At 38.5% G+C, this 57,671-nt stretch carries 54 protein-coding genes, 1 pseudogene and 1 other annotated feature (2 of these 56 running past the window's edge); of the genes and pseudogenes, 45 read left to right on the forward strand and 10 right to left on the reverse strand.

Annotated features, from left to right (window positions below; all coding sequences use genetic code 11):
* Window positions 1-786 carry the 5' portion of an SAM hydrolase/SAM-dependent halogenase family protein gene (locus BM000_RS10670; protein ID WP_091497955.1) on the reverse strand. The gene continues 75 nt to the left of window position 1, outside the view, so 786 of the gene's 861 nt are visible here — the first part of the coding sequence; it begins with the start codon at window positions 784-786; the stop codon falls past the left edge of the window.
* A gap of 93 nt (window positions 787-879) precedes the next feature.
* Window positions 880-1,147, reverse strand: a binding site (T-box leader).
* A gap of 131 nt (window positions 1,148-1,278) precedes the next feature.
* The gene (locus BM000_RS10675; RefSeq protein ID WP_091497957.1) at window positions 1,279-1,911 is read right to left on the reverse strand and encodes a GNAT family N-acetyltransferase; all 633 of its coding nucleotides are present in this window, start codon (window positions 1,909-1,911) and stop codon (window positions 1,279-1,281) included.
* A 388-nt stretch (window positions 1,912-2,299) separates the two neighbouring features.
* Between BM000_RS10675 and BM000_RS10680 the strand changes: the two genes are divergently transcribed.
* The 8 genes from BM000_RS10680 (at window position 2,300) to BM000_RS10715 (ending at window position 10,143) form a co-directional block, all read left to right on the forward strand.
* Window positions 2,300-3,532 (forward strand): Zn-dependent hydrolase, encoded by a 1,233-nt coding sequence (locus tag BM000_RS10680; protein ID WP_177178276.1) that lies wholly within the window; start codon window positions 2,300-2,302, stop codon window positions 3,530-3,532.
* 15 nt (window positions 3,533-3,547) lie between these two features.
* Window positions 3,548-4,150, forward strand: a complete 603-nt coding sequence (locus tag BM000_RS10685; RefSeq protein WP_091497962.1) for an NAD(P)H-dependent oxidoreductase — start codon at window positions 3,548-3,550, stop codon at window positions 4,148-4,150.
* Between the two features lie 191 nt (window positions 4,151-4,341).
* Complete coding sequence (locus tag BM000_RS10690; RefSeq protein ID WP_091497966.1) at window positions 4,342-5,232, forward strand: phosphate ABC transporter substrate-binding protein; 891 nt, start codon at window positions 4,342-4,344, stop codon at window positions 5,230-5,232.
* A gap of 117 nt (window positions 5,233-5,349) precedes the next feature.
* Window positions 5,350-6,267 carry a phosphate ABC transporter permease subunit PstC gene (gene pstC, locus BM000_RS10695; protein WP_091497969.1) on the forward strand — a complete coding sequence of 306 codons (918 nt, stop codon included), beginning with the start codon at window positions 5,350-5,352 and terminating at the stop codon, window positions 6,265-6,267.
* Window positions 6,268-6,270: 3 nt separating this feature from the next.
* Complete coding sequence (gene pstA, locus BM000_RS10700; protein ID WP_091497974.1) at window positions 6,271-7,113, forward strand: phosphate ABC transporter permease PstA; 843 nt, start codon at window positions 6,271-6,273, stop codon at window positions 7,111-7,113.
* A 24-nt stretch (window positions 7,114-7,137) separates the two neighbouring features.
* Window positions 7,138-7,911 carry a phosphate ABC transporter ATP-binding protein PstB gene (gene pstB, locus BM000_RS10705; RefSeq protein ID WP_091497989.1) on the forward strand — a complete coding sequence of 258 codons (774 nt, stop codon included), beginning with the start codon at window positions 7,138-7,140 and terminating at the stop codon, window positions 7,909-7,911.
* 212 nt (window positions 7,912-8,123) lie between these two features.
* Complete coding sequence (locus BM000_RS10710; RefSeq protein WP_091497992.1) at window positions 8,124-9,704, forward strand: ATP-binding cassette domain-containing protein; 1,581 nt, start codon at window positions 8,124-8,126, stop codon at window positions 9,702-9,704.
* Entirely contained in the window at window positions 9,697-10,143 is a 447-nt protein-coding gene (locus BM000_RS10715) for a helix-turn-helix domain-containing protein (RefSeq protein ID WP_218144096.1), read from the forward strand. The genes BM000_RS10710 and BM000_RS10715 overlap by 8 nt, the downstream gene beginning before the upstream one ends.
* Window positions 10,144-10,226: 83 nt before the next feature.
* Here the strand turns inward: BM000_RS10715 and BM000_RS10720 are convergent, their stop codons facing one another.
* A complete protein-coding gene (locus tag BM000_RS10720) occupies window positions 10,227-11,117 on the reverse strand; it encodes a LysR family transcriptional regulator (protein ID WP_091497997.1) in 891 nt (296 codons plus the stop codon).
* Between the two features lie 117 nt (window positions 11,118-11,234).
* On the opposite strand from BM000_RS10720, the gene BM000_RS10725 reads away from it, so the two are divergent.
* The 8 genes from BM000_RS10725 (at window position 11,235) to BM000_RS10760 (ending at window position 20,410) form a co-directional block, all read left to right on the forward strand.
* Window positions 11,235-12,014: a class I SAM-dependent methyltransferase gene (locus BM000_RS10725; protein WP_245751634.1), complete on the forward strand. Its 780-nt coding sequence runs from the start codon at window positions 11,235-11,237 to the stop codon at window positions 12,012-12,014.
* A gap of 121 nt (window positions 12,015-12,135) precedes the next feature.
* Window positions 12,136-12,828 carry an ABC transporter ATP-binding protein gene (locus BM000_RS10730; protein ID WP_091498000.1) on the forward strand — a complete coding sequence of 231 codons (693 nt, stop codon included), beginning with the start codon at window positions 12,136-12,138 and terminating at the stop codon, window positions 12,826-12,828.
* Complete coding sequence (locus BM000_RS10735; RefSeq protein WP_091498002.1) at window positions 12,825-15,509, forward strand: ABC transporter permease; 2,685 nt, start codon at window positions 12,825-12,827, stop codon at window positions 15,507-15,509. Before BM000_RS10730 ends, BM000_RS10735 begins: the two co-directional genes overlap by 4 nt.
* A 302-nt stretch (window positions 15,510-15,811) precedes the next feature.
* A complete protein-coding gene (locus BM000_RS10740; protein WP_091498005.1) occupies window positions 15,812-16,369 on the forward strand; it encodes an RNA polymerase sigma factor in 558 nt (185 codons plus the stop codon).
* Window positions 16,362-17,129: a hypothetical protein gene (locus BM000_RS10745; RefSeq protein ID WP_091498007.1), complete on the forward strand. Its 768-nt coding sequence runs from the start codon at window positions 16,362-16,364 to the stop codon at window positions 17,127-17,129. The genes BM000_RS10740 and BM000_RS10745 overlap by 8 nt, the downstream gene beginning before the upstream one ends.
* Entirely contained in the window at window positions 17,116-18,009 is an 894-nt protein-coding gene (locus BM000_RS10750; protein ID WP_091498010.1) for an ABC transporter ATP-binding protein, read from the forward strand. Before BM000_RS10745 ends, BM000_RS10750 begins: the two co-directional genes overlap by 14 nt.
* On the forward strand, window positions 17,990-19,246 hold the full coding sequence (locus BM000_RS10755; RefSeq protein WP_091498013.1) for a hypothetical protein: 1,257 nt from the start codon (window positions 17,990-17,992) through the stop codon (window positions 19,244-19,246). Before BM000_RS10750 ends, BM000_RS10755 begins: the two co-directional genes overlap by 20 nt.
* A 15-nt stretch (window positions 19,247-19,261) precedes the next feature.
* Window positions 19,262-20,410 carry a hypothetical protein gene (locus tag BM000_RS10760; RefSeq protein ID WP_091498015.1) on the forward strand — a complete coding sequence of 383 codons (1,149 nt, stop codon included), beginning with the start codon at window positions 19,262-19,264 and terminating at the stop codon, window positions 20,408-20,410.
* Window positions 20,411-20,504: 94 nt separating this feature from the next.
* On the opposite strand, the gene BM000_RS10765 is transcribed toward BM000_RS10760, so the two are convergent.
* Window positions 20,505-21,161, reverse strand: a complete 657-nt coding sequence (locus BM000_RS10765) for a DUF6796 family protein (RefSeq protein WP_091498018.1) — start codon at window positions 21,159-21,161, stop codon at window positions 20,505-20,507.
* A 181-nt stretch (window positions 21,162-21,342) separates the two neighbouring features.
* Here BM000_RS10765 and BM000_RS10770 point away from each other — a divergent pair, with 181 nt between their 5' ends.
* Together BM000_RS10770 and BM000_RS10775 are read left to right on the forward strand one after the other, a co-directional pair.
* Window positions 21,343-21,936 carry a superoxide dismutase family protein gene (locus tag BM000_RS10770; protein ID WP_091498021.1) on the forward strand — a complete coding sequence of 198 codons (594 nt, stop codon included), beginning with the start codon at window positions 21,343-21,345 and terminating at the stop codon, window positions 21,934-21,936.
* 209 nt (window positions 21,937-22,145) lie between these two features.
* Window positions 22,146-22,487 carry a zinc ribbon domain-containing protein YjdM gene (locus tag BM000_RS10775; protein ID WP_091498024.1) on the forward strand — a complete coding sequence of 114 codons (342 nt, stop codon included), beginning with the start codon at window positions 22,146-22,148 and terminating at the stop codon, window positions 22,485-22,487.
* Window positions 22,488-22,535: 48 nt separating this feature from the next.
* Here BM000_RS10775 and BM000_RS10780 read toward each other — a convergent pair whose 3' ends face one another.
* Entirely contained in the window at window positions 22,536-24,239 is a 1,704-nt protein-coding gene (locus BM000_RS10780) for a methyl-accepting chemotaxis protein (RefSeq protein ID WP_091498028.1), read from the reverse strand.
* Between the two features lie 507 nt (window positions 24,240-24,746).
* Between BM000_RS10780 and BM000_RS10785 the strand changes: the two genes are divergently transcribed.
* From BM000_RS10785 to BM000_RS10800, 5 genes are all read left to right on the forward strand, one after another.
* A complete protein-coding gene (locus BM000_RS10785; protein WP_091498030.1) occupies window positions 24,747-26,150 on the forward strand; it encodes a PTS sugar transporter subunit IIC in 1,404 nt (467 codons plus the stop codon).
* Between the two features lie 94 nt (window positions 26,151-26,244).
* A complete protein-coding gene (locus tag BM000_RS10790) occupies window positions 26,245-26,478 on the forward strand; it encodes a hypothetical protein (protein ID WP_091498033.1) in 234 nt (77 codons plus the stop codon).
* Between the two features lie 5 nt (window positions 26,479-26,483).
* Complete coding sequence (locus tag BM000_RS16780) at window positions 26,484-26,657, forward strand: hypothetical protein (protein WP_218144097.1); 174 nt, start codon at window positions 26,484-26,486, stop codon at window positions 26,655-26,657.
* Between the two features lie 11 nt (window positions 26,658-26,668).
* The gene (locus BM000_RS10795; RefSeq protein ID WP_091498035.1) at window positions 26,669-27,106 is read left to right on the forward strand and encodes a DUF3284 domain-containing protein; all 438 of its coding nucleotides are present in this window, start codon (window positions 26,669-26,671) and stop codon (window positions 27,104-27,106) included.
* A gap of 74 nt (window positions 27,107-27,180) precedes the next feature.
* Window positions 27,181-27,498, forward strand: a complete 318-nt coding sequence (locus BM000_RS10800; protein WP_342708166.1) for a PTS sugar transporter subunit IIB — start codon at window positions 27,181-27,183, stop codon at window positions 27,496-27,498.
* Window positions 27,499-27,921: 423 nt separating this feature from the next.
* Here BM000_RS10800 and BM000_RS10805 read toward each other — a convergent pair whose 3' ends face one another.
* Window positions 27,922-29,349, reverse strand: coding sequence for an aldehyde dehydrogenase family protein (locus tag BM000_RS10805; protein WP_091498038.1), 1,428 nt, complete (start codon window positions 29,347-29,349; stop codon window positions 27,922-27,924).
* 265 nt (window positions 29,350-29,614) lie between these two features.
* On the opposite strand from BM000_RS10805, the gene BM000_RS10810 reads away from it, so the two are divergent.
* From BM000_RS10810 to eutH, 14 genes are all read left to right on the forward strand, one after another.
* A complete protein-coding gene (locus BM000_RS10810) occupies window positions 29,615-31,264 on the forward strand; it encodes a hypothetical protein (protein WP_091498041.1) in 1,650 nt (549 codons plus the stop codon).
* Window positions 31,265-31,268: 4 nt separating this feature from the next.
* Window positions 31,269-31,946, forward strand: a complete 678-nt coding sequence (locus BM000_RS10815) for a PspA/IM30 family protein (RefSeq protein WP_091498043.1) — start codon at window positions 31,269-31,271, stop codon at window positions 31,944-31,946.
* A 332-nt stretch (window positions 31,947-32,278) separates the two neighbouring features.
* On the forward strand, window positions 32,279-32,845 hold the full coding sequence (locus BM000_RS10820; RefSeq protein ID WP_091498046.1) for a LemA family protein: 567 nt from the start codon (window positions 32,279-32,281) through the stop codon (window positions 32,843-32,845).
* A gap of 4 nt (window positions 32,846-32,849) precedes the next feature.
* On the forward strand, window positions 32,850-34,550 hold the full coding sequence (locus BM000_RS10825; protein ID WP_091498048.1) for a DUF2207 family protein: 1,701 nt from the start codon (window positions 32,850-32,852) through the stop codon (window positions 34,548-34,550).
* A 265-nt stretch (window positions 34,551-34,815) separates the two neighbouring features.
* The gene (locus BM000_RS10830; protein ID WP_177178278.1) at window positions 34,816-36,495 is read left to right on the forward strand and encodes a M20/M25/M40 family metallo-hydrolase; all 1,680 of its coding nucleotides are present in this window, start codon (window positions 34,816-34,818) and stop codon (window positions 36,493-36,495) included.
* Window positions 36,496-36,546: 51 nt separating this feature from the next.
* The gene (locus BM000_RS10835; RefSeq protein WP_091498052.1) at window positions 36,547-36,942 is read left to right on the forward strand and encodes a hypothetical protein; all 396 of its coding nucleotides are present in this window, start codon (window positions 36,547-36,549) and stop codon (window positions 36,940-36,942) included.
* 639 nt (window positions 36,943-37,581) lie between these two features.
* Window positions 37,582-40,488 (forward strand): glycosyl hydrolase 115 family protein, encoded by a 2,907-nt coding sequence (locus tag BM000_RS10840; protein ID WP_245751636.1) that lies wholly within the window; start codon window positions 37,582-37,584, stop codon window positions 40,486-40,488.
* A gap of 356 nt (window positions 40,489-40,844) precedes the next feature.
* A complete protein-coding gene (locus tag BM000_RS10845; RefSeq protein WP_091498057.1) occupies window positions 40,845-41,834 on the forward strand; it encodes a LytTR family transcriptional regulator DNA-binding domain-containing protein in 990 nt (329 codons plus the stop codon).
* Between the two features lie 165 nt (window positions 41,835-41,999).
* Window positions 42,000-42,854 carry an ABC transporter ATP-binding protein gene (locus BM000_RS10850; protein WP_091498060.1) on the forward strand — a complete coding sequence of 285 codons (855 nt, stop codon included), beginning with the start codon at window positions 42,000-42,002 and terminating at the stop codon, window positions 42,852-42,854.
* Window positions 42,851-43,597 carry an ABC transporter permease gene (locus BM000_RS10855; RefSeq protein ID WP_091498063.1) on the forward strand — a complete coding sequence of 249 codons (747 nt, stop codon included), beginning with the start codon at window positions 42,851-42,853 and terminating at the stop codon, window positions 43,595-43,597. Before BM000_RS10850 ends, BM000_RS10855 begins: the two co-directional genes overlap by 4 nt.
* A 132-nt stretch (window positions 43,598-43,729) precedes the next feature.
* On the forward strand, window positions 43,730-44,239 hold the full coding sequence (locus BM000_RS10860) for a hypothetical protein (RefSeq protein WP_091498066.1): 510 nt from the start codon (window positions 43,730-43,732) through the stop codon (window positions 44,237-44,239).
* Window positions 44,240-44,572: 333 nt separating this feature from the next.
* The gene (locus BM000_RS10865; RefSeq protein ID WP_091498069.1) at window positions 44,573-44,905 is read left to right on the forward strand and encodes a YrdB family protein; all 333 of its coding nucleotides are present in this window, start codon (window positions 44,573-44,575) and stop codon (window positions 44,903-44,905) included.
* A gap of 155 nt (window positions 44,906-45,060) precedes the next feature.
* Window positions 45,061-45,720 carry a nuclease-related domain-containing protein gene (locus BM000_RS10870; protein WP_245751639.1) on the forward strand — a complete coding sequence of 220 codons (660 nt, stop codon included), beginning with the start codon at window positions 45,061-45,063 and terminating at the stop codon, window positions 45,718-45,720.
* Window positions 45,721-46,229: 509 nt separating this feature from the next.
* Entirely contained in the window at window positions 46,230-47,297 is a 1,068-nt protein-coding gene (gene eutH, locus BM000_RS10875) for an ethanolamine utilization protein EutH (RefSeq protein ID WP_091498072.1), read from the forward strand.
* 71 nt (window positions 47,298-47,368) lie between these two features.
* Here eutH and BM000_RS16785 read toward each other — a convergent pair whose 3' ends face one another.
* Window positions 47,369-47,512, reverse strand: coding sequence for a hypothetical protein (locus BM000_RS16785; protein WP_177178279.1), 144 nt, complete (start codon window positions 47,510-47,512; stop codon window positions 47,369-47,371).
* Window positions 47,513-47,941: 429 nt separating this feature from the next.
* Here BM000_RS16785 and rlmH point away from each other — a divergent pair, with 429 nt between their 5' ends.
* From rlmH to BM000_RS17005, 6 genes and pseudogenes are all read left to right on the forward strand, one after another.
* The gene (gene rlmH / locus BM000_RS10880; protein WP_091498074.1) at window positions 47,942-48,421 is read left to right on the forward strand and encodes a 23S rRNA (pseudouridine(1915)-N(3))-methyltransferase RlmH; all 480 of its coding nucleotides are present in this window, start codon (window positions 47,942-47,944) and stop codon (window positions 48,419-48,421) included.
* Between the two features lie 89 nt (window positions 48,422-48,510).
* Window positions 48,511-49,614, forward strand: a complete 1,104-nt coding sequence (locus tag BM000_RS10885) for a phosphoribosyltransferase-like protein (RefSeq protein WP_091498077.1) — start codon at window positions 48,511-48,513, stop codon at window positions 49,612-49,614.
* Between the two features lie 16 nt (window positions 49,615-49,630).
* The gene (locus BM000_RS10890) at window positions 49,631-49,936 is read left to right on the forward strand and encodes a hypothetical protein (protein ID WP_091498081.1); all 306 of its coding nucleotides are present in this window, start codon (window positions 49,631-49,633) and stop codon (window positions 49,934-49,936) included.
* A gap of 193 nt (window positions 49,937-50,129) precedes the next feature.
* Window positions 50,130-51,152, forward strand: coding sequence for a reverse transcriptase family protein (locus BM000_RS10895; protein ID WP_091498082.1), 1,023 nt, complete (start codon window positions 50,130-50,132; stop codon window positions 51,150-51,152).
* A 417-nt stretch (window positions 51,153-51,569) separates the two neighbouring features.
* Window positions 51,570-52,316 carry a helix-turn-helix domain-containing protein gene (locus tag BM000_RS10900; RefSeq protein ID WP_091498086.1) on the forward strand — a complete coding sequence of 249 codons (747 nt, stop codon included), beginning with the start codon at window positions 51,570-51,572 and terminating at the stop codon, window positions 52,314-52,316.
* A gap of 219 nt (window positions 52,317-52,535) precedes the next feature.
* Window positions 52,536-52,675: pseudogene (locus tag BM000_RS17005) on the forward strand (IS256 family transposase); the annotation flags it as partial.
* Between the two features lie 287 nt (window positions 52,676-52,962).
* Here the strand turns inward: BM000_RS17005 and BM000_RS10905 are convergent.
* A complete protein-coding gene (locus BM000_RS10905) occupies window positions 52,963-53,988 on the reverse strand; it encodes a Gfo/Idh/MocA family protein (RefSeq protein WP_245751638.1) in 1,026 nt (341 codons plus the stop codon).
* 110 nt (window positions 53,989-54,098) lie between these two features.
* Window positions 54,099-54,848, reverse strand: coding sequence for a sugar phosphate isomerase/epimerase family protein (locus tag BM000_RS10910; protein WP_091498088.1), 750 nt, complete (start codon window positions 54,846-54,848; stop codon window positions 54,099-54,101).
* 332 nt (window positions 54,849-55,180) lie between these two features.
* On the opposite strand from BM000_RS10910, the gene BM000_RS10915 reads away from it, so the two are divergent.
* Entirely contained in the window at window positions 55,181-55,741 is a 561-nt protein-coding gene (locus BM000_RS10915) for a helix-turn-helix domain-containing protein (RefSeq protein WP_091498091.1), read from the forward strand.
* Window positions 55,742-55,874: 133 nt separating this feature from the next.
* Entirely contained in the window at window positions 55,875-56,231 is a 357-nt protein-coding gene (locus BM000_RS10920) for a cupin domain-containing protein (RefSeq protein WP_091498094.1), read from the forward strand.
* Window positions 56,232-56,657: 426 nt separating this feature from the next.
* On the opposite strand, the gene BM000_RS10925 is transcribed toward BM000_RS10920, so the two are convergent.
* Window positions 56,658-57,671: the 3' portion of a spr1629 family repressor/antitoxin gene (locus BM000_RS10925; protein WP_091498096.1), read on the reverse strand. 192 nt of this gene lie beyond the right edge of the window; only the last 1,014 of its 1,206 coding nucleotides appear in the window; the start codon falls outside the window, past its right edge; the stop codon is at window positions 56,658-56,660.

Consider the following 57,671-nt stretch of genomic DNA (forward strand, 5'->3'; position numbering starts at 1 on the left):
AGCGAATGACCCCTGATTTAATGCAACGCCAATCTTTTCAAGTGAGTTAATGTAAAGTAATGGCTCTCCTACCTGTGTATCTGCAAAGGACTTGCCAAATGACATCACGTTCTTATAAACCTGACGTTGGCCGTCAAAAATAGTCACTTCTAAAGTATCGCCATAGTTAATCCCCTCCTTAAAAAAAAGTTCCTTATTAACACTGGTCCACAGGTTGCCAAAGCGAACGTCAAGAATATCAACCGTACCAGTCACTAAGCCTTGCTCAACGCCTGCGATCGGTGTGTGAAAGGTAATGAGTTGATCGACAGGTAAGGCTGGCCCAACTTGCGCAAACGTTATCTCACCAGCAGCTAAGCGAGCTGCTGTATAGGCATAGACATCTCGACCGTGAAAGGTATACGATTCATAGGAGCGTGCAAGACGATTAACCTTCTCATCAATAACCCGGGCTTCAGCTATGCCGACCGATTGTGCTAGGTGAGTAACAGTGCCATTGTCTGGTGTAACAATATAATGGCCTTCATTCGTTTTAACGACAACGCTCAGTCGATCAGAGCCTACCCCTGGATCAACGACCGATACAAATACGGTTCCTTCTGGCCAATACGAAGTTGTTTGATATAAGCGATATGATGCTTCCCATATGTTGTAAGGGGGAATATCGTGAGTTAGGTCAGATAATTGCAAATCAAGGCTAACCGATTTTGCCACACCATACATCGCACTAACTGCTCCATCGCTTAGTCCGAAATCAGATTGAAAAACTAATAATTTGTTGCTCATGTTGTTTCCTCCTTAGTCGTATTGCTTTAAAGTACGAGCAAGCAGGGAGGTTTTTGACCATAATAAAAACGCCCCCACTGCTCTTTGTAGAACAATAAGGGCGTTGAGACAACAAACGCGGTACCACCTTAATTTTACTGTATGCTCACACATACAGCCTCATGAAGTACTCAGCTAGATAGCTTTCATACTCTGGTATTTGTAACGAGTACCAAATCTCGTCGTTTCCTACTAGTGATACTCACGTTCAGAACGCAGCTCAAAGGCCATTTTCAGCATTTGCATTGATGCTTCTTTTCAGCTACCGAAGCTCTCTTGTGAAAAATGCATAATCCTTACTTTCCCTCATCATTGCTTTTTTAAAAAATCAATATTTTTAGAAAATTCTTATTATAGGCATTATAAGTGAGATTGTTTCCTTTGACAAGTCTTTTTTTAAAAAAAAAGAAGTGAAGTGAAATGAGGGGATATGGAATAGAGTGTTTGCTAGCACTATAACAAGTGATGATAATCGTTTTTGTAAGGCTCACGAAGCATTGTCCAGATGGTGAGATCCGTTCCTTCGACCATTTTTTTACTCATGATCTTAAAGCCAAAATGCTGATACATAGCCGCATTATTTTCGGTTTCTGTTTCTAGATAAACAGGCAAGTTTTCTTGCTCACTTTGCTCAATTAACGTTGTTAAGAGCTTTTTTCCATGTCCTCTTTCTTGAAACTGAGGGTCAACACCAATAACGGCTAGGTAATAAAAGTCTTGTTGTCCCATTATTTGTTTGCGTTCTTGGCTGAGGTGATTAACAAATGGCATAATCTTCTTATATGTATCAGCTCCCATCTTCAAAGCAGGTCGAATCGCACCACTTCGAAGCATACGTCCAAAAGACATATCGGCAAGCTTGCCTGGGATAACGGCCATAATACCTTGTAAATTTTCGCTTGGCGCATAGACCTTTCCATATTTGAGTGCAAAAGTCATCGGTACAGTAAAAAAAGCGCGATACTTTTGCTCATAATTAGCGCCCCCTGCAAACACTTGTTTTAATGGGTCATTCATAAAAGCTTGAAGTAAGATATCTGCCGCTAGAGACAAATCACGTTTTTTTAATTGATATAATGTCTGCATCTATTTCTTCACTCCTTGTTGTTCCAGTTAATTTTCACTCTCATTATACAACGTATTCTATAAGATTTGTCTAATTCTTAGCTGACGATTCAGCAAGTCATACTTGGCCAGTCGTTGTTCAATTGTATGGGCGTTGGAGGTGCAACGATAATAATGTCTGCGGTTTTTAGTGCGAAATAAATTCTTAATAGCTGTTTTCATGTCATTCATCCTTTTTGTTCTTGATACTATAATGATAGCCGTTAACAAGCTTTAATAAAACGGACTGAGATCGTATTTTAACTAAGTTATTTGTAGGATAAGAATCTCAACCCTAAGGTGGAGGCTGATCTAAATACTAAGTCGTAACCTATAGCGTGGTATAATGAATAGATATAGGAGGCTTAACATGATCATTAATTGTGAACGACTATGGAAAATGATTCAACAGTTAGGCGAAATTGGCCGAACTGAGCAAGGAGGCTTGACGCGCTTAGCCTTTAGCAAAGAGGAGCAAGAAGCCAAGCAATTATTGCGGACTTATCTGGAAGCTGCACATTTAACGGTATATGAAGATGCAATGGGTAATTTCTTTGGAAGGTATCCTGCTGAAGCTGCTGAAGCTGAAACCTTACTGATTGGCTCACACATTGACACGGTCTTTAATGGTGGCAAATTTGATGGTGCAGCAGGCGTATTAATTGGAATTGAGGTTCTTAGGACATTAGCTGAGCAAAACGTAACATTACCTTTTCATGTCGAAGTTGTTGCCTTTACCGATGAGGAGGGTGCTCGTTTTTCATCAGGAATGCTTGGTAGTCAAGCGTTCATCGGGCAACTTACTCAAACAGACCTTGAGAAGTATAGTGATCAAGCGGGTATACCTTTAGTGGATGCAATGATTAACCAAGGCTATCAACCTATTCAATTAGCAAAGGCGAAGAGAGATCCAGAAAAGCTAAAGGGCTATTTAGAAGTACATATTGAGCAGGGCAAGGTTCTCGAAGAAGCAAATGCCCCCGTTGGCTTGGTAACAGGAATTGTCGGTTTAAGGTGGTTAAAGATAAACCTAAAGGGTGAAGCTGGCCATGCAGGTACAACACCCATGCATTTGCGTAAGGACCCACTGGCCTGTGCCGCAGAGCTTATTACGTTTATCGAAGCGTTAATTAAACGGGAGAATCAAGCTGTTGCTACCGTTGGACAACTATCGGTTAAACCTGGTGGTATTAATGTGATCCCAGCAGAGGTTGAATTTACAGTTGATTTACGAGATCTATCTGATCAAAAGTTAGACAGGCTTGTTACTGAGATTGAAAAAAAGGCCGAGCGTATTGCTGAAAAAAGGGGAATTGCAACAGAGCTTAACGTTATTGAGATTTCTAAAGCCGTGCACACGACAACGACAGTTACTGAGTTAATGGAGACAGTAATGAATGAACAACAGTTACCTTGTATTAAACTACCAAGTGGTGCTGGCCATGATGCCATGATCCTTGCACAAGTCACACCGATAGGCATGATTTTTGTCCGAACGAAGGAGGGCATTAGCCATCATCCAGCGGAATTTGCGACAGCAGACGATTTAGCTATTGCTGCTCAGGTACTTTATGACACGATTATTAAAATGGCTTGCTACTAAAGGAGAGATCAGACAATGAAAGCGTTAATTATTTTTGCTCATCCACGTGAAGAAAGCTTTTCACATGCATTGCTTGATACTGTGACCAAAGCATTACAAGCAAAAAACTATCAAGTTACGGTTAGAGATTTATATGCTATGAATTTTAATCCTATTTTGCAAGGAAAGGATGCCATTCATATAGAAGATGGTCAATTTGTCCGGGAACAGGAGGATTTTCCAGATGAGATTAAGCTAGAGCAACAGTTGATGTTAGCAAGTGATCTCTATATTTACATTTTCCCAATCTGGTGGAATGGCATGCCGGCAATTATGAAGGGTTATATTGATCGCGTCTTTCAGCATGGCTTTGCCTACAGCTTTGATGATCCAGCCGTTCGTGATCAGTTCTTGGGTAAACGCGCGTTATTTCTTACGCCAACCGGACAGCCACAATTAATTGACGGGGAAGAGAATCCCTTAAGTGTTGCGATTAAAACAGTGACCTCAGGTTGGTTGTTTAATAGTAATGGTGTTGAAGTGATTGATCATATCTTTTATGGTCGAGTGCCATATTTAACACGAGCCGAGCTTGAAGATTATCTAGAAGATACAAGACAAATTATTAACAAGCTATAATATACCATTTAAAGAAGCAGGTAGTGACTTTAAGATTACTACCTGCTTTTTTTCGTTTATTAACATACGTTAATAAATTCATAAACATTTACATAAACCTTACATTGGCTTAACGATGGATTAATGATCATCCCCTATACTAGGCTTGTAAAACAAATTAAAAAAGCGTTTGAGAGGGGATTAACTAAGTTATGAAAAAGTTCTTAATGTTAGTATTAATTTCAATGTTTGCTGTCACTCTACTAGCAGCATGTGGGCAAGATACAGATGAAGAAGTAAATGGTGATGATCCAGTTGAAGAAGAAGTAGAAGATAACGGAGCTGCTGAAGAAGAGCCAGAAGCTGATGGTTTAGAAGGTACGATTACAATGGCAGGTTCAACATCGGTACAACCACTTTCTGAAGAATTAGCAGCAGCATTTATGAGCATTCATCCAGATGCACGCCTGGAGGTTTCTGGTGGTGGTTCAGGTGCTGGGATTACTGCAGCTCAGGACAATGCCGCTGATTTAGGTGCTGTGTCTCGTGAAGTAGCTGACGATGAAACTGGCATTGACGTACACACAATTGCAATTGACGGTATCGCGATCATTGTACATCCTGATAATCCGGTAGCCGATTTATCAATTGAGCAAATTCAAGCTATTTTCTCTGGTGGAATTGTAAACTGGTCTGAAGTTGGTGGAGACGATGAGGATATCGTTGTCGTCAGTCGAGAAGAAGGTTCTGGAACACGTGGTGCATTTGAAGATATCGTTATGGGTGAAGAAGAGTTGGTTGCAACTGCTATTATTCAAAACTCTGGTGGGTCTTTAAGAGAATCGGTTGCAGCTGATCCAAATGGTATTGGTTACGTATCATTGGGTGGCTTAAATGATACGGTAAAAGGTCTGCAAGTAGACAGTGTAGATCCAACTGCTGAAAATGTATTAGCTGGTGATTACACAGTTTCAAGACCATTCAACTATGTCTCTAATGATTCAGAACCTTTAAGTGAATTAGCACAAGCATTTCTAGATTTTGTCTTGAGTGGGGAAGGTCAAAACGTAGTTGAAGAACAAGGATTTATTAAAGTTAACTAAACAATTTTACAAAATTAAAATGGTTTTAAGAACGGGGTAGTTTTAACTACCCTGTTCTTTCCTCTTGTTAGAACATACAACATTAGCTGACTGAAGGAGTCGTGTGGTGATGAAACAATGCAACAAACGTTAAAAAAGAAAGCCGCTAATTTGGAAGAGAGAATTGTGAAAATAATTTTGATCATAATGGCATTAGCATCTGTATTTTCAATCGGGTTAATAGGATTCTTTCTGTTTAAAGAAGGATTGCCATTTGTCTGGAATTATGGAATAACCAATTTTTTGTTTGGAACAACATGGAACCCAACTAATCAAATTTACGGGATTTTCCCTATGATTATTGGAACGGTGTTAGTAACGATTTTAGCTATTGTAATCGGTGCACCAATAGGTATAGCAGTAGCTGTATTCTTAGCAGAGGTTGCACCAGCAAGGCTGACACGAATCATTAAACCAATGGTTGATTTACTAGCGGGCATTCCATCTGTTGTATATGGTCTCTTCGGGATCGTCGTCATTCGTAGTATGATTCGATCTTTAGCACATGGTCCGTTGGGCGAATATTTACCTGGAACTTATCAGACGGGTTATTCTGTGTTAGCTGGTGGTATTATTCTTGCCATTATGATTTTACCTACAATTATTACCATTTCTGCAGATGCCATTAGAGCAGTACCTAAGGAGTACAAGGAAGCTGCGCTCGGATTAGGCTCAACGGACTGGCAAAGTGTGTATTCGGTTGTTGTTCCAGCTGCCAAGTCTGGGATTATAACATCAATTATTTTAGGTACAGGTCGTGCTTTAGGTGAAACAATGGCGATTATCATGGTAGCTGGAAACACAGTACAAATTCCTGAATTCGGTTGGCAAGGTATTTTTGCGCCGGTGCGAACGCTTACTGGGAATGTTGCGCTTGAAATGGGCTATGCCGGACCTGAGCACCGTCAAGCTCTGTTTGCAACAGGGATCGTGTTATTTATTTTTATTATGATCTTAAATTCTATTACCCTAGCTTTAGTAAAGAAGGAGCATTAAATCATGTCAAAAGTTAAACGTAATCAGATTATTGCTTATAGTTTATTAAGCTTAGCTGCGGCACTGACCGTGACGATCCTTCTTGCCATCGTTTTTTATATAATGAGTCGTGGTCTTGCCATGATAAATTTAGCGTTTCTTCTTGAAGAGCCTCGTCGGATGGGCGCAGAGGGCGGTATCTACCCGGCTATACTCGGGACGGTTTACTTAGTTGGGGTCACGTTACTACTGGCAACACCAATTGGAGTTGGGACAGCCATCTATCTTAATGAATATATTAGAGAAGGTCTGTTTAAAAAAGTTATTCGCTTTACGACAGAAGCATTAGCAGGTATTCCATCAATTGTTTTCGGTTTATTTGGCTTTATATTCTTTGTTATCTTACTAAGAGATATAACAGGAGGCTGGTCAATTATCTCGGGATCATTAACGGGAGTCATGATGATTTTACCTGTCGTTATTCGTGCCTCAGAGGAAGCATTGCGCAATGTTCCTAATCCTTTAAGAGAAGGAAGCTTAGCATTGGGTACAACCCGATGGTATACCATTAAGAAAATTGTGTTACCACTAGCTTTCCCAGGTATTTTAACAAGTTTAATTTTGTCAATTGGTCGGGTCGTTGGTGAAACAGCCGCATTTTTACTAACATTAGGTGGAAGTTTGTTAATTCCACGAACACTATTCGATGGAAGCCGAACACTTTCCTTACACCTTTATATGGTTGCCATGGAGACGGGAAATATGGATATGGCGTTTGGAACAGGTGCTGTTTTAATTATTCTCATTATTATCATTAACTTTTTAGCAGGCGCATTGTTTAAAAGATTGATTAAGCGCTTTTCATAGTAAGGGTTTAGGGAGGAACGACGTATGACTGAGCAGACAAATAAGTCAATTAAGATCGAGGTCAATCAGCTTGACTTCTTCTATGATCAGAAGCAAGCTTTAAATAAAATCTCACTTGAGATACCAGAGCAAGAGGTATTTGCCTTAATTGGTCCATCAGGGTGTGGGAAATCGACGTTCTTAAGAACATTGAATCGACTAAATGATTTAATTCATAAAACAAGTTTAAAAGGTAAAATTAAAATTGATGGTGATGATATTTATCACTCGAGTATTGATGTGGTTCAACTACGAAAATCAGTTGGAATGGTGTTTCAAAAGCCGAATCCTTTTCCATTCAGTATATATGATAATGTTGCTTATGGTCCCCGAGCAAATGGGATAAAAAAACGAGAGCAGCTTAATGCAATTGTTGAGAAGTGTCTTCGTCAAGCCGCCTTATGGGATGAAGTGAAGGATCGCCTTGATGATTCAGGTACTAGTCTTTCCGGTGGTCAGCAGCAACGTCTTTGTATTGCACGCGTGATGGCAGTTGAACCGGATATTATTTTAATGGATGAGCCAACTTCAGCCCTAGATCCGTTAGCAACATTGAAGGTTGAGGAGCTTATTCATGAGTTAAAGCAAAACTACACAATTGTCATTGTCACCCACAACATGGAGCAAGCTGCGCGGGTTTCAGACAAGACCGCTTTTTTCCTTGATGGTGTCGTTGTCGAGGTTGGTGAAACAGATCAAATTTTCACCAATCCGAAAATGAAAGAAACTGAGGATTATATAACAGGGAAGTTTGGATAAGTCATACAAACCAGTTATTGTTTCTTAAAAAAACAGTAACTGGTTTTTTTTTGGCTTACTAGTTATTTTTCATTGCGTGTATCGGTTAGTTACTATGTGAATGTGTTTAAAACCAAACCAGTTCATCATTTTCCTATCAATAAAGAAAAAGATTAAAAAAATTAATAATTAAAATTATAATAATAGGAAAATTAGTGAAATGAGGGGTTAAGTTGAAAGAAATAATTAAGCTTAACAAAAGATTTATATTATTAAGTAGTATTGTAGTCATTTTAACTTCAATTACGGCCTTGATAACACCGCTTATTATTCAAACTCGAAATGAAAATAACCTTTCTACAAAGACATTTTTTTATATCTTTATTGCAGTGGCAGTATCTTTTTTATTACAAATCATTGCTCAAGTTTATAGGGAGAATTATGCAGCAAAATTTAATACTAATTATTTATTTAGTCTTGTGCAAAAAATGGTTAATATGACGTATGATTCTTATGTTCAATTAGAACCAACTTATTTAATTAGCCGTATTAATAGTGCAGTTGATTCATTGTATTTGTTCTTTATCACGAGTTTTCCTGCTGTCATTAAAGCGTTTATCATGCTCGTCTGTTCCCTTATATTGGCCTGGTTCATATCATGGAAAATCAGCTTGGTAATGTTTTTTCTAATTCCGCTAAATTACTTTGGTTTTAAGCTTATCAATAAGGAGTTAGCAATAAGAATGGATAGGATGCAAAGAAGCTCAGCAGTTGCAACAAAAGATTTAGTTGTTACCTTGTCTAATATTGATTCCGTAAAGGCAAATATGGATACTAAAGTATTAAATAATTTGTTGTCCTGCAAGGTTGAAGCTATGTACAGTAATCTGGCAAACACCAACAAATTTGCAGGAACAACAAGTGCAACAATAGGCTTTCTAAATCAAGCTGTTCAAAATTTTGTTTATCTCTGGACGAGTATTTTAATCGTAAAGGGTGAATTTCAAATTTCAAATTTAATTATTTTAAGTATTGTGTTCCCATTGTTTTTTAATGCACTTTCAGAAATTAATAAAATTAATATTGATTTCAGATCACTCCTAACTTCAAACAATTTTCTTAAAGAAAAGCTGATAGCAAACATTGAAAAAGATGGAGAACGCATTATTAATAAAATAAAAAGTATAGAATTTAACAACCCTTCATTTGATCTTAATGGTAACCAATATAGTTTTAATATTAAAGCAACAATTGTACCAGGCAATGTTTTATACTTAAGTGGTCCTTCTGGAAGTGGAAAATCATCGTTACTAAAGTTACTATTAAAATTCAGAGACTCAGCTGGAATTAAAGTTAATGGATATGCTATAAATGACATTCAAAATAATTCTCTTAGAAATAAAATAGCGTATTTAGCTCAAGAAACTACCATTCTATCAACGAGCATTGAGGAGAATATTGCCTATGGAAAAAAACTAACGAATAACCAAAAAGCTTTTTTAAAAAGCACAAAAATTCTTGATCCAATTCTTAAAAATAAGGAGTGGTCAACTGTTTTGGTAGAGAATGGAAGTAACTTATCTGGTGGTGAGAAACAGCGGATTGCAGTGGCAAGACTATTATTAATGGAGGCAGATTTATACATAATGGATGAGATAACAAGTAGCATTGATCAATTGTCTGCTACAGCAATTTTTGAAGCTATCTTAGCCTATAATAAGAACAAGATTATTATCTTTACTTCACATGACAAATTGAACAAAAAGTATGCTAATCGTGTAATAAGTATAGAAAGGGAAGATGAAAATGGTTGAACTGTATTCAGTAGAAGAATTAGCAAATGAATTAAACGTCACTTCGCGTACAATTAGAAACTACCTTAGAGATGGAAAATTAAAAGGAAGCAAAATTGGTGGGCAATGGCGTTTCACCAAAGAAAATCTTCACGAATTCGTGGGGCGTGATCAATTAATTGATACCAAGAATGGCCTTGCTTATCGATTTCTAGAAGAAGAAAAAATAAGTAATACTGCCCTAACCATACTAGACTTTTCATTACAATCAATAAGCAATCTTGAATTCCTAGTAGAATCAGTAACTTCTTATTACAACGATGTGTATGAAGGTGAAAAAAGAGTTTTTCAGTATCATTTATTAGCCCCCCACACTGCAAGATTTACCTTAAGTGGACCGCCCGCTTACGTTTTAGGGTTAAGTAAGGTTATTTGCCAACTTGTTGATAGAATAGAGTAATCAATATTCTCCTCTTTAAGAATAAATAGCAGCATTACATTACAAATAAAGCACTGTAAAACGCTAACGTAATTAAAGTTTTTTTAACTTTCAATTAGATTAATAAAGTTATAAAACAGGGAAATTATTTGTGAGGGTTGCTCGTGTTGTCTTGTTCCAATCGCAATTTTGTTTATTACAGTTATGTTGGGTACATAAACACGAGCAAGCATGCCCTGCTTGATAGCATCTTCAACAGCCAATGCTGAAACAAAGTTAGCGCCGTACCCGGCGATAACGGCTTGAATGACTTCATGGAGACCATTAAATTGCAAGCCAAAGTCAGGCTTTTTTACCCCGTGAGCTTGGCAGAGCGATAATAAGCGTGCACGGGTAGAGCTACCCTGCTCGCGCATGACAAACGGCTCCTGCATAAGCTCAGCTAATGCAACGGTTTGGTTGGCAAGATGATGGTTAGCAGCAACGACAAACCACAGCTCATCCTCGGTAAGAAGCTTCCAGTTAATACGAGGTGATTGATCCTCACTACTTCCCCCGAAAATAGCTAAATCGGCATCATAGCATTCGACTAATTGACCAGCTTCAGTCGAATTTGTTGTGGTTACAATTATTTCAATATCTGGGTATCGTTGCTTAAAGCTAGCAACCCACCTAGGTAAAATAAAGTTAGCTGGTAAATAAGTTGCTGCGATATGGAGTTTGCCCTTTCTCCCTGCCTTATGCGCTTCAACTAAGCTAATCAGTTCACGTTCGTGATTAAATAGGATAGCCGCATGACTTGCCAGCTCTATACCAAATGATGTTGGTTCTAACCCTCTGCCCTGCTTATTAAAAAGGGAAATACCTAACTCCTGTTCAAATTTTTTTAGCTGAGTAGAAACCGCGGGCTGACTAACGTGTAGCTCGGCAGCTGCTTTCGTTATACTGTCAAATTTCATAACATAATAGAAGATTCGTAAGCCATGTAAATTCATTTGTCCCTCCCTAAACTTAACTTAAATTTATGTTTTTATAAAATATATGTATTTTATTTATGTGTAATTGTAGTATACAGTTTAGTTATAGGTAAAACAATTCTAAGGAGTGTGTTAATGATGACAAAAGCTAATTTTCCTCAATATGATTATAATTTTCATGGTGCAGGCTATCATAAGCAAAGGCAGACTGATCCAAGAATTGCTGACTATGTCTTTGCTGAACTTAGCGAAATGGATACAGTATTAAACGTTGGAGCAGGAGCTGGTTCGTATGAGCCTGATAACGCGTATGTTGTCGCTGTTGAACCTTCCCAAACCATGCGCCTTGAGCGGAGTATGTCTGGTAAATTTCCAGCTGTAAATGCTGTAGCTGAGCAGCTACCATTTGATGATCAATCCTTTGATGCGGTTATGGCAATGGTGACTGTTCATCATTGGCATGATATTAATAAAGGGCTAGCAGAGTTAAAGCGTGTCACCAAGCATAAGGTAGTCATGCTAACCTTCGATCCAGCTAAGCTAGATCGACATTGGAATGTTGATTACTTTAAAGACGTAGTTGCAGCTGAAGTACAGCGGTATCCAAGTATAGCGGATTTGGTTGAGAAATTAGCAGGTAATGCTACTGTCATACCAGTGCCTGTTCCCTTTGATTGTGTTGATGGCTTTCAGGATGCCTTTTATGGCAAGCCAGAGGCGTTTCTAAAACCTGAAGTACGAGCTGCGCAATCTGCGTGGGGCTTTGTTGACAAAGACACAGAGCTAGCCTACGTAAAAAGATTGAAACATGATCTTAATTCAGGTGAATGGGATCGAAAATACGGACACTTTCGTAAAATGACAAGCTTTCAGGGGGGCTTGAGTCTGATTGTTGTCAACTATAGCAAAAAATAAATATAGGTTACTACAAAGGATTTAGATCAATTAAATAACCTACCTGTCTCTGTAATATTTAGTGGCTAAATAAGGTAATTAATGGTACGATAAGTATTACAATAAGTGATGGAGGTATCATATGGTTTCCCAAATTGAATGTGTTGATCTCACAAAGTCATATCAGGGTGACGGAGTTGAAACGACAGCTGTTCATAAGCTTAATCTCTGCTTTAAAAAAGAAGAGTTTACTGCTGTAATCGGTCCATCTGGATCAGGCAAGTCAACGTTGCTAAGCATGCTTGGAACGCTAGATCGACCGACTAGCGGTCACCTTCTTTATGATGGCAAGGCGATAGGAACAAAAGGTAACCGACTTGTGGCGGACTTTCGCTTTGAGCAAGTTGGCTTTGTCTTTCAGCAGTTTCACCTTTTGCCGACCTTGAGTGTGCTAGAAAATGTGTTAACACCGTTATTTGGAAGAAAGGTGTCCTATGATAGGCAAACCCGAGCAAAGGAAGTGCTTAATTATGTAGGTTTGTCAGATAAGTTGACTGCATTACCTTCTCAATTATCTGGTGGTCAGCAGCAACGAGTCGCCATTGCACGTGCGGTCATTCATAAGCCAAGCTGGTTACTAGCAGATGAGCCGACTGGTAACTTAGATAGTGAAGCGGGCGAGCGAATTTTCAGTCTACTGAGACACTTACACAAAGAGGATGGCTGTGGTGTTGTTTTTGTTACCCATGAATCTCAATTAGCAGAACGAGCAGGACGAATTATCTCCATGCAGGATGGCTGTGTGATCAGTGACCGAGTGGGTAAACTGAAATGATCCGTTTTATTTGGCAAAACTGGAAGCGTAAAAAAGAACGGCTCTTTTTACTACTGTTCGGTGTCTTGGTTATTGCAGCGGGATTGTCCTATTTAGTCGGATTATCTGATCAAAATCAAGTGACAATTACCGAAGAACTTCAGCAACGCTGGCAGTCCTCCTATCATATTGTAGTCCGACCGGTAGCTAGTAGAAGCGAAACGGAACGGGATCAGCTCCTCGATACCAATTTTTTAAGTGGTATTTCTGGTGGAATTTCATTCGCTCAGTATGAGCAGATTAACAGGATATCAGGAGTTGAAATTGCCGCACCCATTGCGTTTCTTGGACATGTCCATTTTTTCTTAAAACTGGATGATCCGGATTTACCTGAACAAGGCCTCTATCGTTTCACGCGCAAAAACATAATGGGTGATGGCATTAACCAGTTAACGGACACCTTTACAGCTTATCAATCCGTTAATCAACATCCAGGAGATCCGAGCATTTTTTCACCCTATTATGCTCCATTTGGTGAAGGGACAAACCCAATCATGCAGTCACAGTTGATGGCTGCAATTGATCCGGTGCAGGAAGCCGAACTGGTTGGCCTTGATCAGGCTATTCTAGCTGTTGGTGATAGTCACTATTTCGATCTAGCTGATGATGTAAGTCCCCTTACTGAAGAGACAATCTATGAATTGCCGGTTTTAATAAGTAATCATTCCTATACCAATTCTGAGCTTATTTATACCTATGAAAAGCTTGATGTCCCGATTGATAACGATGAGAGTCCGTCCCAAATTTATCAGCAACTCGAAGCGTTAGGTGGGGAAGCTTACTTAGATGAGCTAGTCGGTGAACGAGTTGAACAATTTCATTATAGTGATGATCAGTTGTTCACCTACTTTGCCAATAGCATTTCAGGTTATCACTTAGAGACAGGTGAGCGCTACAATGAAAATTTATTAGTTCAGGATTACTTTAATTTAGTAACGCAAGTAGCACCGTTAGCTTATCAGCAAGAACAAAGCCCGTACCCAGAGCAGTGGCCACATGCCTATCAGCTACAAACAGTTAATATTGACGTTGCAATTAGTGATCAGGAAAGCTTCACTGGCTATCGTGATGAAGTAAGTTATGAGCAATCGTTACCTTTTATTGAGCCGCAGTGGATTGGCTTCTATGATCCAGGGCTGTTGGCAATCACACAGGACCCATCTACAGAGCTTCCAATGGAAACGTATCGCCCAATTAGAGCGGAGCTTGTACTGGATCCAGAATTGCAGCCCATTAATCCACCCCGTCTGTTAGAGCCAATTGGAGCAGGCCAAAGCTTTCTGACCAGTCCACCAACTATGCTGACAACGCTTGAATATGCGGAACAACTTCTTGGCGATGAAATCATTTCTGCCATTAGAATTAAAGTTGAGGGTGTTGATGATTTAGTAGAGCAGAGTCAGATGAAATTGGAGCAAATTGCTAACCAAATTGAACAAGAGACGGGCTTGATTACCGATATTATGCTGGGTTCTTCACCCCAACAAACACTGGTATATGTGCCTGAATCAGACACCGATGCAACGGAAGGATGGTTTCAGCAGCCGTGGATCAAGCTTGGTGCTGCTATGACCATATTTCGTGAAGCAACGCTCGGCTATAAGACTATTCTGATTATGGTTATTGCTGTAGCCGTCATGTACGTTTGGGCATCTGGATTAATTAGTCTTCAAGCACGAAAGAAGGAACTAGCGATCCTTTTAGCCGTCGGATGGCGTCCAAGTCAGCTCGGTAAGCTTTTACTGACTGAATCCGCTATGCTAGGAGGGCTAACTGCACTTGTTTCTTGGCTAATTCTCGGTTTTAGCTATTGGAGTGAAGGGGTTAACTTTTCCTCAGTTCGGTTTGTGTTAACAGGTGTAATCGGTGCGGTTATTTATCTACTGGGTTCAATTTTACCGATTACCTTAGCTATGAGGCTTTCACCAGCACAGACAATGCAACGAGGGGAAGTCGTCACAGCTAGCAAAATGCTTTTCCCGACAAAGGGTATCGTGACAATGGCGACTAATTATTTTTTTCGAAAATGGAAACGGTACATTTTGTCGGTTCTGACGATTGCTTTACCGTCAAGTTTGTTAGCAGTATTTTTATCAATTACATTACGACTTCAAGGGGTCATGTATACGACCATCCTTGGCGAATACATTGCAGTTGAGGTGGGGCAAGTTCAATATATAGCAAGTATAGCTGCCCTTATTATCGCATTACTAACAAGCGTTGAAATGATGTGGCAAAATGTGAGTGAACGTCAGCCAGAGCTGGCCCTATTAAAAGCACTTGGCTGGCGGAATAATCAGGTGCGCTTCCTTATTTGGTTGGAAGGCTTCTTAACTGGCTTTTTTGCTAGTCTCATTGCCATTATGCTTTCATTATCCATTAGTGCATGGCTTGAACAGGCATGGACAAGTGCCCAATTGAGCGACTTGCTATGGGCTGGACTAATCCCACTTGCAGTTGGATTAATTGGCGCAGTTATTCCCGCCGAGAGAGCGATTCATGTCACACCGATTAATGGTTTGCGGTCAGGCTATACGAACCGAGCAATACTAGAGAGATGGTTGAAGTGGCTATTTATTTTACTGGCGTTAGGTTTAGTGATTATGCTGGCTTATCTCATTTACTTGTTGTTTGGTAGATGATATCACTGAGTTTTTAATTGAATACGTCATATCGCCTCCAAATGCTATCTTGGAGGTTTTTTTAAAGTATTAGCGTGCAAATAACGTTCTAATCGTTAATCTGAAAATTTTTTCAAGTAAAATAAAAAAAGTAAAACTATTTTCTGCTGTTTGTCGAATATATAGGTGTGAGTATCATTAAATAATCCAATAAATATAACGATAATTATGTTAATATTTTTCATTTTAACAAGGACACTTGAAGAATATCGGTTATTAATGTGGCTATAAGTAATGGAATTATAATAAAAGAGTGGTGAGCTATGGAGCATGAAGCAAAGCTAATAAAACAGATTAAGAAAACGGGGAATAAAGCTGCTGCAAATGAGCTCGTGTCAAGACACTACTACGAGATTTATCGGTATGTATACAAGCAAACGCGTGAACAAGAACAGTCACTAGATTTGACCCAGGAAATTTTCATTAAGATGCTACAAGGTATTTACCAGTTTGATCGGAAGAAGGCAGCCTTCCGTACGTGGTTATACAAGATTGCTACCTATACAATTGTAGATTACTTCCGTTCAAAGGTTTATCGGATGCAGAAAGCTACCGTCGCTATTCATGAGCTCGAACTTGCTCAAACAGATGATGTAACGTTAACCATACTTTATAACGAAAGGGTCGATGCGGTGATGAATGAGGTCAATTCGCTGGAAAGCTCGCTTCAGCAAATTCTGCGGTTAAAGCTGTTTGCTGAGTATACATTTAAAGAAGTCAGTCTTGCCTTACACATTACAGAGTCTTCTGTTAAGACTAAATACTATCGCGGCTTAGCTATTATTAAACATGCCCTAAAGGAGGTGGCTAGCAATGAATAAGGGTGATGAGCTTCTACCTGATCTAAACAGGGTTAAATGTGAAATTAATCAAATTGTAAGCAAAGGGGTGCGCAGGCCGGAACCTTTTTTTAAGCTTTTGTACAAGCTGTACAAACAGATAGGGCTCCGGTTTGTATTCAGAGATGCAAGGGCAGTAAGTATAGCTGTACTGATGGTCACTTCGCTAATGGTTTTTTTAATCATAACTCAGCAAGAACAGATAAACTTTGCACAAAACCCTTATGGAATAATTATGATTAGTTCACCAATTTTGTATGGTGTACTGTCATTACTCCCTTTCCTATCAAGTGAGTTTCTGAGCACAGTAGAGGTGGAGATGGCCTGTAAGTACACGCTTGAGCAATTAGCGGTATTCCGGATGCTGTTGTTTAGTATTTGTTGCTTTCTGTTAAATACATTGTGGGTGCTGTTAATGCTGGTTAAATTTTCATCGTTCCATTTTGTGCAAGCACTGATGGTATCGACGACCTCACTACTACTATTTGCACTATTATTCTTGTATGCTTTAACGTGGCTTAGATCAGTTTTTTCGCGCTTACTATTTTTTATCGGTTGGATTAGTATAAATGCGGTACCTATCCTGATCGATTCAAGTCTTTATCAACGTCTGTTAATAACGATCCCGTGGGGGGTCTACCTCATCATTATTTCTGTAACGTTTCTTTTATATTTAAAAAAAATAAAATTAGTCTTTATACAAGACAGGAGTAGGGGGGCTATTATCTATGTTAACAATTAACGATGTTAGTAAGAAATATGGAAGTCACACTGTACTTAACGAAATTGATCTTGAATTTACGCACGGGGTATACGGTTTGTTAGCGCCGAATGGCGCAGGGAAAACAACTTTAATTAAAATGCTGACTACGTTGCTTTATCCTAGTTCGGGAGCAATTTTATATAAAGGTCAGGATATATATAGTATGGGCGAGCATTATCGTGATGTCATCGGCTATCTTCCACAGCAATTCGGATTTTATAAGAATAATAGCCCGTATCAATATCTCCACTATTTAGCAGCCTTAAAAGGCTTAAAGAAGAAGGAAATGGATCAAAAGATACCTGAGCTCCTTAAGCTCGTTGCCTTAGAAGATGTCATGAAAAAGAAGATGCGCACGTTCTCGGGTGGAATGATCCAACGTGTAGGCATTGCGCAGGCAATGTTAAATGACCCGCAACTATTAATATTAGATGAGCCAACAGCTGGGCTTGATCCGAAAGAGCGGGTTCGATTTAGAAACTTACTATCTGAGCTAGCTCGCAATCGAACAGTTATTCTGTCGACCCATATTGTATCGGATGTTGAATCAATTGCGAATGAAATTATTATGATTAAGAATGGTGAAATCCGCTATAAAGATAGTATTGCTAATATTTGTAGTGAGCTTGAAGGAAAAGTCTTTGAAACAGAAGTAGCTTTTCCGGATGTTGATCAGTTTCGGCAACACTATTTATCATTATCAGAACGACAAGATAATGGTGCAATGGTTATTCGTTTTATCGCAGAGAAGAATGCTGATTTAAATTGGTTGCAAGTAAGGCCAACATTGGAGGATGCCTTTCTTTATCAATATCAAGACGTAGGTAGCGGACACTATTATGCAGATCGTTCGGTATGAGCTTCAAAAGGCAATGACTGCACCGGTTACCTTAGCGCTTTTGGTTGTGTTCATTGTCGTTAACGCTGTGCTGATCTATCAAAACCACTACATCAAGGAAGATTTACGAATAGTCAATCGAATTGCTGACACGTATGGCAATGAAATTAATAATGACGTGGTTGCTCGATTAGCGAGAGATTACGACTCGCAAATGAAAGAAGTCAATGTGCTGACATCAAATTTGTGGTCAACAACTTATCCAGACATGGGAGCACTATATTCAGATCGGGACTATATGTTAGAAGCGTCTGTTACTGAAGAAGAGCTCGCTTTTATTACTGAGGTTGCTATACTTGAACATTACTATTTTAAGAGTCTGAATATAGATAATGATTTTAGCCAGCTTGACCCGACTGAGAAAGCTGAGGCCGCCATTAATAAATATGGGCTGAGCGGTTCAGCAGCTGCATTAATTAGAAAGCAGAATGACGTTATTAATGATCGGTTTGATAAGGTGGCTGAAAACAAGGAATACAAATATTTTTTTCATGACCAATCTGTATTTAGGACGCACCAGTTACTATTCACAACCCTGTTTAAAGCAATACTGTTTGAAGGTCTTATCCTAACTGTGCTGATGACAACACATGTCATGAATTTTGAATTTGACCAAGGCAGTTACTTACTGACCTTCAGCACAAAACGGGGAAGGAGATTATGGCTAGATAAGCTCGTAGTAACAACACTAGCCACTTTAATTGTGTTCACGATCATATTAGTAACAGCTTTAATTGGGTATTTTAGCGTTTTTCCATACCAAGCATTATTGGACGTACCGATTAGTAATTATTTTAACTTTGGTAATGACTGGTCCGTATCGTGGTGGAATTTAGCTTTTTTTGAATATTTAGTTGCGATCATTGTGCTTGCGTACTTGTTAATGATTATCTTTAACTTGATAATGGTCGTATTAACAAGGTGGATTCGTAATAATTATCTTGCCATATTCACTTTTTTTACGCTGTTCGGTACGCTGTTTGTCATCCAAGGGTTGCTTCCAAGAGATCAGCTTACTTTTTTCCTTGGACTGTTTACACCGGTACATTTAATCATGAATCCGGTTATCTGGTTTATGTATGTTCCACTCACAGTTACCCCTTACTTTGAGTTGATAACGGTATCTAGCTGGTTTATTCTAATGTTCAGTTTAATCATTGTATGTGCACGAAGTTTTAAGAAAGCAGATCTTAGGTGAAGGAGTACGTTAGACATGCCAATTCTATTACACGAATTAAAAAAAATATTTAATCCCGTTATGCTCGTTATGCTCATTTTAATTAACCTGCTCATGTATTTTCTTTTTATAGAATTTGAGCTTACTTACTTTCCTAATGGGCGCCCAGCAACAGATACCTATCGGATAAGTGTTGAAATGATAGAAAACTATGGTCTTGAATTAGATGATCATGAATTTACCGATTTTAAGACTGTCTACCAACAGGAATTAAGTAAAGCCGATGACTGGATTCAATCAAACTCAGATTTGTCTGTTTTAGGTGTTAAATCATTAGCTAATTTTCAAACTATGGATATTCGAGATGCTTCATTTAATGAGATCCATAATCAGCTTGTTTTTGAACAAGGTATTGACCTTTTTTGGGAAGTTCCTGCTCGAGAGTGGATAATTGAACAGAGGGAACAGACTATAAACGATTATGAATCACATATTTGGCAAGGGGCTACGGAAAGTCAGAGTCTTAGAATTAATCAAGTTGTTGAGTCTGGGACAGTGCATGCGATATTCCCGGACTTAGTTGGCGATAACTTTCATCGCTTTAGTCAATCTGTGCTGATAACTGTTCTCCTTAGTGTCATGTTCATGATTGCACCTATTTTTATAAAGGATTACAAGCATAATCTGATTAGTCTGCAATACAGTTCTAAAGTAGGGCGGCGATTGTTCAAGTTAAAGCTAGCAGCCGGGTTACTAGCTACAATGATCATAACAACGGGCCTACTAATCGTCTATTATTGTTTGTATTCAGCCAACAATACGGGGATGTTCTTGCATAGTAATATAAATTCTTTTTTAGGTTTTCTATACTGGTATGACCTTACGTTTATACAATTGATTCTAGTTACAACGGTGCTAATGTATGTCATAGCCATATCTTTAACACTAGTGACTACCTTGGTTTCGCGACTATGTAAAAACTATACCTCAATCGTGGGGATCCAGCTGCCCGTTTATATATTAATGTACTGGTTAATCGTACATCAGCACCTACTTGGAGATGGTTTGCTCATTTATCAATCCCAAATTGTTCAGGGTGTTATCTATAGTGTGCTCATCTTCTGTCCCTTGCTGGCTATCTTTTTGAAATGGCGGTCCGAAAACCACCGGGATATGCTAGAGTGATTATCACATGTTGATTACTCTAGAAAAAATAGCAATTGGCATTTACCCCGCTATCTTAATCAAAAGGTAGCGGGGTAAATGGTTAAAGTACTTATTAAAGAGCATGAATAGCGGCAAGTAAACCAAGTAGGCCCATACCTAAGCTTGGCATAATAATACCAGGAAAGTTGGCGAACCAGTCTTGCTTGACTACCCGAAGTAAGCCACCAATTACCATAAGTGAAACAGGCATTAAACTGATTGTCCAATTCGGCAGAGCTAAATAATTGACGACAATGGCATAGCTGACAGCGATTGAAGGAACAATGACTAGGCAAAAGTATAAAGAAAAAAAAGGAATTTTTACAGCATGATAAAGATCTGATAAGGTCGCTTCAATTTGGTCAAATGTACATCCTTTAGCCAGCATGGTTTTATAAATAATAGGAAAACAGCACAGCATAATATGAATAAACGTTCCACCCGTTATGCCGACTAAGCTAATAAGCCAGAAGATAGTCGCAAACAGGCTGTTATTTTCTGCTAATTGCATGGCTAGTGACATGAGACCGAGCGCAAATAATGGGACACCAATGGTTGCCAATCCAATTGAAAGCTTAAAGCGCCACTTGGCCATATCAGCCCAATCACGCTCAATGAGCTTATCCCTTCCAAGCTTTTCATTTAACTTACTTTTGTAATCAAATAGAACATCTCCGATTGCACAAAGTATTCCACCTAAAAAACCCAGGATACCGAAAATAAAAGCCATTCGTTAGCACCTCTCTAAATTTTCTTTGTATAGATTTATTATCATTGATAATGGCGGATTGTCAATCATTGATAAGGTGTTATCTGAACCGGGCAATTAGATTTAAGCTAGAATGTTTGTTTAAATGGGCGCATTCTTGTAAAAGCTAACATTAAGTCAGCTTAGAAAGGGTGTTAACAGGATGAAAACGAAATATTGGCTACTAGCAATGCTTTTCTTTGCAACAGTTAGCTTAGCAGGTTGTAACAATGAGAATAGTCAGCAGGCTCAGGATTATCAGACGCGTGATGAAGAGGCGGTCGAAACTGGCGCAGATGCAGAAGAGATGGTCGAAGTAACCTTAATGAATCGAGATGGGCAGCAGGTGGCGCTAGCAAGACTCACGGAAAAACCAGCAGGCGGGGTTCGTATAGTCTTAGAGGGCGAGAATCTCCCACCAGGCGAGCATGGCTTCCATATCCATGAAGCAGGCGAATGCATTCCACCGGATTTTGAATCGGCAGGCGGACATTATAATCCAACTGATAAGAAGCATGGCTTCGACCATCCCGAGGGACCACATGCCGGAGATCTACCTAACATTACGGTCAAAGAAGACGGCACAGTATATGCTGAGGTTGATGCGCCAATGGTCACCTTAAAAAAAGGTGCGCCTAATACATTGTTTCCTGAACAGGGTACGTCATTAATGATCCATGCGGATCCTGATGATTACGTCTCACAGCCAGCGGGAAATTCTGGCGAAAGAATTGCTTGTGGCGTGATTGGAGAATAGCAAGCTAAAGCAAGCCTTACATGAGACAGAGAATGCTCGTGTAAGGTTTTTTGTATGCAAATTTTTTTTAAAAAAAATAGCTAGATATCAGCAGTCATACTATTATTACGTAAATATAGATGGAAAAGGAAGAACGAACGTATTATAGTAAGAAGGACTAGCCTTTTGGCTAAAGGTAAATGATTTATAAAGAAAATGGGAGGGAAACCATGTCGATGCTACCAAATTGTCCTAAATGCCAATCTGAATACACTTATGAGGATGGCTTATTACTTGTTTGTCCAGAATGTGCTCATGAATGGAATCCAGTAGATGAAGAACATTCTGTTGAAGAGGCGCTGATTGTTAAAGATGTTAATGGAAATATGCTTACTGATGGTGATAACATTACAGTTGTTAAAGATCTTAAAGTAAAGGGTAGCGCTAATAATCTAAAAGCAGGAACAAAGGTAAAGAATATTCGTTTAGTTGAAGGTGATCACAATATTGATTGTAAGATTGACGGTTTTGGAGCGATGAGCCTTAAATCGGAATTTGTCAAAAAGATCTAAAGATGTGCAAGTAAGTGCAATCTATGCCTTACTTGCACATCTTTTTAATTAAGCTGATGTTTGGAACTGACCAATCAGCTCTTGCAGTTCCATGGCTAGCTTAGCAAGATCATCTGATGCTGCGGTTACTTCTTCCATAGCAGCGAACTGTTCCTCTGATAAATCGGAGGCTTGCTGAGCAGAATGTGAGGTATCCGTTACTGTTTTTGACATCGCTGTAAATGAATTTTGAACGTCCTTTGAGTAAATCGTTATCCGCTTAGTGGCACTATTTAAGTCATTAATACCAGCGCTAATTGCCTGAATCGATTGCATAATCCGTTGAAAGGCTTCACCGGTTGTTGTAATAAGCTGCGTACTTGTGTTTGCTTCATGCTGGACTTGCTTCAATGCTTGATCAGATTCCTTCATATCATGCTGAATAGCAGTAATCAGTTCTGTAATCATACTGGCAGACTGCTGAGATTGCTCGGCTAATTGTCGCACTTCGTTAGCAACAACGGCAAACCCCTTGCCATGCTCCCCAGCACGAGCAGCTTCTATCGCTGCATTTAATGCAAGTAAATTGGTCTGATCAGCAATCGTCGTAATGGCTTGCGTAATATCGCCGATTTGTTGCGAGCGTGTGGTCAGACCGTTGATAATTCGGCCATGCTCAGCAATAGCAGATGTCATATCCCGGAGCTGATTGGTTAACTGACCAATCTGCTCTAAACCGTTTTGTGCCCGTTGGTTAGCATGCTGACTATCCGTTGTCATTTGATTGACATGTGTTGAAACCTGATCAAGTTCTGTCGTGATCTGGTCAACAGCCTGTTGATTATTAGTGACTTCGTCATTTTGAACATGGGCGATTTCAGCAACCTCTTGCGCGGCTAGCGTGATCCTTTCAGAAGCGGAACTTGTTTCTTCGGCATTCGCAGCAAGTTGCTCTGATGAAGCGGCTAGTTGTCCGGTACTTTCTTGGATCTGGTCTAGTGTTGCAGCAAGCATTTGCCGCATTTTATCATAATCATTCGCAAGTTGCGCAATTTCATCATAACCATCGTCATTCACTTCAAGTGTTAGTTGACCTTGTCCAGCCTGATTTAAGGCACTACCTATCTGGTTTAGCCGCCGGGTAAGCTTTCGTGAAAAGATTAAGATAATTGCAATCGCCAGCACAAGACTAACAACGAGCACAATTGAAAACTGGGTGAAAAAGTGACTAAGTAGCTGATTAATCATACTCTGATTTGCACCCATATAAAATATTCCAATGATTGTACCTGCTTGATCAATAATTGGCATATAAGCTGTTTGATAATTTTGGCCAGCAACATTTGCTTTGCCATAATAATGCTCACCTTGCTCTAGAACCATCTGAGCAACTTCTGCTGATACCTCGGTTCCCGTAGCGCGTTGATCATTAATCAACACATTAGTGGCTACACGCGTTTGTTCTTGGAATATCGTAACGGTATTTCCAGTAAAACCTGCAAGACGGTCAACAAGCTCATTATTATTATTCATCAATTCCAATCCTTTATAAAGCTGATCGTTTCTAATCTCCCAATCTCCTGGAAAAGCCTGATCAATATAATCATACGCTAATAATAAATCACCTTGAGCTTTAGATGTAGCCATCTCTTCAATATTACGAATCGATATTTGACTGACTACAAGACTAATTACAATAGAAAATAATAGTAAAACAGTCACAAATAATAAAATGATTTTAGTCCCTAGTTTAAAGCGAAAATGCTTCCCCATAACAATCTCCCCTTTTTTAAAATTACATCCCCTTTTATCATCTATCGGTACCAATGACCTATTTGTGAATGCCTGATAGCAAGAATATTAATTATCCAGTAAATAAGCTATATTTGTTAGACGGTCTGGGATGGTGGAGGTAGAAAAAAGGGACTTATAAAAAATTTTAAAAATCTAATAAATGACCAAGAGGTAAAAATGATAAATATCTCTAAATGTTGTTAAAGGCAATTATAAAGCGTAGTCTCTTTACAAGTAAACTATACGGAAAACGATTTGCAGCAGGATGAGCTTAGAATTACACGGAAATGCTATTGAATCTAAATTAAAACCATAGATTTCTCATAACCTGTTAATAAAAAACGACTTCCCATAATACTATTTATACTGAGAGAACGTTGTCCAAAGAATGCACTGCTTTTTATTCATTTGAAGGGAGTGATGCGGTTGATAATAGCCGCTAGGCAATTAAGACACGTTTTTCATTTTATTAGAGGAGGTCATTAAATGAATATTTTTACACTTTGGTTGGAAAAGTACTTTCTGCCAATTGCAGGTAAAATTGGTGGTCAGAAGCACTTAGTTGCCTTAAGGGATGCCTTTATTGGCACTATTCCTGCAACAATGGCTGGTTCGGTTGCAGTTATGATTAATGCTCTTATTAGAGACCTGCCAACCGAATTTATTAACGGTTATGACGGGAATACCATTCCAATTATTCGAGAGATCATCGCGATTAATGGTTTTGTCTGGAATGGCACGCTGGCGGTAGCCGGTTTAATTTTTGTTTTCTCCTGGGGCTATAATTTAGCCAGAGCTTATGGTGTAAATGAACTGTCAGGTGGAATTGTCTCAACTGCCGCTACGCTTGCTGGAATTACTTTTTCCTTCTCCAGTGCAATTTCAGGCTTGAGCCTAGATGATGCAGCGGTAGCGGCAATTAATGAGGCAGGCTGGGCTGCTACTAGCTCTAGCATAACAGCAGCCGATTGGGGCTGGCTCCCCCTTAATAATCTAGATGCTAATTTATTTTTCACTGCGATGATTATTGGCTTTGTTGCAACCATGATCTTTGTGAAATTAATGGTAGCTGACATTACAATTAAGCTACCTGATTCCGTCCCGCCAGCTGTATCAAAGGCATTTGCTTCAATTATTCCTGCCACAGCTGCGATTTATGCAATCGCAATCTTTTATTTCATTTTTGGCAAGCTAGTTCCGGATATGACATTCTTAGAATGGATCCAAGAGGTGATTGCCCTGCCATTGCTGGGCTTATCACAGGGCTTTGGAGCGGTGATCTTAGTTGCTTTATTCGTTCAACTGTTTTGGTTTTTTGGTATCCATGGACCAAATGTGCTTGCGCCAATTTTGGAAGGCGTCTTTGGTGTCGCCCAGTTAGAAAACATCAGACTGTTCCAAGAAGGGGGATCAGCTGCCGTTATTGCTGATGGCTACCAATGGGTTCGCGGCTCCTTTGATGCGTATGCTTGGTATGGCGGATCAGGTGGGACCATTGTCCTTATCTTAGCCATTCTATTCTTCTCCAGAAGAAAAGACTACCGTACCGTTGCTAATCTATCAGTCGGACCAGGCGTTTTTAACATTAATGAACCGATTATGTTCGGGCTACCCATTGTTTTAAATCCGTTATTGTTTGTCCCATTCTTGCTTGCGCCAGTAGTGTCTGTCTCAATTGGTTATTTTGCAACGGCATGGGGGCTTGTTGCACCGGTTTCTCAGCAAGTTGCATGGGTGACGCCGCCTTTCTTACTATCTTTTTTAGCTACTGGGGCTGATTGGCGTGCTCCCATTGTCACATTAGTAGCGATGCTCGCATCATTTGCTATCTGGATTCCGTTTGTAATCGCAGCTAATAAAGTTGACCCTGCGCTAGACGAGCAAGCATAAATTAACTAGCTTCGAAGGTTTAATTAAAGATGGTTACTTCTTAGAAAGTGACCATCTTGCTAACTCCAGCATAAATAGAAAGGAATTTACCACTATGATTGAAATTAGCTCAGCAACACAACATGAAAATATTATTAATCTGTTGAACAAGTATAACGAAGCAGACATTACCTTTTCGTATAAACGAAAAAAAGGGATAAACCTTTACTTTGAAACAAGCTCGGATAATTTAGAAGCAGCCGCAAAAATAGCTAAAGCTGCGATAAAGAAGGAAACCTGGGGCACCGTTCTTTATTTTCGAAGTGTCCCCATTTATGAAAAGGTCTGATGATTATGGACAAATGGGGTCTGTTCATGGTCAGCATCGGCTGTCTGTTGTTGCTGTTTAGTGCCAATGCGCGAACTGGAAACTATGATTATCTTAGCCTTGTTACAGCAATTTTTCTAATTGTTGTGGGTAGTGTTTTAGCGTTTAAATATAAGCAACCAAAAAAGATGAAAGATTAGGTGTGATTGCAATGGAATTAGTAAAAAAAATGAATGTACCAGTGGTATTTTTTTATCAAACAATTATTAAATCTGTTCTTGCTGACATCCATTCCCAAACAGGAGCTGAATTAACTGAAGCATGCCTTGAAAACTTTGAGTACGTCAGAACATTTTCCAAGCAAGCTAAGGCAAAGATTCGAATTGAAGAATTAGTAAAAGATGAGGTTTATCAATTTCGAACATTGAGTAATAAAAGTGATTATGTGGTAACCTATCGAATTAAGCATTTAACAAAGGATAGCTGTGAACTCCACTATTGCGAGGTAATCCAGTCATCTGGTGGTCTGTTACAAAAAGTAAACGATGCTTTTGTTGGCATCATCTGGTCATGGTTAAAAATAAAAAAATTTAAAGCGATGCTGCGAAATATTGAAGCGATGTATATAAAACAATGTGTAACGCAATAAAGAAATTACTTAATATGCTGTCAACGATAGGGCATTTCTGATCATGATAACGGGATATTTAGGAGGAAGCTAATGTGAAGACCATTATGTTGGTGTGCTCAGCAGGGATGAGCACAAGCCTATTAGTAACAAAAATGCAAAAAGAAGCGGAAAACAAAGCAATTGAAGTAGATATCTTTGCTGTTTCTGCTTCAGAAGTGGATCATGTCATGTTACAAAAGGATATTGATGTGCTCTTGCTAGGGCCGCAGGTGCGTTATCTGCAAACACAGTTTGAAAAGAAATTAAAAGATAAGAATATTCCAATTGATTGCATTAATATGAAGGACTTTGGGTTAATGAACGGAGAAAAGGTTTTGGACCAAGCATTAGTATTAATTAATGGTAACTAGCAGGTGATAGATTTAAGTCCAGCACTAGTGCCTTTCTTAACTAAAAAAGATGTGTAAAAGATTTTCTTGAACTGATTTCTTATAGAATAAGAACAGTCATGTAGTAGTTTAGTTTTTATGGTCAAAAATGGAATTTTTTGTAATAGAGTATGAAGGTGTTGTTGTGTATATTGTATAATTCAGCGTGCATTGGAGGTGCTCGCTGAATAAATAAATGCGATCGCTCTATTTGGGAAATCTCGCTCTTATCAAGACAATTTTGCACTTAAGTTAAGGTTTAGTGCGATTATTTAAAGTTAAGAGTGAAACGCATATATTTGGGGCGATCGCTCATAAATGTGTGCGATCGCCCCTACTTGGCTAATTTTCTTACTTTTTTCAATTGGACAGTTGCGCCTTTGCAAATAGCAATAATTTAATAATTTAATTGGGCATGCCTAGGATCGTCTTGGTTTCTAAAAATTCATCAATACCGAAGTCACCCCACTCGCGGCCGATACCGGACTGTTTGTAGCCGCCAAACGGAGCCGTGAAGTCAGTGCCACCACCATTAATGGTGATGCGTCCAGCACGAATTGCTTGGGCAACCTTTATTAACGTATCACGATCCTTGCCGACTACATAGCCAGCTAGTCCATATATCGTAGTATTAGCAAGCTCAAGTGCTTCGTCAAGATCTTGATAGGTGAACACGGTCATAACTGGGCCGAATATTTCCTCCTGAGCAATCTTACTGTTATGGTCAACATGGGTGAACATTGTGATCTTTGAATAATATCCCGTATCCAGACCATCTGGTTTGCCTGTTCCACCAATAATTAACTCAGCACCAGTATCAATACCTGCTTGGATGTAGTCCTGAACTGTTTGCCATTGTTCCTTAGAAACTTGAGGCCCCATAAAGGTATTCGCATGATTAGGGTCACCTATTGGATAGTCAGGTAATAAGGCTTTAACTTTATCCGCAAAAGCATCATGCATGTCTTTCGGGATAAAAATCCTTGTTCCGGCTGTACAGACTTGCCCAGTGTTCGTTGCAATATTAGCTAATGCTGTCCGGGCAGCTTCTTCTATATCAGCATCGGCTAATACAATAATAGGTGATTTCCCCCCAAGTTCAAGCGCAATATCTTTAATATCTTCAGCAGCATTTTGCATAATTTTTGTACCGACATTGCCTGATCCAGTAAAGGAAACAAAATCAATTTCTGGATGTGAACTTATCCCGTCACCAATTGTTGAACCAGTTCCCGTGACAAGGTTAAACACCCCGTTTGGTATACCCGCTTTTTCAATAACTTCAGCCAGAAGCATTGCTGCAAAAGGCGTCTCTGTTGCGGGTTTTAGCACGACTGTACTTCCAGCTGCAAAGGCACTGGCAAGCTTGGTTGCAACCTGATTAGTTGGGAAGTTCCAAGGCGTAATTAATCCTGCTACGCCAATCGCTTCCTTTTGAATAAATGCCTCCTCACGCTCTTCAGTAAATTGAAAGTTCTTTAATACTTCAGCGGTAGCTTTGAAATGATTAAGTCCCATTGCATATTGGGTTTCTTCAGTAAATGACACTGGCGAACCAAGCTCTTCAGTAATGACTTTTATAAAATCATCCTTGCGCTTCTCGTACTCACGGGCGATATCTGTTAACCATTTAATCCGTTCTTTGCGAGTTGTTTGTGAGAAGGTTGGAAATGCTTCTTTAGCCGCTTTTACTGCTTTATCTAAATCATCCTTTGTGCCAGCGCTAATAGTCCCGATCTTAGCCTCAGTTGCTGGGTTAAATACATCAATGGTTTCATTATCTGATGAATCGACCCACTCACCATTAATAAAATGCTTTGTATAGTTATACATACAATTATCCAATCCTTTCTTAAAAAGCTATTGTTAATAAAGAATTTTCCCGTTTTTTTAATGATTAAACATTATACATTGCCAACATCTGTCTCAGTTAAATTTTTTTGACAAGAGAAATTAGTTGGAAAAAGCTAAGTTAATAAGCTTTATCACTTATTTTGCAGGCATTTTCACCACTTTTTAGCATTGACACTTTGGCACTGTTATGCTACTTTTTGCTTAGATATGTAAGCGTAGATTGAAATAATGGGAGTGATGAATCATGGGTAGAGGAAGAGGCGGCGGGAGTTTAAGTAAAAGTAGTTCGAGCAAGAGCGCATCAAGTACAAAAACTGCCAGTAACCTTAGTGGAAGTAAAAGTACAGTAAGCAGAGGGAGTGCAAGCAAGAGTAGCCCTGCAAGGTCAAGTGAAAGCAAAAGCACAGTAACGAAACCGAAATCTAGCACTTTGCGTGGGAACAGTTCAGGTGGCGCTCGTGGTGGATCTGGTAGAGTGGGCTCAAGCTCGGTAACCTCAGCGCAAGCCGGTAATACCGCACCGTTAAATAAGCGTAATAGCTCTAATAATTCTAGTAAGCCAAAAGCTGAAGCAAAAGATAATAAAAAGCCAACAGCTAAAACAACAGAAAAAGATGCTAAACGGAATACAGCAAAAAAAACTACAAAAGATCATAAAAGGCAAACAGCTAAAACGTTTGCAACAGCAAATACGGTTAATCAAACCCAATCCAAACGAGATCGTCATCATCACGATGCACGTCGTCATGATCATGGGAGCAATCATGACCATTTTCATGAAGGAAATCATTCACGACAACGCTATGATGACCACTATCATCATAACGGTCGTCATCAAGATGGCTATTATGATCATCCGGAACATCGACGTGATCATTATCATGATTCGCATCATCGTCATCAGCACGACCGACGTGACCCCTATTATGATAATCGATCAAGGCCGCGTCAGCGTGCGGTGCCATTGAGAAAGCAACCTCGTCGTCATGACGATCATTACGATTACGACAATCACCAACAGGAATATTATGACGAACACCCTCGCCAAGCACGTCAGCCTCGACAGCCACGTCACCGACGTCCAAGCAACCCGAATCGTGGAGCGGGACTACGAGTTGTCAAACTGATTGGTATTGGATTATTAATCTTTTTTGGTATTATCATCTTTTTCTCAATCATTTCGGCGCTTTTTAGTGAGTCAACATCACCAGTAAGTGGAATAACACCTTCAACTATTGAACGTGCACCACTTGAGTCGGGTGTTGTAAACGAAACTGATTATTTTACAGATGAGTTAAATTGGGTTGATAACCAAACGGTTTTAACGAACGGCTTGAGTCATTTTTATAATGAGACTGGCGTCCAACCATATGTTTATATGACGGACAACATTGAGGGCGATTTTTCGCCCTCTTTTTCTAGCATAGAGGATTATGGTAATCTGCTTTACGATGCCCTATTTACCGATGAGGCGCATCTGTTACTGTTATTTGTTGAAGGTATTCCAGCGGACGCTTATAGTATGCATTACGTGACGGGTACTCAAGCTCAAACTGTGATTGATGCTGAGGCCGGTGACATCTTATTCGATTATGTTGCCTACTATTATGATCAAGACGATGTTGCAGATTCTGAGTTTTTAAGTCTTGCCTTCCAGCAGACTGCAGATGCTATAATGAATAATGAAACAGATCCATTTCTAATAGCTGTGTTTGTCGCTTTTGGAGTCGCTGTTATCTTTGCATTTTATTATCATATTCGTAAGCAAAAGCAGCGAAGATCTCAGTTTGAAGGAGAAAAGACAGAAGAAATGCTTAACCAACCAATTGAGAAATTTGGTACGGTAACTGCCGATAGCCTGGCATCGAAATACGATGAGGAAGAAGGAGTGTGATCTTATGTCAATTTTACAACGTTTTAAGAGTATTATTAGTTCAAATGTTAATGCTGCACTAGATCGAGCAGAGGACCCAGAAAAAGTTATCGATCAACAATTGCGCAATATGCTGAATGACTTAGCTGAAGTAAGAAAGAACACCATGAGTGTGATGGCTGAAGAGTCAAAAATTAAGCGACAGTTAGACGAGAACCATGGTGAAGTGAATAAATATGCTGAGCTAGCTAAAAAAGCGTTAACAGCAGGAAATGAAAGTGACGCACGCGTGTTTTTAGCAAAGAAACAGGAGCTAGAGGATGTGGGTGTAGGTCTGGCTAACACCTTTGCTCTCGCCCATGAAAATGCGAGCAAGATGCGTCATATGCATGATAAATTAGCAAATGATATCGAAGCCTTAAAAGCACGACGTGCAGCAATTAAGGCTCAGCTCTCAATTGCAAACTCGACAGAAAAGCTCAACAGCTTAACCACTTCAGCTGGTGATTCAGGCTCAGCTGGGGCCATTAAGAAAATGGAAGAGCGGGCAACGCAACGCCTAGATGAAGCAAATGCAATGGCATCGCTAAATGAAGAGCCAGTTGATGAGGCTGGCAAGCTAGAGGAGAAATATAGTTCTGGCCTTCAGGGTGGGGCAGTGGATGATGAACTGCAACGGATGAAGGATGAATTGGGTATATAAACTTTGCTGAAGAGAATGATCACTTCTCTTCTTTTTTTATGAGGATTTTTTGAAAAACTGGGGATTTGTTAATAATAGCGTGCTTTTGCGGTATCAGGTAAACGCAAGCGCCAGATGCGTCAACAAAGGTAGTCCTACCCCTTTTCTGGTTTTAATTAACATGAGTCCCAAGTCTGTTGATAAGCCATTTATCACCTACTAGATTAAATTTATGTTACAAAAGCATGAAAAAAGGGTATAGAGGTAATAAGGGATTATTGCGCATAATTCTTATTAGCCATTAAGTTAATTTTTTCGTTACAATAGAAGTATAAAATTAAGGGGGCGTTATCATGGGTTTTTTAACAAGTAACATTGGGTTAATTTTGTTTGTGGTGCTAGCTGTAGTAATTGTACTTTGGGCAATTTCTACATACAATCAATTAATTAGCGCGCGTGAGTTTGTCCGCAATTCAATGGGCCAAATTGCTGCGCAAATTGAGTCACGTTGGGATGCATTACAAAATATGATCGAAGGAACAAAGCAATATGCCGAATATGAAGCCAAGACACTTGAATCAATAACAGAGCAACGCACTTCATTAGGTCAAACTGCAGCCGTTGCGGAGGTAGCAAAAGATGATGAGCTCTTTAATCAGGCAATGGGACGCTTACTTGCAATTGCAGAAAGCTATCCTGATCTAAAAGCAAGTTCAGTTTATCAGGAAACATTGAAAAATGTTGATCGCTATGAGCAACAGGTGCGACAATCAAGAATGATTTTTAATGATACAGTGACAAAGTATAATCGCGTTATCCAATCTGTCCCTTCAAATATTATTGCATCTCTGTTTAACTTTACGACGGAAGCCTATTTTGAAAATACGGCAACAAAAACAGACATGCCAAGTTGGAGCTGATAAAATGAAGAAAAATTTTCAAAAACTTTTAATAGCACTACTGGTGACTTTGACGGTGGCTGTTACATTTTCGCCCGATCTCTTAGCCAACTCAATGTCATCGCTTGATTACTACATTGAATTACAAGAGGATGGCTCGGGGATTATTACCGAAACGAGACAAATGTACTTAACGGAAGATACTGAAATCTATATTGTTATGGAAAACTTAGGTGGGTCAGAAGTAACGGACTTTCATGTTAGTGATTATGGCGAACCATTAACCTATCAACCTGACTGGGATATTGATGCCAGCAGGGAAGAGAAAGCTGGTAAGTATGGCATTGTAGAAACAAGTGATGGGCAAGAACTGAGCTGGGGCATTGGTGAATATGGTGAGCATGAGTATACCGTTACCTATACCATTACCGATATGGTGCGTCAGCTTGAGGACGGTCAAGGGATGAACTGGCAACTCTTTGATGGACGTGAAAATAATATACATCCCGAAGAAGTAACGCTTACCATTTCTGGACCTGAACCATTTACACCCGATGATACACGAATCTGGGGTTTCGGTTTTGAAGGAGAGGTACACTTAGAGAATGGTGATTTGATTGGCTGGTCCAGGGAGCCGCTAGCGAATCAAAGCTATATCACCATCTTGATGCAATTTCCAGACAGCCCCTTTCAACCTATTCGTTCCCTTGACCAGTCGTTAAGTGAACAGCAAGAGCTGGCAAAGGAGGGGAGTAGCTATAACAGCAGCAGTGATTTTATTGGGATGATAATCGTGATCGCTATCGGTGCTATTGTACTAATCTTTGCTGCAATCGCAACAATTATTGGTGTTGCTTACGCTAAAGCAGTTAAACGGGCCAACCCATTGGTAACCGGCAAGCAACGTCAGCAACTTAATGAGGATCAGTATCATCGCAGTGTTCCATACACAAACGGACAGATTACTGATATTGCTTATCTACTAAAAGAAGTTGGTAAAGGTGATATGGAGGCGTATTTTAATGCCTATATGCTGAAATGGTTACGTGAAGAGCGCCTCACAATTTCACATCAAGAAACCGGTCGAGTCTTCAAAAGTGAAGTGACTTCAATTAAGCTTGATCCAAGGGAATCCTTCACCGCACCCTTTGAACAGCGCTTTTGGGAAATTCTATCCGCATCAGCAGATACAAATGGTGTGGTTAATGACAGTAAGCTAAAGAAATGGGCCCAAAAAAACTATGAAAAAATTCAAGCAATTGAAACCGACTTGCCTGTAAAGTCTAAGGAGACGCTTATCGAACAACGCTACCTTGAAGAAGTTGAAGTCAGCTATCTCGGGAATATGAAAACAAAAGTTGTCAAAGGTACCGAGCGGGGTGAGCAGTTGTTTAATCAGCTTGTGCAGTTTGAAAATTATTTAAAGGATTTTTCCCTACTTGACGAACGAGAGGCACGAGAAGTCGCCCTTTGGGATGATCTCCTTATCTGGGCAAGTCTTTATGGCATTGCCGAGCAAGTAGCTGAACAACTACGGGACTTTCACCCTCATTATTTTGAGGAATCACATCTATCCTATACCGATATTTATATGATGCATATCTTTTCAAGAAACATGTCAAGTGGCTATAGCAGTGGTGCTAGTGCTGCCAGCGGTGGCGGCGGCTCAACCAGCTTTGGTGGCGGCGGTGGGTCATTCGGTGGTGGTGGTGGCGGATCACGTTAGAGCATGATAGTTAATTAAGAGCAAAGTCCAAGATAAGCGGGCTTTGCTTTTTTGCTGCTTCCTAACGCACTATTATCTAAATATAAATTCAGTTTTTTCTTAGTAATTAAGTCAGTCCATTAAAGTAATCCTGTTTCTAGCTGAGGATATCGATTTGACATGTGACAAAGCTACGAACATTTATAAAAACAGCAGAATTTTAAGTAACAACTCATAACCCCCAGCTATCAATATGCTATATAATGATCTAAAAAGGGTGAGGAATGTGAGAAGCAAACGCCAATATTGTGCATGTGTGATTACTGTCGTTGCTACAATTGTTACGACCATTATGCTCACTGTTATACAAATAAAAGGACCAACTCAGCAAGCGGGGGATGTACCGGAAGAGCAATTTTCAGTAGCACGCGCATTGGAGCACCTTGAACAAATTGCAACAGAGCCTCGTTCCTTTCGTTCACTCGCTAATCAAGAGGTAAGACGATACATAATTAAGCAGTTAGAAGCTAACGGTATAGAAGTAGAAATTCACAAAAAACTGACCACTGAAATTGAACAATCTATCTACCCAACAAGTGGCATAAATGGAGAAGTAACTAATATTATTGGGAAGATTCCAGGTGAATCAGAAAGTAATCTAATCTTTACGAGCCATCATGATTCTGTCCGCTCAAGCCCGGGTGCTGCTGATGCAGGTTACGGTGTTGTGTCGTTACTGGAAGCGGCACGTGCCTTCCAAAGCTTAAATCGCCAACCAAAGCATAATCTCTACTTTATTTTTACCGATGCAGAAGAACTAGGTCTTTTAGGCGCAAGCGCATTAGCAGAGGATTATTCTGAGCTGTTGGCTAATACCAAAGTCATTGTCAATTTAGAAGCACGTGGTAATACTGGAGCTGCTACATTATTTGAGACAAATGAAGGGAATTATTCAATTATTAAGGCGGCACAGCAGGCATTAAGCTACCCAAACGCATATGCCTACATTTATGACCTTTATCAAATGATGAACAATGATACAGATTTCTCCGTGTATAAGGAATACGGTAATCAAGGTCTCAATTTCGCTAACTTTGCTGGTATTGAAACCTACCATCAACCAAGTGATAACGTTGAGAACGCCGATCAAACAACCATCCTTCATCATGGCTTAAATACGCTTGAACTGATTGAGCACTTCGCTTTTGCCGATGATTCCGCACTTGAGCAGATTGCAACAAGCGAAATGAATGCCATCTATTTTACAATTGGACTAAATCAACTAGTAGTCTATTCGGAAAATCTAGTTCCTATTCTGTTTCTGATCTGCTTGATTCTAACAGTGTTAGTCCTTATTCTCGCCTTGAGAAAAAACAAACTGACGGTTAAGCAGGCCGCGATCGCTCCTTTCATTCTGCTATGTAGTTTTGTTGCTTTATTCGTGCTCACTTATTTAATCTTGTTAGGATTTAGTCATGCTTTTGGCTTTGCCATTTATGACATTGTTTTTGCCTTTGATGTTAAAAATAAGGGGCTGATGCTAATCACATTTGGGTTAATAGCTATACTCTATTGGATTATAATTTTAAGCTGGTTAACTAAAAAGCTAAACATTTATGCGATAATAACCAGTTTTCTGGTCATTTTAACATTTTTGGCGGGCATAACTAGCCGTTACTTACCAGGATTAAGTTACATCTTTCTCTGGCCGAGCGTATTAACTGCAATTGGCATGCTACCCATGATAGTAAACATAAAGCTAAAGCTATACCAATATTTCTGGCTTGTCATTGCTATTGCACCTATTATTCTAGTTGTAGGTCCAGTGTTAAATACCGTTTATACAGCCATGACAATTGGTACTGCCCCAATTTTGGTCTTCTTTTTTTCTTTGGCGTTGCTCTCAGTCTTGTTAGCTAGTCTGCTCGCTAAGCATGAACTATATCATAATATTGAACATAGTTAATTCGCTAAAACATTATTATTTAAAAATAATTATAATTAAGAGGTGGATAAAATGAAGCTTAAGTGGCAATTGGTCGTATTACACTTTTTTGTTGGTTTAGGTGCTTTAGTGGGCGGTATCCCGGCTATTCTTGATCCGGCCAATCCGATGGGTATGCCCGATGACGCATTGCAAAATGGGCCGTTCCAAAGTTTCCTCATCCCAGGGTTATTCCTTTCTCTTGTGCTTGGCTGTGCCAACCTATTAGCGGGAATAATTACTATCCGTGAAGGCAGTTATGCGCATTATGCAAACATGCTAATGGGTCTCATTCTTTGCCTATGGATCATTATACAATGCTATGTGCTTTGGGATATTGTCTTTGTCCATGTTGTCTATCTGATCATAGGCTTCATTCAGCTCTTGCTTGGCTACCTTCGTTGGAAAGCAAATAGATCTGGTGCTTAATTAAGCTATAGGCAATTACTAAATCAACGCATAACTATCTCTGTTGACTTACCTGTTTTGACGTCCTGCCCATGAAAAATAATATGTGCTAAAGGCATCAAGAACCATATAGTATGCGGATAGTAGCTGCCTGCCGTAGGTATATTCGCCATAATGATGATGCCCGTCTGACATTAAATCATTGTAATTCAGAGGGGAAGGTCCAGCTTTATTAGGAATGAAATTGTCGTTCTGGCTTTGACAAGCAGAGAGGTAGTTGTGCGTAAATTGAATATAAATGCGTGTGTAGGCTGCATCGGAGTTAAACATAACACGATGCAGCTTTTTTATATGTGTAAGATTCAGCATCATTCATTTACTTTATCGTAACAATGCTATAGTTTATCAATTGTCTGTCACATACATTCATCCTATAATAGGCCTGAACGAAAATTAAATAGAGCGAAATGCTTTAGAAATATACAGAGAAGCTATAAATAGGTTATAACAGACTTTTAGTTTAGTTGAAATGTAGTTTCCAGTTTTGTTTCCTCTTTCAAACAGGGAGATTACTAGTCCAACCAATTGGGATCCATTTTTTTGTACCTTAACAAGCTGTCCTAAAGAATAATTGTTACTAATAAATATTGGGAGGATTTTATGATGGAATTTGTAATTAATCAAGATATGTTAAAAACAGCTACGACAAACTCTGGAGCATTATTTTATCAGGAGCTAGGGGCTTATAGTGGGGTGAATAAAGTAGCAGCAAAGGTTATGCATGATATTAAATTAGTTTTCGGTTATCTGCCACAAGCAACAGGTGATCGAACCAAGCTTGCCAAGCATGCTATTATTTATGGAACTGTCGAACATAGCCCGATGCTACAAAAATTAGCAGAGCAGAAGCGAATTGATCTTGCAACAATTACAGGCAAACGAGAAGTGTTCTTGTTCCAAGTTATTGAGCAGCCGTTTGAAGGGGTGGAATCAGCCCTTATTATCGCAGGAAGTGACAAGCGTGGGGCAATCTACGGCCTATTCCATTTATCGGAGCAATTAGGTGTGTCTCCTTTAGTAAATTGGAATAGTGTCAAGCCTGCACGAAAAGAAGTATTTTCGTTGGGTACAAATTTCATTTATACTTCTAAAGAACCTTCTGTGCGTTATCGGGGCTTTTTTATTAATGATGAATGGCCAGCTTTTGGGAGCTGGACGACACATAATTTTGGCGGGTTTAATGCGGAAATGTATGATCACGTGTTTGAGCTCCTACTCAGGTTAAAGGGGAACTACCTCTGGCCAGCTATGTGGTCAGCACGTTTTAGCGATGACGGGCCAGGCTTAGCAAATGCAGAATTGGCAGATGAGTATGGCGTGGTTATGGGTGCCTCCCATCATGAGCCCTGCCTGCGTTATGGAGAAGAGTATAAATATTTGCGGGGAGCAGACTCCAAATACGGTGATGCGTGGAATTTCATTACAAATAGAGACGGAATTATTAAATTTTGGGAGAATGGCCTGAAGCGAAGCGGACAGTTTGAGAATGTCATAACGGTCGGTATGCGGGGTGAGCAGGATACCGCAATTATGGACAAAGAATCGACATTGGCAGATAATATTGCCATGCTTCGTGATGTGCTAAAGACCCAAAACCAGCTCATCCGCGAACATGTAAACCCTAATCTGGCAGAAGTGCCGAGAATGCTGGCGCTATATAAAGAGGTAGAGCCCTTCTTCTATGGAGATAAGGATACTCAAGGTTTAATCAATTCGGAGGAGCTAGAGAATGTCATTCTCATGCTTTGTGATGATAATCATGGCAACCTCCGTACACTACCAACCGAAGACATGCGCGATCATCAAGGTGGCTACGGCATGTACTATCATTTTGATTATCATGGAGGCCCGGTCTCCTATGAATGGATTAATAGCTCTTACCTGCCTAAGATTTGGGAGCAAATGACGATGGCTTATGACTTTGGTATTCGTGATCTTTGGCTCGTCAATGTTGGTGATATTGCCACGCAGGAATTCCCGTTGGCTTATTTCTTAGACTTAGCCTATGATTTTGATAAATGGGGAACGGATGCAATTAATCAGACTGACCTGTATACCAAGCAATGGGTTGACCAACATTTTGCTAATAAATTTTCTGAGTTCGATCGAGATAAACTGTTTGACTTACTGACAGGCTATACTAAGCTTGCGCATAATCGTCGTCCAGAAACGATGAATGTCAATGTCTATCATCCCGTTAACTTTAAAGAAACTGACCAGACTCTTGAACAAATTGATCAGCTCCTACAAATAGCAGAAGAGCTTTACCAAGCAATTGATGCCGAGCATCTTTCCGCTTACGTCGCACTTGCTTATTATCCGGCAGTAGGGAATTTAAACCTGCAAAAGCTATGGCTACTAACTGGCAAAAATAATGCGGCTGCCAAGCTAGGTAAGCTTGAAGCGAATCAGCTAGCTGAACAGGTACAGGCATGCTTGAGAAGAGATCGCGCGCTCGTTGATCAGTATCACACGATTGAGAATGGCAAATGGTATGGACTTGGGCTATCTGAGCACATTGGCTTTACCCATTGGAATGAAGATGAAAACCAGAATCCAGTCTTAATGCAGACATGGCCAGCGAATAAACCCAGATTGGTTGTCACTGTTGATGGCACGGAACAGCATACTGAGGGTTCTCCGTGGCACAAGCATACTTTATTGTTAAGTGACTTTCTCCAGCCAGATATTGAGCAGGCATCCGTCACGATCTCAAGTGTGAGCGATCAAGAAGCAGCCTATCAGATTATTAATGAAACAGCATGGTTGACATGCTCAAGGCTGAGTGGCAGCCTTGACGGTAAGGAAAAAACGACCGAAGTGATTACGTTCACAATTAATCGAGCCGCTATGAATGGTGAAACAGAAGGCAGCATTGTAATTAAGCTACCTACTGGTGCATGTACCCTGCTGGTAAAGGCTACTCAATCGAAATTTACCGAGCTACCAGAGCAGACCTATATTGAAACCAATGGCTATATTTCAATTGAGGCAGCCCATTATTTTGCAAAACAAAATGCAACAAACGCTCAGGGCGACCTACATCAGTTTCACGTACTTCAAGGCTATGGCAAAACCTTGTCTGCTGTTAAAGCCTTTCCAACGACTGAGCACTTTACGATTGGCAAGGATGCCCCTTACCTTGACTATCAATTTGTGCTATCGGAAACGGGTACCCATGAAGTGGAGCTATATATGCAACCGTCAAATTCAGTTACCAACGCTAACACATTATTTTGCGGAGTTCAGCTCAATGACAATGACGTTAGCATAATCAATGTTCTGCCTGACGGTTACCAGGTGAATGACCATAACTGGGGACAGGGCGTGTTAAGTAACATTCATAAGCACGTGATCAAGATCCAGGCTGATAAAGGGTTGAATACGTTGCGGATCTATGCAGTTAGTCCAGGTTTTGTCCTAGAAAAGCTAGTTATCTATCCAGAAGCCAATAAACCAGCCGCTAGCTATCTTGGTCCACCAGAAACGTATTATGTTGGAAAATAAGGTGAACGAAGTGCATCTTAGTAAAAGTTGAAATATAAATATAGGTGGATCTTCAATCAGTGGGGGTCTTTATCCCCGCTGATTGTTAGCACCACAGGCATTCACCTAAAGGTATGACCAAAGTGCGGCCTCTGAACGAATTGGATTTACAGGCAGTTAATCTGCAATAAAGCTAAAAAGGGTTTTGAGTTGTGTTTCATACGACTCAAAATCCTTTTTAGTTAAAAACAACACAGCAGCCACTTTTTTATCAATGAGGTCTATTAAATAACGGAATGCATAATCATTTTACGCCTACCAAATGCTAAATTGGGTGTTATACTTAGAGCATAAATACAAAAAGAAAGTGTGGCGCTATGGAATTACTGACTTTTGAGCGAATTATGAAACAAGTAAATAATCGAACCCTGTTAAAAGATTTTCAGTTAGTCATAACTGAAGCGGCGCAAATAGGGATCAAGCTGTCTAAAGAAGAGAGTGCAATGATGCTGGACCTTATTCAGGAAAAACAGCTTCCTTCAAGTGGTCGTATCATTAAGCAAACAGAAGCTATTTTCATTGACCGCCAGGATGATGGACTTTATCACGAGATGAGCGTGCATGGTTATTTAAGTTTTTTTCAAAAGATTGCTGGTTATAGAGAACCGCTTGAGCAGGAGATGGCGGGCTTTTCGTTGTCCGATGTTTGGCAAACAAAAATTGATCAGCTCACCAATGAGCAAAAAAAACGAGTTAGCCTGTTTCGGATGTTTTTGTTCTCACCAAAGCTTGTCATTATTGAAAACCCACTGAGCAATAGCTCAGATGAGGGAATCGAGCTTTATCTAAGAGCACTTGAGCGCTACCGAGAAAAAAAGATTGCTGTCGTCGTGACGTCTAATTATATTGAGGACCTTCTCCTGCTCAGTGATGATATTTATCGTTACGACAGCATGGCCGGTCTTGAAAAAACAGATTTAGCCAATGATTCTGATCAGCTTGTGGAAAGTTCCGCTTCCAGCAAACCAGTAAATGTCTTCAAAGTTTCAAGCAAAGTAGCGGATAAAACAATTTTCTTTAGCCCTGATGAAATTGATTTCATTGAAAGTATTAACAGCGTCAGTTATATTCGAATTGGTGACGAGCAGTTTCCAACAGATTTAACGCTGAATCAGCTAGAAGAGCGTTTAATTAAATTCGGGTTTTTTAGATGTCATCGCTCCTACCTTGTTAATTTACAGCGTGTTTCGGAATTAATTAGCTACTCGAAAAATAGCTATACGCTAATTTTGAAAGGACAGAAGCAAGTTAAGCTCCCCCTTTCCAGAGGTCGAATAGAGGATATGAAGCAATTAATTGAATTTTAACGTACCAATGGGGGTGGAATACGTACATTTCAGCCTCTTTTTCCTACGATCGGGCAGATTGGTGGTACTGTTCGACGGTATTTTAAGTCATTTTCGCTTTTCTTCTCTACAATTTATGTTAGTGGGACATACGTGCCGCGGAGTAACGTAAAGGAGAGAATAGAAATGAACAGAAACATTGTTATTCAAGCCAATCAGCTTGCGAAAACGTATAACAACGAGTCTGCTCTAAAGGGACTTAGCTTTACTGTCAGGGAAGGTGAAATATTTGGGTTTCTTGGTCCGTCAGGATCGGGGAAAACGACCACAATCAAAATTTTAACTGGACAATTAGGCCAGTCATCGGGATCAGCGATGGTACTTGGTCAGCCGGTCGAGCAAATCGATCAACGCATTTATGAGCAGGTCGGGATTGTTACCGACAATAGTGGCTTATATGAGCGTATGACGGTATACAGCAATTTAAAGATATTTGCTGGTATTCTTGGGATTAAAAAAGCCCATATTGATCGGCTATTAAAAAGGGTTGGTTTATTCGAACATAAAGACAAGCTGGCTAGCAAGCTTTCAAAAGGAATGGCACAACGCTTAGTTCTCGCTCGAGCCTTGTTACACGAACCTAAAGTCTTATTTCTTGATGAGCCGACGAGTGGTTTGGACCCGAGTACCGCTGAAGCTGTTCATAAACTACTCATTGAGTTAAAAGAAGCGGGTACAGCAATTTTCCTCACCACGCATAACATGGATGAAGCGACCAAGCTATGTGATCACGTTGCCCTACTTAATGAGGGGGTTATTGTCGAGCATGGTCCACCTAAAGCAGTTTGCCTTAAGTACCACCAGCATAAGAGCTATCACATTTTGCTAAGTAATCAGAATGAGCTAACCTTGCCTCACTCAGATGAAACGACTGAAAAAATCCATCATTGGCTAAAAAGCGATCAGCTTGTTGCGATTCATTCAGGTGAACCAACGCTAGAGGAAGTATTCATTGAGTTAACAGGGAGGGAATTGTTATGAGCCTGTCACTAAGAAAAATAAAAGCCATTACAGGTATGAAATTCCAGACGATACTGAGTAATACGAGCATTATGCTAGGACCAATTCTTTCAATTGGCTTTGTCATTGCGATGCGTAACCTCATGCCAGAGGTTGATGTCAATGAAGAAGGTGTTATCTTCTCGACCAATGCGTTTATTTTAAGCTTTGGACTTGTCTTTAACATTGCGATTTCAGGCATTTCAATGAGTAGTGGTCCACTAGCAGAGGAAAAGGAAAAGAACACGCTCAGAGTGTTAATGACATCTTCAGTAAGTGGACTTGACTATTTAATTGGAACGCTCATCCCACCATTATTCTTGCTGATACCTGTCAATATCCTGATCATACCGATTAGCGGCACTTCCTTTAGTGACGTCCAGTTCGGTAGCTTTTTAATCATGACAACGATAGCAAGTTTAATTAGTTTGCTAATTGGTTATATTATCGGTATTTATACAAAGGATCAAACGCAAACATCACTTTTTACCATGCCAGTCACACTTTTACTGACCTCCGTACCTGCAGTTAAGCAATTTCAAGCTGGATTAGCAAGGTATTTAGATTATTCTTATACAGGTGTGTTAACAAACTTCACTGCTGGGGTTTTTTCAGAGGGCGGTTATCAATGGAACCTCATAGATAGTAGTGTATTGGCAGCATGGCTTGCCATTTCTTTAGCGCTGTTTATTTATGCCTATCGAAAAAATGGCATAGATGGTTAACAAAAAGCTAGGCACATAAAACGTGTCTAGCTTTAATTTTCAAATGTTATGATTACCCTATTTTTTATCCTGTTATGCTAAACTAGTTATAAAGCAGTGATGCACCGGTCAATATCAATTGGAGGCGCTACAATGAAATTAATTAGACAGGTCACAATCGCCGTTATTATGCTTGTCAGCTTAGTATACAGCCTCGCTGTTTGGTGGTTGAATTTATTCTTTACAATCAGAACCGCAATTCCGCTCATTACCCTAGCCGCTATCCTGATCACACTAATTATAACGCGACGTAACGCTCAACGAGCAAAATTGAGCTGGCTTGTCCCAGGCGTTGTTACACTCATTTTGACAATAAACATTACCGTACTAAGCTATAACCACTATTTCACGAGTTTTACCCCAAATAAATGGCATCACCATGAAGCTTATCGGGCCATGATGGTTGATGACCTTATCGCTTCCTACCAGCTCGACACAATGACTCAGTCTGAAATCATTGATTTATTAGGTGAGCCAACATTTTCACAGTTAGCTGACTCATTTTATTACCTAGGAAATAAAAGTGCGATTCTCTTCCTGGAATGGTTAACAATTACCTATCAAGATGATCAGGTAATTGAATATCGTGTTTTTGTTGATTAATGAGAGACAGGATGATGCTACAACAACCTATCTGAAGCTACCGACAGCAATGATTGGAACATGATTAATGGCCAGTGTATGACAAGGCAACCACAATAACCAAGTTTATCTGGTTAGATTTATCGCTTAATAACTGAAAAGCCTGCAGAAGCTTTGAATATACAATGGAAAGGCAAGCTGAAAGAGGGATTTACTAGTGATTTACCGGCCTTCAGTTCAACGATAAGCAGGTTTGACTTAAGCTCTAGCACCATTAGCATCCTTGATGTAAAGGACTAAGTATTTTAATAGTATAATGGCTAAGTGGGGTTATAAAAGACTGGAGGTTTAGATTTGGAGATAGTAAGAAATTTAAACAACGGTATTCGTTTCCTACTTGAAGTTATTAGTGTTTTAGCAATTGGTTATTGGGGCTTTCACTATAAGGAGATTGGTTATTGGCGAATTATCTTAGGGATCAGTACGCCGCTTATCGTAATATTAGTATGGAGCAGATGGGGGGCACCAATGTCAGATCATCGCCTGGATGGCTTTGCAAAGCTTGCTTTAGAATTAGGAGTTTTTGGTTTTGCAATCGTATGTTTATCTTTTAGCCAGCAGTCCAAGCTGGCAATTGCCTTAGCTATTGTTGTTGTTTTAAATACAGTTTTGGTTTATTTGTTGTAGGAAATTTGCTAATAAAACATTATATTACATATTTTCAAGTGATAAAACCTACTTCTATTAGACTAATTATGATAAAATAATTAATAAATTAGAAAAAATTAGTTGAAATGGAGTTGAGTTAATTGGGGATTATCCTCATTTTTTTTATGTTTGGAATGGGCGCATTCTTCTTAATAAAATATTTTGAGTTTAACAGTTCAAATTATCGCATTGCTAGTGGGAATGGTTTTCTAAGGACCGTATTCGATAAAGGTAATTACGGAGAGTTTTTGATATTTATTAAACTTGAAAGCCTAAAGGGTCACAAGTATATCATGAGTAACCTATACATTCCCAAAGCTGATGGTACAACAACAGAAGTTGATTTGCTTATGCTATCTGAAACTGGTATCTATGTTTTTGAATCCAAGAACTATAGTGGCTGGATTTTTGGAAATGAGCGAAATAGATATTGGACGCAATCACTACCAAACAGGCAAAAAAACAGATTCTTTAATCCCGTATGGCAGAATAAAGGCCATATAAGCGCTTTAAGCAACTTTGTTCGCATCAATCAAGAGCACTTCTATAAGTCATATATCATTTTTAGCGAGAGGTGCACACTTAAGAAAATTAAGATAAATTCTCCCAAAGTCAAGGTTATCAAGCGGGATAGCCTGCTCAAGCAGATAAAGAATGATATCGCAACATCACCTAAATTACTGAACCTTCAGCAAATCGATGCTATTTATAGAAAACTAAAAGCCTGTAGTCAGGCGGATGACACCATTAAGCGGACCCATGTCGAGCAAGTCAGAATTAAGCAAAATCGCTAAACCCTATTAATGCGTTCAGAAATAATCTAACGCCTTTTAAAAAAAGGAAGAGTGAAGCGCTTTAAGCTTGCTTTAGCGGCAAATTCCTTTCAAATCTATCCCATGCTACAATGTCATCATTTAATCCATTTTAATTAGCTACCTAGCTTTGCTAATTGTCTAGATGATCTTTCGTATTCATTTTAAAAATAAGAGTGGCGATTATTAGTAACTGTAACCATACTTTACATATCACTATACCGCTGCGCAATTTTATTTAACAATCTGTATTTGTATAATTTTCTATAAGACTTTTCTATGTTTAATTTCCAGCTAATAGCGGGCAAGTGATCTCACTGCTGAAGGTTACTCTAGAGAATCGAATTCTGTAGCTTGGATATTGTTAATCATGATAAACTATTAGAAAAGATAGCCTAGAGTTGCTCATCTTGCGCTCTATGCGCCTATCACCTCTTTAGCTTACATTAAGAGGGCTTTTGAAATAAAATTGAACGTGTGGGGAAGAAAATATGAATGATTTAATTATGCAACTACTTGCAATCTTTCTAGTAATAGGTGCTTTAGATTTAAGCATTGGCAATCGCTTCGGGTTGGGTGAGGCTTTTAAAAAGGGTGTTTTCAGTATGGGCCCACTGGCCTTGGCGATGATCGGCATTATTACGTTGTCACCAATTATTGCTGAGCTACTGATTCCGGTTATTACCCCGATCTATACTGCAATCGGCGCTGACCCAGCTTCTTTTGCTAATACGCTACTCGCGATCGACATGGGTGGCTACGTGCTCGCTGAATCGTTGGCGCTCTCACCTGAGGGGGCTTTATTTGCTTGGGTCTTTCTCGGTACGATGCTTGGTCCGACGATTGTTTTTACCATCCCTGTTGCATTGGGCATTATTGAACAGGAAGATCATGATATTTTTGCCAAAGGGATCTTAATTGGCTTGAGCACGGTGCCGTTAGGCTGCTTTACTGGTGGACTTCTTGCAGGGTTTGATCTCACCTTTGTACTGCTTAATTTGATAATACCTGTCCTTTTCTCAATCATTATTATTATTGGCTTATACATAAGACCAAGGCTGTTAATCAAGTGTTTTATTGGCTTTGGTAAGGTAATTATGTTCATTGGTGTTCTTGGACTCGCACTTGCGGGGACAGAACTTTTAACGGGGGTTCAGCTCATGAAGGATCTTATTCCTTATGGGGACGGGCTCAGAATTGTTGGTACGATTGCTATGGTTTTAGCTGGTGCCTATCCATTGGTCACCTTTATTACAAAATTATTAGACAAGCCATTAATGCGGCTAAGCAAGCATATGGCAGTGGATCAAGCTGCGGTTGTTGGGTTTATCTCATGCTTCGCCCATTCCATTCCCGCCTTTGTCTTAGTCAAGGATATGACACCACGTGGCAAGCTCGTCATTATGGCCTTTTCGGTTAGTGGTGCGTTTGTTATTGGTGGTCACCTTGGCTTTGTAGCGGAGGTTAATCCGGCCATGGTGGTTTATATGATTGCTGGCAAGCTAGTTGCTGGATTTAGTGCAGCGCTTATTGCTTTTTTTGTGAGGGTGACTAATTAGTTTGTAGCATTGAGTGCTATTAACTGTTAAAGGAATGAACAAAGGGTGGACATTGCTGCCCACTCCTTTGTTTATTTTTTGTGTTTTAATCCTCCAGCCTCGCGAGCTGTTATATCACCTTGGCCAGCATTAACATCTTTTTGAATCTCTTGTTTTACTTTTTCTGGGTTTGTTTTGGATACTGGTGCGTTTGGATCATTCTTAGGCTGCTGCATCAAACCCCTCCTTTCTAAATTCTTATACAATCATATTATTTACAAAATAGCTTTTAATATAAGTGGTTGAACTAAGGGTGTGCTTATTTAATTAAATTGGAATAATACGGTTAAATAGTGGCGAGAAGGAGATTTAACGAATTGGTTCTTGAGCTAAGAACGGTGCTTTATTTTTGATCTTACCCTAATCATTCTGCGTACTACTTTTGTAGAGTAACTGAGGTGACCTTATTTGCTTGGCTGTTGATAATTATTGTTGGTATTGTGTGAACAACAGGTTTACACAACTATAATTTTAGAAATAGAAAAGTGAAAGGAAGTCGCTAATTAATTCAATTAGTGACAATAGCTTGAAAATTAATGGAGCGTACTTATGATCTATACATTATGATAAAATAGTAGGTATAAACGAACATTAAGGGGTTAACTATGCAAATTACCATTATTAGTGTCGGCAAACTAAAGGAAAAATACTTAAAGCTGGGCATTGAGGAATATACCAAACGTCTACGCACCTATGCCAACCTCAATCTCATCGAAGTCCCAGATGAAAAAGCACCCGAAAACTTAAGCCCAGCCCAAATGGAAGACATTAAAAACAAAGAAGGCGAGCGGATTTTAGCCAAAATAGCAGCAGATACGCATGTGATTACCCTCGAAATTAAAGGTAAACAACTAAGCTCAGAGCAGCTTGCTAAAGAGCTTGATCAGCTTGCTACTCACGGCAAAAGTAAAATTGCTTTTGTAATAGGTGGTTCACTAGGATTAAGTGGATCCGTGCTGCAACGAAGCAATTTTGCTTTGTCTTTTTCAAAGATGACCTTACCGCATCAGTTAATGCGTTTGGTTTTAGTTGAGCAGGTGTATCGGAGTTTTCGGATTAATCGGAGGGAACCTTATCATAAGTGAATTGGATTTTTTTAGAATAAATTTAGTTAGCCACTAAACGCTTCCTATGAAAAATATTATTTAAATAAATATACTTGGAGAAATGAAATATGTTTAAGCGATTTAATAAATTAAATGAAGTAGTTCATCTATGGGATTTAGATAAGAAGAACAAAAATGATAAAATACAAATATTGAAAATATGGATGGAAAATCTTTCTGAGGATGAATTTGGTATTTTATTAGATATATGCAGTAATTTTAATTACTACTCTGAAAAATTAACAGCACAGGTATATAAAAAATTATATGAAAATAATATTTCGAAACCGGATGATGTGGAAATTTTTTTAAGTCAATCATTATTTTTTCCATTAAGAAAAAAAGATAGGATTGAATCAGCTGTTGATATGTTTTCAAGTTTTAGACTAGTAAATAATATTGACGCTAATCGAACTAAAATAATCTGTCCAGCTGATTATCTTATAAATTATAATTCTAATTATCATAATTTAAAAAAGTTGGTTGAAGAAAACGATCTAACAGATAAAAACGATAATGAAAGAATACAGAATTTAAATCAGCAATTAATAAATATTAAAAATGAAACAATATCTAAAAAAATAGAAAAAAAAATTATTAACTTAAAGAAGGGAAAAAACAATAGGGAACAACGCTTAAATAAGAGAGTTGAGTTGTTTAATGAAAATTACTTTTCGGTTAAAAATATGATAATTATTGATGACTTTATTGGTACTGGTGATTCAGTTGTTTCTTTTTTGAAAAAGATTGGTAAATCTTTAAAAGAAAATGACATTAATATAAAAATTAATTTATGGGTTATTGAAGCAAGCAAGCAAGGATTGGAAGCTATAGAGGATATAGTAACTAAATTTGAGCTAGACATGTCTATTAGTTATTATAAAGAATCTATAGATGTTCTAGTAGAGGAAAAATTATTTCCTACCCAGAACATAAGAGACGTTCAGGAAATAATTAGGGGTATAAATAAAAGGAATAATTTAAAACCAAGTAGGTATTGTAGGAATCATGCAATAGCTTCATTTGTGAATGCACCAAATAATAACTTAACATTACTTTCAGAAAATAGTTTTACTTGGAATGCTCTATTCCCAAGAACTAAAAGAAATAAGGAGGAGAGAATAATTAGCCGTACTGAATTAAAAGAAGCTTATGATTTTTTGAGAAAATAAGAGAGGGTTGAGTAATTTGAAATTTTCATCTTTAAAAAAAAATATAGTTCTATTAATTATAAAAGATCATAACATGGCGGGTATTATTGATATTATTAAAGAATATTTAAATGTAACAGCTGAGCAAGTATTCCATATAATTGATTATTTAGTTAGATCAAAATTGGTTGTATTTGAAGATGGTAAACTAGTGATTACTCTTGAGGGATATAGTAGTTTATCTTATGCAAAACTGAGTAATATTACAATTGAAAGCATGAGTGAAATTAAATATATAGTAAATGAAGCTTCTTTAGAGAATTATATTCCAAAAAAATTATAAAGGAGGTATAATATTTGATGGTGACTAGACTTTTAGCAAGTGCTAATCGAAGTAAGTGTGTACTTAATTCTTACTTCAATATCAATGATAATTCTGCAAAAAGCGCAGAATCATCATTCACCTTTAAATTAAGAATTAAAACCTTAAGAGCTTCTTAATTTGAAGGTGAAGTAGTCACTATTAAATATAAGCTATGTTAAACAAAGTAATAAATAATATTAGATTAAGTGATATAGAAGAGGTAGAGAAAAGAGAACTTATCCATTACTCTGAACAGTTATATTCTAAAAATTGTCCTATTATTTTTGACGTCAATCAGTTACTGTTACTTTTTGAAATAGAATCTGATGATTTAGAGAATTTTGTATTGAATAATACTCTTCATTACTTTGTAAAGAAAAGAAATGGAGAAATGCGGGAAGTATGGAAGCCTAACTATAAGTTAAAGGCTATTCAAAAGTGGATACTCAATAATATACTATATAATATTAAAGTTTCACCCCATTCGCATGGATTTGTAAAGAAAAAATCAATTTTAACAAATGCTCAAGTACATTTACACGAGGATCCATTTTGGGTGTTTTCTACAGATATCAAAGATTTTTTCCCATCTATTAAACAAAATGAAATTAAGAGTATTTTTATGGAAATTGGCTATTCAAAACCTGTGAGTGAGGTATTTTGCTTATTAACAACTGTTAATCAAAAGTTAGTTCAGGGGTTCCCAACAAGCCCATATATTTCAAATATTTTTTTTCGTAATATTGATGAGAAATTTCGAGAAATTGAATACAAATACAGTATTAGGTACTCAAGGTATGCTGACGATATAACTTTTTCAGGTATTCAAAAAAAGGGGTATCTTACATTAGTAAATAAATTAAAACAAATTATAAGTAATACACTTAGTAAGTATAACTTAACTATTAATGAGAAGAAGACTAGACTAATGAAGGATAAGCATACAAAAATTGTAACAGGTTTAGTTCTTACATCAAAAGGAGTAAGAGTCCCACAGAAATACATTCGAAAAATTAACAAAGAAATTTATTATTGTGAGAGATTCGGGGTAAACGAACATTTGAAATATCATGGATTAATAACTAGAGCTAATTATAGAGGGTATCTAATCGGATTAGCGAGATTCATATATATGGTCGATTCAATTAAGGGAGCCGAGTTATTAAAGAAAATAGAAGACTTAGATTGGAATTAGGTTAGATTAACTAGAAATTAATAAAAACTCTCCCTTAAATGCACTACGGAGAACCAACGCTCTGATAAATAAATTAAAGAAAATTCTATATAAAAACCAACAATCTGTTGATAACGTCAAGTCACTATTTCCAAAACAACAAGTGATTCCAGTATCAGAATCAGACTTGCCATTTTAAGTTCAAGAATAAAACCTAATACTTAACAATATCCTTATTTAGATATACCACGGAGAACCTTATTATAAGTAAATGAGGTTTTTTATCTAAAAGAAAACATGGAGACGCTTCTTGTGTTGCATTTGCTAGAAGGATATTACTCATATCTAACATAGAAAGTAGATTCTATGTTGTTTTTATTGTATTATTGTAATACGATTGAAGTGAATGTATTACAATAATACAAGGGGGAGAATCGAGTGCAGAATAAATTAAAAGTATTTAAAGAAAACCATAGCTTTACAAAGGAAGAAATCCAACAGCAATTTGATGATTTTGTAAAGTGGAATTACTATGAGGCTGATGATGAAATTGAAGAAACCCATAAACAAAATATGTTGAACCTATTTGATAAATTTAAAAGAACACTTGATACTACTCACTTACCTAAAATTACTGATGATTGGTGGTTTTATGATTTTCATATAGACAATGATGGAGTAAAATTAAATTTAAATTTTTGTGATGAATTTGAGATTGAAAGTGAAATTGATGGGATTTGGAGTATGACTTCTACTGAAAGTTTAACGCTATTAGATGTTAAGTGTGATTATTTACATGTTAAAGAATTTGCCAAAGTTTATAATGTGACTGACACGACGGTTAGGCAGTGGATTAGACGTGGAAAAGTCCGAACAGCAAGGAAGTTAGGGAGAGATTGGCTGATACCTTCGATTACTCGAAAGCCAAAACGTGGTTTTACAAATGTTACTTATGGGTGGAGATACCTACCTGAAGATATTCAAGAAAGGTTTCCATTCTTAATAGGTCACAATGCATTGTATATATTTCAAAATGAAGAAGATAAATTATTGTATGATATTATTCTTGGTTTTCCAGGAGAGCTAAACAGAGCTAAGATAATCTTATCCACTGCAGATAGGGAAAGTTTAGAATTGGCTTTCATTGGCAGTGGTTTTATAGATGGTGTGGAAGAGCTATCATAATTTATTAATTTTTGTTTATAACCTTCACAGTAAGTAATAAGAGCATTTTGGGATAACAAATCATGAGTTTATAAAGTGTTTTTTGTAAATGAAAATTTATAGTAAAAGGAAGACTTTTCTGAATAGAATTAAGTCACAACAACAAATTCTAGAAAAGAAGTCTTCCCTATAAACCAGTTTACAACAGGATTAGTCGATGCTCTAGTACAAAAACAAGAGGTGCTTAAGGTTTTCGATAGCGCTTATAGAATGCCTTAAATGCTGTGTTAGCTACAGAGTTATCCGCTTTTCTTGACTGTGAAAAATATGACCTAATCGGCTTTAATTCGGGTAATTCAAAAGAAAGCTCTTATGCTCGGGGCACTCCAATAAAGCTTTTTCACAAAAGGCACTTGATTTTTAACCCATAATTTTTTGTAACTAAAACTAATTGAATAACTAGTAGTACTAAGCAAATTAAAAAATATACTTAAAGTCTTTAAAGCAATATATCCTGCTGTGATAGTTGTTGCTTGTGATGTACAAGAGGAAAAAAGTATTTTAATAATTGGTGCATCTTCAATAGATTTTTAAATTAATTCTGATCTGATAGAACAGCCTCTACCATCCAAATTATTCTAAATTAAAACCCTCTGCTTCATAGAAATCACTTTTCGACTAGTAACCCCTCTTTATCAAAATACATCGTAATTTGATCCCTTGCCGATCGATAACACGCTTCTAAAAGAGAGATCGTTTTCAAATTATCATCACGACTATTTAAAGCGGTTTCATTATTTTCAATCAATGCCATTAGTTCCTCTAGGCCTCTGTATGTCGTTTCGGACTTTTCTATTTTTCCACTAGTTGAAGGTTGCCAAACGTTCACTGGACCTTTCTCCCCTTTTTGGTATAAAGCGACCTCGTTATACTTGGCTACCACAGTCCCTTTCTCTCCGACAACAAGGAGCTCTGTTCTTGGGAATGCCGAAGATAAGCATTGAGAATAAGAAACAGCAACCCCATTTTGGAATAAAATTTGTACTAAGGAATCTGTATCTCCCTTACAATCAATCGCTGGGGAAGAGAATGTTTGGCAAACTAAGCTTTTTGCTTCACTTCCTAAAAGCCACCTAAACCCATCCAACCAGTGGACACCCATGACTGATAAGGCATTTCTCTCACATGTCGTTCTCCAGCCTCTGTCTTGTCGGAAATGAAAATCTTGAAAATGAACAGAAGAAACAGCACCAATTTCATTCTTTTCGATCATCTTTTTAACAAAATCAAACGGATAATGTTCTCTAAAATTTTGATTAATACAAATCGGAACGTTATGCTTGCGTGCAGTTTCTGTAATTTCTTTTGCTTCTTCATACGTTTCACTAAATGGCTTCTCACAAAAAATCGGAATTCCTGCCTCAATCAAAGGGATAATGACTTGCTTACGAATGATTGATGGTGTACAAACAATCGCAATATCTATTGTGCTTTCTTGAATAAATGCTTGTAAATCTGTAAAATGTTGCGGAATTTCGTACTTATCTGCTCTTTCACGCAACACGTCTTCATTTGGGTCACAGATAGCTGTTACGTTGACACGATCCTGGTGCTTCTTTAACCCATCTAAGTGCATATTCGTAACGTTTCCAGCTCCAACAATTCCAATACGATACTGTTTTTCATTCGTCACTTCTATATCCTCCTAGGATCAAATAATTTTATCGTGTTTCTTCCACCCTTAAACTATTTCAAAAAAACTGACATTTGCCTCTTTTTATAGTTTACTATTTTCACAGGTTGTTAGACTAGCCGATTATTCATATACGTAAAGCAATCCTTCATCCCTTTTGTCAGGTCACCGCCACTTTCTTCATCTGCTGAAACCCAACCTTGATAGTCAATTTGTTTGATCGCTTGAAACACAGGTTTGAAATCTATTTCCCCTTCTCCTAGCACCTTCCAATCTCCATCACCAAAATCTTTCAAGTGAAAATTATCGATGACTTCTTTGAAACTAGTAATGACTTCGGCAATGTCTTTCACCTCAGATTTATAGAGATGAGCCGTATCCACCGTCAACTTCACACTGTCCGCTTTCACCTCGTCAAAAAAAACATCAAAATCTTCTCGGTGCATCACGGGTTGGTCATAATGATGATGAAGGGACAATTGAATGCCAAATTGCTCACGTGCTTCCGTCCCTAATACGGATAATATTCTGGCGTACGAAGCAATCTCTTCATTCGTTACACCTTTACGTGACACGCCGTGGCAAAAGACGATCCTTTCGACCCCGACTTGTTGAGCAAAAGTAAATAGCGAGCGCAATGCTGCTTGATTTTGCTCGTCTAGCCTGCCTGCCGCAATCAACGCCGATGCTATCCCATCTAAGTACCCCCACTTACGTAAAAAAGCATTGGGATCATTAACATAAGCCGCATATTGAGCCGGCTTTAATTGTAGCCCTTCATACCCTATGGAACGGAATTGCTGAAAAAGATTCTCTTGTTCTTCGTCTGTTTTTGTCGGACTTGAAAAAGCAAATTTCATTGACTATCCATCCTCCTTGAACATTCCCTTGTCGTCCATACTTAAAAGTTGATTCTCTTCTCACACTAGTATATCTTAATTCAACTTTGTTGAATAGTCAACCTAACATTTCAACTCTTTTTTTGAGAATAGATCGGTTATTTTAGTTATTATCAGAGCTAATAAACGATCACTAGCTTTTAAAATGTTCATTTACTTTGTAAGTCAACTTATTTTTTTATCCTCCATTTCCTCTTTCATTCAACATCATCGAATATAATGATACTAGTGCTTTCTTTTTCCGTTCTATCGATTTATAATAAAAGCATTGAATTAAGAAAGGATCAGGGCAGATGACAATTGGAAAACAACTTGGTTCACGCATTCGTATTATTCGTAAACAACAGAATCGCACATTAGAAGAGATCGCTAAGTACTGTGGTTTTACAAAAAGTCTATTATCTAAAATTGAAAATGGGGTAACGACACCGCCCATTTCTACCTTAATGAAAATTGCACAAGCATTGGGCGTCACGGTTTCAGATTTACTTGAGGAAAATAAAATAGACGGCACAGTCTATACGCCATCAGAATCCTATTTAGATGAAAGCCGATGGATTCAAACAGAAAAGGGCTATTCCTTTTACGCTTTCGGTGCTAGCCGACAAGATAAAATCATGCAACCATACTATTTTGTCGCTAAAAAAGGCGAAATTAAAAGTCACTCCCTTTCCCATGACGGAGAGGAATTTCTGTTCATCTTAGCAGGAGAAATGAAGTATCGTGTATCGAATACAGAATACACGCTTACCCCTGGTGATACCCTTTACTTTTCATCGTTGGAGAAACACACATTAACACCGCTCACAGATGAAGTTCGCTATGTAGCCGTATTCGCAGTTAAACCCGAGTGATTCCTTACATCCTCGGTTTTTTTGTGCCGTCATCCTGCTATGAAGTTGATCGTAATGAAAAATAACTTGTAATATTCAACTTTGTTGAATTATAATAAAACATATAGTTATCTAATCTTAGGAGGGAAATCATATGGCTACAATTTCAAATGTACATGATGAAAAACATATTCTTGATATGGATTGGGGAAAGATACAATGGCTTATCGGAAAGGAAATTGATCCTGATTGTGAAATGACATTTGGTATGGTTTATATCGATGCAGGTACTTCCAACCCTAGACATCGACACCCAAATTGCGAGGAATTAATATTTGTACTATCTGGAGAATGCGACCATTCCCTTGGTGAAGAATCCTATCACCTCAAACCCGGCATGATGATCCGAATTCCAAGAGACGTCCCGCATCAAGCAATAGTAACAAGCTGGGAACCTTGTCGCATGTTAATCATCTATTCTTCCCCCGATCGACAAACAATTGGTGAATAATAAACGACTGAAAGGTATTACCGCTGTCTGCAGCAAATATATACTGAAGTTCATAACGATTTAAAATATAGGGAAGTGAGAAAGTAATTGTGAAGTCATCGTGGTTATAGTCTTTAATGCTGAGTTTAACAGTTATATGTTTGGTGATGCCAGTGCACGTGAACAAGGCTTTCATCGCCATTCGCCGTTTATACAGTAGGCTTTCAAGGCGTCCAAGCCTTCATTGCAACCCATCATGTCGGGATCGATGTGATAAAAAACACCTAATGAGAATGCGCCCTCAATAGGTGTTGCTAGAAAAGCTATACCTGCCAGCTGATGTGGTCTGCTTTATGCTTCCACTAAAATTATTAGCTCAGTTGTAATATTAAATAAGGCCAAAGAGCCTATTGCGATACCCTTTAGACAGGGACGTAAACTCGGTGTTTACTCACTAACACCAGCTGATGATAAGTCAGTAACATTAACTATGTCGAAATCCTGCTTATTGGCTATATATTGATTAAAAAACTTCAGATCAATACCTGTTATTCTGTATAGAAAGTCAATTTCCACCATCCAATCATTTTCAATCATTTGCCGCATATCAATCATGCCTTTTTGGGCAACCAGGTCAATTATTGTTTTCATTTTTTGTGGCTTTTGTAAGGGCAATGTTTCGTCTAAAGGCTCTCTTTTTAAGTATCCTTTTCGATGAAGTGCTGCATAAAAATTGCGATGGTTTTTGGTATCTAATACACCTAAATTTGCTGCACGATACCCTAAGACTTGAAGAGATGTTTTCCATTTCTTTTTTAAATCTAAATATGCATCAGGATTTGTTACACGGATGACGGTTTGCATATCATCTAAAAAAGATTCTTCGGGTAAAAGAAAGGTACCTGCAAACTGGTTAGCTTCCTTCTCAATTTCTTTATATTCTTTCCGGTCTAAACTAGTAAATTCAACTCGATAATGAAGTAATAAATGTCCAAGCTCATGCGCAAGGTCAAAATTTCTACGAACTGATGAACGCTTCAGATCACTTAATATAATAAAAGGTCGATCTTGATTAGTCCATAGACTATAAGCGTCAACCTCATTTTCGATTGCCTTTTCAAAAATGAACACACCACTTTTTTCAATTAAAAACATAAGGTTATCGTTTGTGTCATCACTAAGCCCTAGTTCTTGTCGTGCAAACATGGCTACATTGTTTATTAGGGTTTGTCTATCACCGGTATCAGCTGTGTTTAAGTAATCAATTACTTTATCTCTCAATTGAATAATCTTTAATGTAGGATAAGTTAATTTAGTTGTTATATAGTTAATAAAGCTATCAAGAAATTCAATATGCTTTGCTTCCGCTTGTGTTTTTGAAATGACATGCATTACTTTAGAACGATAAGCAATATTCATAACTGGAATATTTTTTGGTTCAGAGTAACGATTAAGTACATC

This window comes from Amphibacillus marinus, assembly GCF_900110345.1.
GTDB classification, from domain to species: Bacteria; Bacillota; Bacilli; order Bacillales; family Amphibacillaceae; genus Amphibacillus_D; species Amphibacillus_D marinus.

Bases quoted from the DNA above. Each gene is read 5' to 3' on its own strand.
- BM000_RS10675 (WP_091497957.1), bottom strand. From the start codon at position 1,911: ATGCAGACATTATATCAATTAAAAAAACGTGATTTGTCTCTAGCGGCA.
- BM000_RS10680 (WP_177178276.1), top strand. From the start codon at position 2,300: ATGATCATTAATTGTGAACGACTATGGAAAATGATTCAACAGTTAGGC.
- BM000_RS10685 (WP_091497962.1), top strand. From the start codon at position 3,548: ATGAAAGCGTTAATTATTTTTGCTCATCCACGTGAAGAAAGCTTTTCA.
- BM000_RS10690 (WP_091497966.1), top strand. From the start codon at position 4,342: ATGAAAAAGTTCTTAATGTTAGTATTAATTTCAATGTTTGCTGTCACT.
- pstC (WP_091497969.1), top strand. From the start codon at position 5,350: ATGCAACAAACGTTAAAAAAGAAAGCCGCTAATTTGGAAGAGAGAATT.
- pstA (WP_091497974.1), top strand. From the start codon at position 6,271: ATGTCAAAAGTTAAACGTAATCAGATTATTGCTTATAGTTTATTAAGC.
- pstB (WP_091497989.1), top strand. From the start codon at position 7,138: ATGACTGAGCAGACAAATAAGTCAATTAAGATCGAGGTCAATCAGCTT.
- BM000_RS10715 (WP_218144096.1), top strand. From the start codon at position 9,697: ATGGTTGAACTGTATTCAGTAGAAGAATTAGCAAATGAATTAAACGTC.
- BM000_RS10720 (WP_091497997.1), bottom strand. From the start codon at position 11,117: ATGAATTTACATGGCTTACGAATCTTCTATTATGTTATGAAATTTGAC.
- BM000_RS10725 (WP_245751634.1), top strand. From the start codon at position 11,235: ATGATGACAAAAGCTAATTTTCCTCAATATGATTATAATTTTCATGGT.
- BM000_RS10730 (WP_091498000.1), top strand. From the start codon at position 12,136: ATGGTTTCCCAAATTGAATGTGTTGATCTCACAAAGTCATATCAGGGT.
- BM000_RS10735 (WP_091498002.1), top strand. From the start codon at position 12,825: ATGATCCGTTTTATTTGGCAAAACTGGAAGCGTAAAAAAGAACGGCTC.
- BM000_RS10740 (WP_091498005.1), top strand. From the start codon at position 15,812: ATGGAGCATGAAGCAAAGCTAATAAAACAGATTAAGAAAACGGGGAAT.
- BM000_RS10745 (WP_091498007.1), top strand. From the start codon at position 16,362: ATGAATAAGGGTGATGAGCTTCTACCTGATCTAAACAGGGTTAAATGT.
- BM000_RS10750 (WP_091498010.1), top strand. From the start codon at position 17,116: ATGTTAACAATTAACGATGTTAGTAAGAAATATGGAAGTCACACTGTA.
- BM000_RS10755 (WP_091498013.1), top strand. From the start codon at position 17,990: ATGCAGATCGTTCGGTATGAGCTTCAAAAGGCAATGACTGCACCGGTT.
- BM000_RS10760 (WP_091498015.1), top strand. From the start codon at position 19,262: ATGCCAATTCTATTACACGAATTAAAAAAAATATTTAATCCCGTTATG.
- BM000_RS10765 (WP_091498018.1), bottom strand. From the start codon at position 21,161: ATGGCTTTTATTTTCGGTATCCTGGGTTTTTTAGGTGGAATACTTTGT.
- BM000_RS10770 (WP_091498021.1), top strand. From the start codon at position 21,343: ATGAAAACGAAATATTGGCTACTAGCAATGCTTTTCTTTGCAACAGTT.
- BM000_RS10775 (WP_091498024.1), top strand. From the start codon at position 22,146: ATGTCGATGCTACCAAATTGTCCTAAATGCCAATCTGAATACACTTAT.
- BM000_RS10780 (WP_091498028.1), bottom strand. From the start codon at position 24,239: ATGGGGAAGCATTTTCGCTTTAAACTAGGGACTAAAATCATTTTATTA.
- BM000_RS10785 (WP_091498030.1), top strand. From the start codon at position 24,747: ATGAATATTTTTACACTTTGGTTGGAAAAGTACTTTCTGCCAATTGCA.
- BM000_RS10790 (WP_091498033.1), top strand. From the start codon at position 26,245: ATGATTGAAATTAGCTCAGCAACACAACATGAAAATATTATTAATCTG.
- BM000_RS16780 (WP_218144097.1), top strand. From the start codon at position 26,484: ATGGACAAATGGGGTCTGTTCATGGTCAGCATCGGCTGTCTGTTGTTG.
- BM000_RS10795 (WP_091498035.1), top strand. From the start codon at position 26,669: ATGGAATTAGTAAAAAAAATGAATGTACCAGTGGTATTTTTTTATCAA.
- BM000_RS10805 (WP_091498038.1), bottom strand. From the start codon at position 29,349: ATGTATAACTATACAAAGCATTTTATTAATGGTGAGTGGGTCGATTCA.
- BM000_RS10810 (WP_091498041.1), top strand. From the start codon at position 29,615: ATGGGTAGAGGAAGAGGCGGCGGGAGTTTAAGTAAAAGTAGTTCGAGC.
- BM000_RS10815 (WP_091498043.1), top strand. From the start codon at position 31,269: ATGTCAATTTTACAACGTTTTAAGAGTATTATTAGTTCAAATGTTAAT.
- BM000_RS10820 (WP_091498046.1), top strand. From the start codon at position 32,279: ATGGGTTTTTTAACAAGTAACATTGGGTTAATTTTGTTTGTGGTGCTA.
- BM000_RS10825 (WP_091498048.1), top strand. From the start codon at position 32,850: ATGAAGAAAAATTTTCAAAAACTTTTAATAGCACTACTGGTGACTTTG.
- BM000_RS10835 (WP_091498052.1), top strand. From the start codon at position 36,547: ATGAAGCTTAAGTGGCAATTGGTCGTATTACACTTTTTTGTTGGTTTA.
- BM000_RS10840 (WP_245751636.1), top strand. From the start codon at position 37,582: ATGATGGAATTTGTAATTAATCAAGATATGTTAAAAACAGCTACGACA.
- BM000_RS10845 (WP_091498057.1), top strand. From the start codon at position 40,845: ATGGAATTACTGACTTTTGAGCGAATTATGAAACAAGTAAATAATCGA.
- BM000_RS10850 (WP_091498060.1), top strand. From the start codon at position 42,000: ATGAACAGAAACATTGTTATTCAAGCCAATCAGCTTGCGAAAACGTAT.
- BM000_RS10855 (WP_091498063.1), top strand. From the start codon at position 42,851: ATGAGCCTGTCACTAAGAAAAATAAAAGCCATTACAGGTATGAAATTC.
- BM000_RS10860 (WP_091498066.1), top strand. From the start codon at position 43,730: ATGAAATTAATTAGACAGGTCACAATCGCCGTTATTATGCTTGTCAGC.
- BM000_RS10870 (WP_245751639.1), top strand. From the start codon at position 45,061: ATGGGCGCATTCTTCTTAATAAAATATTTTGAGTTTAACAGTTCAAAT.
- eutH (WP_091498072.1), top strand. From the start codon at position 46,230: ATGAATGATTTAATTATGCAACTACTTGCAATCTTTCTAGTAATAGGT.
- BM000_RS16785 (WP_177178279.1), bottom strand. From the start codon at position 47,512: ATGCAGCAGCCTAAGAATGATCCAAACGCACCAGTATCCAAAACAAAC.
- rlmH (WP_091498074.1), top strand. From the start codon at position 47,942: ATGCAAATTACCATTATTAGTGTCGGCAAACTAAAGGAAAAATACTTA.
- BM000_RS10885 (WP_091498077.1), top strand. From the start codon at position 48,511: ATGTTTAAGCGATTTAATAAATTAAATGAAGTAGTTCATCTATGGGAT.
- BM000_RS10895 (WP_091498082.1), top strand. From the start codon at position 50,130: ATGTTAAACAAAGTAATAAATAATATTAGATTAAGTGATATAGAAGAG.
- BM000_RS10910 (WP_091498088.1), bottom strand. From the start codon at position 54,848: ATGAAATTTGCTTTTTCAAGTCCGACAAAAACAGACGAAGAACAAGAG.
- BM000_RS10915 (WP_091498091.1), top strand. From the start codon at position 55,181: ATGACAATTGGAAAACAACTTGGTTCACGCATTCGTATTATTCGTAAA.
- BM000_RS10920 (WP_091498094.1), top strand. From the start codon at position 55,875: ATGGCTACAATTTCAAATGTACATGATGAAAAACATATTCTTGATATG.